The sequence below is a fragment of the Rhodosalinus halophilus genome (assembly GCF_003298775.1).
In the GTDB taxonomy this organism is placed as follows: Bacteria; Pseudomonadota; Alphaproteobacteria; order Rhodobacterales; family Rhodobacteraceae; genus Rhodosalinus; species Rhodosalinus halophilus.
This window is the reverse complement of the sequence record NZ_QNTQ01000005.1, coordinates 54,818-108,212: the sequence shown is the minus strand read 5'-3', so window position 1 is coordinate 108,212 and position 53,395 is coordinate 54,818. Positions and strand designations below refer to the sequence as shown.

Genomic DNA, 53,395 nt, shown 5'->3' with positions numbered 1-53,395 from the left:
CGGCCCCGGCAAGCGGCCGCTGCACACCATCATTCCCGCCATGCTGCGCGAGGGCGGTCGCGTCACCATGCCCTTCGGCGTGATGGGCGGCGGCTACCAGCCCACGGGACACGCGCGGTTTCTCTCGAACATCGCGGATTTCGGGATGGATCCGCAGGCAGCGCTCGACGCGCCGCGGGCCTTTGCCGATGGCGGTGTGCTGAAGCTCGAGCGCGGCTATCCCGACTCGACCCGCCGGGCGCTCGAGGCGCTGGGCCACCAAGTCGTCACGCCGGAGCGTCCGCTCGGAGGCGGGCAGGCGATCATGATTCGCGATTCAGGCGTCCTGGAGGGGGCGTCGGATCCCCGAAAGGACGGCTGCGCGCTCGGCTACTGAGAGGTCGGTTCAGTTCAACTGGACGTGCAGGGGATAGTGGCCGTCCTCGAACGGGCCGAAGAGCTCGGGAATGTCCGGATGATCGACCGGCTCGCCGGAATAGTCGGCGACAAGATTCTGCTCCGACACATACGCCACGTAGAAGCTCTGCTCGTTCTCCGCGAGCAGATGGTAGAAAGGCTGTTCCTTGGCCGGACGGCTGTCCTCGGGAATGGCCTGATACCACTCCTCGGTGTTGTTGAACTGAGGATCGACATCGAAAATCACGCCGCGGAACGGATGCTTCCGGTGCCGCACCACTTGGCCAAGACAATATTTTGCACGTGTCATGCGCATCTCTTATAGCCCCCGATCCCTTGTAGCGCTGCCGGCGGGGTGTTGTCCATGCAAGGGGCCTTAACTGTCGGGAAACAGTGTGTGATGCGTGAACTGACAGTGGCGCGCCCCGGTTCCGTCGGCTGCAAAACGTGAATTTCCCCCGACGCCGCGATGCGCTACACTGTCCGAAAATCCGGCGCCACGACCGGGCAGCAGACAAGACGTTCGCAACGAACGAGAGGCAGATGAGCAGACTCCTGATCGCGCTCCTCACGGCGCTGGTCGTCGGATCGTGCGGCGGAGGCAACTACTCCGCCCCGCGCAATCTCGACGACGCCTGCGCCATCGCGCGCGAGCGCCCGCATTACTACCGCGCCTTCCAGCGCGCAGAGCGCCGCTGGGGCGTGCCGGTGCATGTGCAGATGGCCACCATGCACCAGGAGAGCAAGTTCATCGGCGACGCGCGCACGCCGTTCCGCTATGTGCTCGGGGTGTTGCCCATGGGGCGGCAGAGTTCAGCATACGGATACTCGCAAGCGCTGGACGGCACCTGGGAGGAATATCAGCGCGCGACAGGCAATCGCCGCGCGCGCCGTGACGATATCCGTGACGCCACGGACTTCATGGGGTGGTACATGACGCTCTCCCGGGAGCGCAACGGCATACCGCTCTCCGATGCGCGCAACCAGTACCTTGCCTATCACGAGGGTCACGCGGGATTCGCGCGCGGCAGCTACAACGCGAAATCATGGCTCTTGCGCGTCGCCGACAACGTGGAAGAGCGTTCCCGTCGCTATCAGGCGCAGCTCGCCACCTGCAGGTGAGCGCGACGGCCTACCGGCGCGTTTCCTGCTCGGTGTTGAGCTGGATGTTGAACAGGCTGTCGGGCAGGCGCCCGCCCACGGTCACGTCACCCAGCACCACGGTGGTCGGGCCGCCCTGATCGTCGTTCACCCGCCACTGGCGCAGCTCCACGGGCGGCCCGGTGAAGACGAGCTGGATGTTGCCGTATTCGGGATGCTCGGGATCCTGCGCGGTCACGACGGTCGAGGTGCCGTCATGCGCATGGCCGGTCACCATGCGCTCGCGCGTGAGATCGACGTTCTCGGCGAGGATGATCTTGAGCGGCGTGCGGTCGAGCGGATAGGTTTCCGGCCCCGCGTTGCCCTTGGGGTCGAAGATCGCCACCGCGCCGCCCGAGGCGAGCACCAGCGTCTCCTCCGGCGGGTCGTATTCGAACCGCACCTTTCCGGGCCGGCTGATATAGACCGTGCCGGTCTGGATCGTGCCGTCGGCGTTGATCTGCGTGAACGCGCCTTCGACGGTACGCAGGCCGTTGAGATAATCCGAAATCGCCCCGAGCGACAGCTTTTCCGCCGCCGCCGGTGCCGCCACGGCGAGCGCGAGCGCGCCCGCCAGCAAGATGCGTGTCCTTGTCATGACTCCAATCTAGACACGCCGGGCCGGCCGCGCATCACCCCTGCGCTCACTTTGCCGCGACGGGACGGCGCGAGGCCGGCCCTGCGCGAAACTCCGCCGAAGTCGCTGCAGGGGCGCCCGGGCGCTCGGCCTCACTGCGGCTCAGGCAGCAGGATCTCGCGCTTTCCCACGTGGTTGGCCGGGCTGACCACGCCCTGATCCTCCATCTGCTCCACCAGCCGCGCGGCCTTGTTGTAGCCGATGCCCAGCTTGCGCTGGATGTAGGAGGTCGAGCACTTGCGGTCGCGTGCCACGATCTGCACCGCCTGGTCGTAGAGCGCGTCCTCGCCGTCGGTGTTCCCGCCTAGGCCAAGAACGGCGTCGATGTCGCCCGAGCGGTCCTCGTCGGGCCCCTCGACCACGCCAGAGACGTAGTCGGGTTCGCCGAAGGCCTTCAGGTGGTTGACGATCTCTTCCACCTCCTCGTCCGAGACGAAGGGGCCGTGACAGCGCGAGATGCGTCCGCCACCGGCCATGTAGAGCATGTCGCCCTGACCCAGCAGCTGCTCGGCGCCCTGCTCGCCCAGGATGGTGCGGGAGTCGATCTTCGACGTGACCTGGAAGCTGATGCGCGTGGGGAAGTTCGCCTTGATCGTGCCGGTGATGACGTCGACCGAGGGCCGCTGCGTCGCCATGATGAGGTGGATGCCGGAGGCGCGCGCCATCTGCGCCAGGCGCTGGATGCAGGCCTCGATCTCCTTGCCGGCGACCATCATCAGGTCGGCCATCTCGTCCACGATGACCACGATGTAGGGCATCTTCTCGGGCGCGAATTCCTCGGTCTCGAAGACCGGCTCGCCGGTCTCGTCGTCGAAGCCGGTCTGCACCGTGCGGCGGAACATCTCGCCCCGGGCCTGCGCGTCCTCGACGCGGCTGTTGTATCCGTCGATGTTGCGCACGCCCATCTTCGACATCTTGCGGTAGCGCTCCTCCATCTCGCCCACGACCCACTTGAGCGCGACGACCGCCTTCTTGGGGTCGGTGACGACAGGCGAGAGCAAATGCGGAATCCCGTCGTAGACGCTGAGTTCCAGCATCTTGGGGTCGATCATGATGAGCCGGCACTCGTCCGGCGTGAGCTTGTAGAGCAGCGACAGGATGAAGGTGTTGATCGCCACGGACTTGCCCGAGCCGGTGGTGCCCGCGATCAGCAGGTGCGGCATCTTGGCCAGGTTCGCGACCACCGACTCGCCGCCGATCGTCTTGCCCAGCGCGAGCGGCAGCTTCTGCGTGCCGTCGCCGAAGTCGCGCGAGGCGAGGATCTCGCGCAGGAGCACCATCTCGCGCTTGTCGTTGGGCAGTTCGATCCCGATCACCGAACGGCCCGGAACGGTCGAGACGCGCGCCGAGAGCGCCGACATCGACCGCGCGATGTCGTCGGCGAGGCCGATCACCCGGCTGGCCTTGAGCCCCGGGGCCGGCTCGAGCTCGTACATGGTCACCACGGGGCCTGGGCGCACGCTCACGATGTCGCCCTTCACGCCGTAGTCCTCGAGCACGCTCTCGAGCATCCGGGCGTTCTGAGCCAGCGCCTCTTCGCTCAGGTAGTGACGCTCGATCGAATCCGGGTTCCGCAGCAGGGCGAGCGGCGGCAGTTCGTAGGCAGACTCCTCCGGTTCGGCGAAGCGAAGCGCCGGCTGCGCCTCTTCCCGCGCACGGCGCGAGGGTGGGGGGGCCTTGCGCGGCGGGGCCTCGACCTTCGGGCGCGGCGGCTCGGCCACGGGCAGCCGCGGACGCGGCGAAGGTTGAGAGGCGGGCGCCGGGTCATGCTCGGCCTCGGCCGCGCGCCATGCGGTGGCGGCATCCCACTCGGTCTCTTCGAAGCCCTGATCGTCGTCTTCCGGGCGCGCGGCATGGGCGGCCGTCAGCGGCGGCTCGGCCGCAGTCGCGAGTCCGCCGGCTGCGGTCAGCGGCGGCTCCCGCCGCGGGCGGGAGGTGTCGAGCACCAGCGGATCGGGCCCGCGGCCGCGGCCGCGGGTGAGCGGCGCCTCCTTCGGCGGATTGGCGACACCGCCCTTTATGGCGCGGGCACGGACCGCGTCGGCGATACGCGCGCGGATCCTGCCCTCGCCCGGCATCTCCGGCTCGAACTGCGGCTCCCCGCGGTCGATGAGCTCGGGCTCGGGCATCGGTTCGGGGCGGCCGACGAGCGCCGGCATCCGCGCAAGCAGGCCCCCTGATCTTTGCGCCGGCGCGCGAGTGTCAGGGGCGTCGCCCCGGCGCACCAGCGTGGCGGCGCGCGCCTCTTCGGCCGCCTCCGCGCGCGCCGCCGCCCGTGCCTCGGCCCGTGCTGCGAGCCCTTCACGTCCCGCCTGCATGCCGTGCGCCAGGAGCCTCGCGGCATTGGCCACGAGCCGCGCAGCCTTCTTCAGCAGGGTGATCAGGCTTGCGTAGACCACAACGACGCCCAGTCCGACGAAGCGGCCGATACCCCGTAGCTCCGCGCGTGAGAATCCGAGCACGAAGGCGCCCATCGCCACCAGCGCCAGCGCCATGCCCGCCGAGACCAGCTTGAGCCCCAGGCCGGGCCCGAGCGGCGCCGCGGTCAGCATCGCCGCCACCACCGTGTCGCCGAAAAAGCCGCCCAGGCCGAAGGGATGAGTCCAGCCATCGCCCGGCACCAGCGTCGCCGCATAGACCGACAGCGCGGCGATCCAGATCGGCGCAAAGACCACGCGGCCCAGCGCGCGCTCCTCGCCCCGATGCAGAAAGAGCCGCAGGCCCCAGGCCGAGGTCACCGCCGCGATGCCCCAGGCGCCCAGGCCGACGACGAGAATCAGCGGCGCTGCGACCGTGGCGCCGGTGCGGCCGAGCCAGTTGTGCACCGGCCCGTCGGTGGCCGCCATCCAGCTCGGGTCGTCGGGATGATACGAGGCCAGCAAGGCCGCGACCGCCGCTCCGAGCGCGATCAGCGCGAGCCCGACGAGCTCCTTTCCGCGCTTCTCGAGCGCATCCGCCATCTCGCTGTCGAGGAGCGGGTCACGCCCGCGGGCCTGGTATGCCATTGGTCTCCCTCTCCTTTTATGTCTCGAGCACGCGGCGGATCGCCTGGAGCCCGCGCAGCACCTCGGCGTCCGGAGCGACGAGCGCGGCGCGGATGAAGGGCGCGCCCGGATTGCCCTCTCCTGCATCCTGCGCGAGATAGGCGCCCGGCAGGACGCGCACGCCGGCCTCGCGCCAGAGCCGCAGCGCCGCAGCCTCGCCGTCCTCCACCTCGAGCCACAGGAAAAACCCCGCCTCGGGCGCGGTGTAGCCCGGCAGATCGCCCAGCACCTCGTCGGCCATCGCGTATTTGCGGCGGTAGAGGCGGCGGTTCTCTTCCACGTGGTCGTCGTCGGCCCAGAGCCTGGCCGAGGCGCGCTGAATCGGCAGCGGCAGCGGCGCGCCGGAATAGGCGCGGAGCTGCTTGACGCGCTTCAGGCTCTCCGGTCCGCCCGCGACGAAGCCCGAGCGCAGGCCCGGCACGCTGGATCGTTTGGACAGCGAATGAAAGACGACGACCCGCTCCGGATCCGCGCCGCGGGCGGCCGCGATCTCCAGCGCGCCGGTGGGCGGCGTCTCGCGGTAGAGCTCGGCGTAGCATTCGTCGGCGAAGATCCTGAAATCATGCCGCTCCGCCAGGCCGATCAGGCGGTCCCAATAGACCGCGTCGGCCACTGCGCCCTGCGGGTTGGCCGGCGAGCAGAGATAGACGGCGGCGGTGCGGGCCAGCAGATCCTCGGGCAGCGCTGCGAAATCCGGCAGGAAGCCCGTCTCGCGCGTGGCAGGGACGAAGACCGCCTCCGCCCCGATCGAGCGCGCGGCGACCATGTAGACCTGGTAGAAGGGATTGGGCATCAGCACCGCGGCCTGCTGCCCGGACTTCTGCGAGGGCAGCAGCGCCATGGCGGCGTTGTAGAGGCCCTCGCGGGTGCCGTTGAGCGCCATGACCTGCGTCTCGGGGGCGATCTCGACGCCGTAGCGGCGGCCGAGATACTCGGCGCAGGCCTGCCGCAGCTCGGGCGTGCCGTCGTTCGGGGGGTAGCGCCCAAACTCGGACGCGTGCGCGACAATCTCTTCGCTCACCCAGTCGGGAAAGGGGTGCTGCGGCTCGCCAAGCGCCATCTGCACGACCTCGCCGCCCGGCGCATGGCCGTCGAGCAGAGCCCGCAGACGCGGGAACGCATAGGGCGGTAGGGTGCCGAACCGCTCGGGAAACATTGCCTGCACTGCCTCAAGACCGGGGTCGTCGCGCCCCGTTTCGGTTGCGAAGATACAAACTCGCCCCGGCCCCGTCCAGAAAAAGACCGCGACGCCACAGGGTTGTGGCGGCCGCGCCATAGGCCCGCCGAACGGACCGCCTCAGTCGAGCGCCGCCTCCGTCGCCGCGCCCAGCCTGAGCAACGCCGCTTCGCCCATCGGCCGGCCGAGGATCTGCAGGCCGGTCGCCGGCACGCCCGCCGGCAGCGTGAGCGCGGGCAGCCCCATCAGGTTGCCGATCCGCGTGTTGCGCAGAGTCAGCAGGTTCTCTGTCCGGTAGTAGTCGCTGTCGGTCTTCAGGCGGTCGAGCCTGGGCGGCGTGTTGGCGACGGTGGGGCAGATCACGGCGTCGAAGCCCGCCGTCGCCTCGGCCCAGGCGCGGCGGGCGGCGATCATGCGCTCCCAGGCCGCAAGGTAATCTGCCGCGAGCGTCCCGGCGCCGCCGCGGAACCGTTCCAGGATTTCCGGGAACATCGCCTCGGGGTTCGCTTCGATCACCTCCCGCCAGGCCGCATAGGCTTCGGAGGTGTAGAGTAGAGCCGAGTCGCCCATCGGACCTTCGAGGGCGGGAACCTCGATCGGGACGATCTCGGCACCGGCGGTGCGCAACCGTTCGGCCGCCTGTGCGTAGCCCTCGCGCGGCGCCGCACGCAGATCGTCGAAGGCGATAGTCCGCAGTTCGGCGAAGCGCACGCCCTCGAGCCGCGCGCCGCGCAGGTCGGGCGCCGGGCGCCCCTCGAGGGCGGCGAGCATAAGCGCCGCGTCCTCGACGGTCCGGGCGATCGGACCCACGGTGTCGAACCGGGCCGCCAGAGGCACGACGCCGCCCAGCGGCACGCGCCCCGCGGTCGTCTTCAGCCCCACCAGGTCGTTCCAGGCGGCCGGCACCCGGACCGAGCCGCCGGTGTCCGAGCCCACGGCCACGGGCGCGAGCCCGAAGGCCACGCTCGTCGCCGCGCCGGAGGAGGAGCCGCCCGAAACCGCATCGGGGTTCGTCACCGAGGGCGGCGTCGCGGTGATCGGATTGTAGCCCAGCCCCGAGAAGGCGAGCTCGGAGAGATGCGTCTTGCCGAGACAGACGAGGCCCGCAAGGGTCGCGTTGCGCAGCACGTCGGCGTCGCGCGCCGGCACCCGGCCGCGCAGGAGCGCGCTTCCCGCCTCGGTGGCGACGCCCGCCGTGTCGAAGAGATCCTTCCAGCTCGCCGGCACGCCGTCGAGCGCCGAGCGGCGCAGCCCCAGCCGCGCGCGCGCCGACGCGGCGCGCGCTTCGGCCCGGGCGCGCTCGGGCGTCAGGCGGGCATAGATTCGGTCGCGCAGCGGGTGCGCGTCTGCCGCCTCGAGAATGGTCTCGGTCAGTGCGACCGGCTCGATCTCGCCCGCTCCGATGCCGCGCCCGAGCGCCGCCGCGCTCATCCGAAGCCAGTCCTGCATCCGCCCCTCCTCTTGGTCGGGCGGGACGGTAGCGGCGCCGCGGCGCATGGACAATCCCGCCGCGCCGCGCATATGTCGGCCCATGACCTTCGATGCCGAGATCCTCATTGCCGGCGGCGGGCTGACGGGCACCGCCCTCGCCCTCGCGCTGGCGCGGGCCGGGCGCAGCGTGGCGCTGATCGACCCGGCCCCCGCCGCCGTTCGCGCCGCCGAGGACTTCGACGGCCGCTCCTACGCGCTGGCGCTCGCGTCGGTCCGGATGCTGCGCGCGCTCGGGCTGGCACAGACGATCGCGGAGCACGCCCAGCCGATCCTGGAGATCAAGGTGAGCGACGGCCGCGCGGGTGAGGGGCCCTCGCCGCTCTGGCTCGAGTTCCACCACGCCGAGATCGAGGAAGGCCCGATGGGCCACATGATCGAGGACCGCTTTCTGCGCCGCGCTCTTCTCGCGGCGGTGGAGGCGGAGCCGCGCATCACGCATCTCGACGGCGAACGGGTGGTCGGCCAGGCGCCGGAAGCGGGCGCTGTGACGGCCACGCTCGGCTCGGGCCGCAGGCTCAGCGGTGCGCTGCTGGTGGGCTGCGACGGCGTGCGGAGCGAGACCGCGAAGCGGGCGGGGATCCGGCGGACGGGCTGGCGCTACGGTCAGACGGCGCTCGTCTGTGCGCTGGAGCACGAGACGCCGCATCACGGCATCGCGCATCAGTTCTTCATGCCCGAGGGGCCGCTTGCCATCCTGCCCTTGCCGGGAAACCGCTCCTCCATCGTCTGGACAGAGCGCGACGACCGGGCCGAGGCGATCCAGGCGCTCGACGACGCCGGCTATCTCACGGCGCTGCGGCCGCGCTTCGGGGATTTCCTGGGCGAGATCGGGCTCGCCGGCGCGCGCTACACCTACCCGCTCGAACTGAGCGTCGCGCAGGACTTCGCGGCAGCGCGCGTCGCGCTGACAGGCGACGCCGCGCATCGCGTGCACCCCATCGCGGGGCAGGGCTTGAACGCCGGGCTCCGGGATGTCGCGGCGCTGGCGCAGGTCGTGGACGAGGCCGCGCGGCGCGGCGAGGACATCGGCGCGCCCGACGTGCTCGCGCGCTATGCGCGCTGGCGCCGCTTCGACACCGCAGCGCTGGCGGCAGCGACCGACGGCTTCAACCGCCTGTTCTCGAACGACAACCCGATCCTCCGGCTTGGCCGGGATCTGGGTCTTGGCGCGGTGGCGCATCTGCCGCGCCTGCGCCGTGGCTTCATCCGCGAGGCCGCGGGGCTGACAGGCGACCTGCCGGCGCTGATGCGCTGAGACTTCCGTGAACGCTCAGGCACAAGATCGACCGGCAAGAGCAGGCCGCGGCATGAGGCAGTCGTGTCAGTCGAGCCGTCGCGCCTCGTCCACAAGCATCACCGGGATACCGTCGCGGATCGGGTAGGCGAGGCCCGCGGCGCGCGAGGTGAGTTCCTGGCGCACGGGATCGTATTCCAGCGTGCCCTGCGTCTCGGGACAGACCAGCGCTTCGAGCATCCTGCGGTCGAAGCCGTGCCCTGCCTGCGGGTCCGGTTCGGGGGCCATGCGCTCGTTCACTGCACCGCCCCGCCGCTGCCGCGCTCGCCCGCGCGCAGGGTGAACTCGATCAGCGTCACCAGCGTCTCGCGCCGGGTGGACAGGCTCGGCGCCTCCAGCAGGGCCTGCTTGTCCTCGGGCGCGAAGTCCAGCAGCATCGAGAGCGAATTGACCAGTAGCTCGTCCTCTGCCTGCTTGAGCGAATCCCAGTCGGTGGAGAGGTTGCGCGATTCGAAGTAGCGCCCGAGCAGCCCCAGAAAGCGCTCGCGGTCGAACGCCGGGTCGGCCTCGGTGTGGCCAAGATCCTGTTCGAAGCCTTCCCAGGAGACCCTGGCGCGGCGGTAGGGGGTGAAGCCCTCCACCTCCTCGAGGACGCGGAAGCGCGATATGCCGGTCAGCGTGATCATGTAGCGGCCGTCCTCCGTCTCGGAGAACTGCGTGAGCCGGCCCGCGCAGCCGATGCGCTGCAACTCGGGCGTGTCGCTGCCCGGGCGCGGGCAGGGCTGCACCATGCCGATCAGGCGCTCGCGCGTCTTCATGCAGTCTTCGAGCATGGCCAGATAGCGGGGCTCGAAGATATGCAGCGGCAACCGCGCCCGCGGCAGAAGAAGCGCCCCGGGCAGCGGAAAGACCGGGATCGTCTCGGGCAGATCGGCGGCTTTCAACATTCGCATCAGCTAGCCCGCAGCGCCCCTCAGGCAAATATCATCGAGCTGAGTTTCCGCCGACCGTTGAGCACCACCGGATCGTTCGGTTTGAGCGCGTCGAAGATGGTGAAGAGCTGCTGTTTCGCCGCGCCGTCGTTCCATTCGCGGTCGCGCCGGAAGAGCTCCAGCAACTCGTCGACCGCGCCCGCTGCGTCGCCCTGCGCATAGAGCGCCTGCGCGAGGTCGTAGCGCGCCTGATGGTCGTTCGGATCGGCCTCGACCCGCGCGCGCAGGTCGGCGACGGGGCCCGCGCCCTCGGCCTGGCGGGCGAGCGCGAGTTGCGCCGCGGCGGCCTCGAGCTCGTGCGACTTCGAGATTTCCGCCGGTGCGCCGTTCAGGATCGCCTCGGCCTGATCCAGATCGCCCATCGCGATGTGCGCGCGCACCAGACCTCCATAGGCGGCGGCGTTGTGCTCGTCCTCGCCAAGGATCGCCGCGAAGGTCTGCGCTGCGTCGGCCGCGGCTCCCTCCGCCAGCATCGCCTCGGCCGCCTCGACGGCCTCGTCCAGCCCTCCCGAGGCCTCGCCTCCGGCGGCCTGGACGACGCGGTCGATGAACTCCTTGATCTGCGAGGCCGGCAGCGCGCCCTGGAAACCGTCGATCGGCTGGCCCTGCCAGAAGGCGTAGACCGTGGGGATGGACTGGATGCGCAGCTGCTGCGCGATCATCTGGTTCTCGTCCACGTTGACCTTGACCATCTTCACCGCGCCGCGCGCTGCGGTCACGGCCGACTCGAGCGCCGGGCCCAGCTGCTTGCACGGCCCGCACCATGGCGCCCAGAAGTCCACGATGACCGGCACCTGCTGCGAGGCGTCCACCACGTCCTGCATGAAGGTGGCCTCGGACGTGTCCTTGATCAGCTCGCCGTCAGGCGCCGCCTGTTTCGCTCCGCCCAGTTCGATCATGGCTGTCACCTCGATTCCCGAAAACTTGGCCGGTATATGGACCCGGAGGCCACCGGTTCCAAGGCCGCGACCCTGTCGATGTACGTGCGGGCTTGCTGCAGGGGCAAGTCACGGCATAGGCTGACGGGACGCTTTGCCGAGGGACTGCCATGACCGCCACGCGCCGCAATCCGGGCGACCTCTACGATTCGCTCGCCTATGGCTTTTCCCACGCGGTGGAGAGCGCGCCGGGACGTCTGCTGCACTGTGCGGGGCAGGTGGCCTGGGACAAGGACTACAATGTGGTGGGCGAGGGCGATCTCGCCGCGCAGGCCCGGCAGGCGCTCGCCAACCTCCGGGCCGTGCTGGCCGAAGCCGGCGCCGGCCCCGAGCACATCGTTCGCATCCGCACCTATGTGGTGGATCACACGCCCGAGAAGCTGGGCCTCGTGGTCCCGGCGCTGGCCGACTTCTGGGGCGATGTCACGCCTGCGGCCAACACCTGGATCGGCGTGCAGGCACTGGCACTGCCCGAGTTCCTGATCGAGATCGAGGCGACCGCGGCTCTGCCCTGATCACAGGCGATTATTCGAACGGAAAATCGCCGCGGTCCGTCCCCGCCGTCCGAGGGTTTTTCGGACGAAAGATCTTCTTCAGGGGGCGTGGCGATCCGGATGGGCGGCCGCGAAGGCCGGATGCGCGTCGAGCGCCGCCTTCGCCGCGAGGATCCGCGGGCAGTCGGAGTAATCGGCCTCCCACCGCTCGGCGTTGTAGAGCTGCGGCATCAGGCAGATGTCGGGAAGCGTGATTCGATCCCCCGTGCAGTAGGGCGCCTGCTCCCACCGGGCGAGCAGTTGCTCGAAGGCGGCGAGGCCCGGGCCGATGAAGCGCTGCATCCACTGCTGGCGCATCTCCGGGTTCTCGGTGATCTTCACCGCGTAGGAGGCGACCTGCAGGTTGCAGACGGGGTGGATGTCCACGGCGATGGCGTGGGCGGCCGCCTGCACGAAGCATCGCTCGGCCGGATCCACGGGCAAAAGGCCCAGGCCGCGCGTCCGGTCGAGATAGTCGAGGATCGCCAGCGACTGGGTGAAACGGTGGCCGTCTATCTCGAGCACGGGGACGAGCCCTTGCGGATTGCGCGCGAGGTGCGCATCCGTCTTGTGCTCCTTCGAGGGCAGGTCCACCGGCACCTGCCGGTAGTCCTCCCCCGCGAGGTTGAGCGCGATGCGGAGGCGATAGCTCGCCGAGCTCCGGTAGTAGTCGTAAAGCACCGTCTGCGTCATCGCGTCCCCGTTTCAGATCTGGCTCAGTTCCTTCTGGTGCAGCCACTCGGCGTGCTTCGGCGCCTTCTTCGTGCGGCTCCACTCTTCCAGCATCTCCCATTTCACTTGGTCCAGACGCTCCAGCATCTTCTCCTCTTCCGGGTCTGGGCATGCAAGCTCCACCCGGTGGCCGTTGGGATCGAAGAAGTAGATGGAGTGGAAGATGGAGTGGTCTGTGACGCCCAGCACCTCGACGCCGTTGGCTTCCAGATGCTCCTTGAACTTCAGCAACTCCTCGCGGTCCCTTACCTTGAAGGCGATGTGCTGCACCCACTCGGGCGTGTTCGGGTCGCGCCCCATCTCGGGCTTCGTGGGCAGCTCGAAGAAGGCGAGCACGTTGCCGTCGCCGGCATCCATGAAGACATGCATGTAGGGGTCGGGCTCATGGGTCGAGGGCACATGGTCCTCGGCGATGGCGAGCACGAAGTCCATGTTGAGCATCTTGTTGTACCACTCGACCGTCTCCTTCGCGTCCTTGCAGCGATAGGCGACGTGGTGAATCTTTTCGATCTTCATCGGGAGTCCTCCTCGAAGCGGGCGGCGGCGAGCGCCTGCCGCAGAATGTCGCGGTCGCCTATGTGGTTGGCCATGATCAGGATCAGACGGGCGTTGAGCGCGTCGCTCTCGGCCTTCGTCAGTCCCTCGTGCGCAGCCAGAAGCTCGGCGTAGAAATCGTCGGGGTTGGTGATGTTCGGTCGCAGGTCGAGCGCGGTCATGATCGTCACTCCTTGGCGGTGGCGCGGCGGATCGCGGCGCGCACGGCGGTCTCGTCGTAGGCGGGCCAGCGGGCGGCCACGTGCTGATCCGGGCGGATCAGGTAGACGGCCGAGGGATTGTCGCCGAGATAGCGCTCGGCCAGCGCGCCGCTGGGATCGTCTGCGGCGGAAAGCGCGACGCGCGCGGCCTCGATCCCGTTTTCGGCGACCTGCTCGGGCGCTTCCGCGTCGATGGTCAGCACGGTGAAGGCTCCGCCGAGCCGGTCGAGGACGTAGCCGTTGCCGGCCGGCGCGTCGGGGCAGGGCGCGCCCGGCCGCGTGCGCGCCGGCCCTCCGGGCAGCGCATCGGGCGTGTTGAGCGGCGACTCGTCATAGATGCAGGGCACCGAGAGTCGTCCCGAGTTCACCAGCGGCCTGGCGAACGCGTGGTGCTCGCTGAGATCCAGAACGGCGTCGCGGAAGAGGCGGCTGATCTCGGACTTCGGCGTGATGAAGTCCGTCGAACGGGTGGAGTTGAGGATGTTCTCGTCCGCGCCGTAGATCCGCTCGTCGTCGTAGCTGTCGAGCAGCCGGTCGGGCGCCTGCCCGTCGATCACCAGCTTGAGCTTCCAGATCAGGTTGTCGGTGTCCTGCAGGCCCGAATTGGCGCCCCGCGCGCCGAAGGGGCTGACCTGATGAGCCGAGTCGCCCGCGAAGATCACCCGGTTGTGGCGGAACTTCTCCATCCGGCGGCACTGGAAGGTGTAGATCGAGACCCATTCGAGCTCGAATTCCACGTCGTCGCCCAGCATCTGCTTGAGGCGCGGGATCACCTTCTCGGGTTTTTTCTCTTCCTCCTTGTCGATGTCCCAGCCCAGTTGCAGGTCGATGCGCCAGACTCCGTCCGGCTGCTTGTGCAGGAGCGCCGACTGGCCCTTGTTGAAGGGCGGATCGAACCAGAACCAGCGTTCGGTCGGGAAATCCGCGTCCATGATCACGTCGGCGATCAGGAAGTTGTCCTCGAAGACGCGGCCGACGAAATCGAGGCCCATCATGGAACGGATGGGCGAGCCCGCGCCGTCGCAGGCGATGAGCCATTCGGTCTCGACCGTGTAGGGGCCCTCCGGCGTCTGGACGTTCAGCTGCACCCGGTCGCCCATGTCGGTCACGTCGAGCACCTTGTTGCCGCCGCGCAGTTCGATCTCGGCGCCCTGTTCCTGCAACTCGCGAACGCGGGCCACGAGGTAGTCCTCGAAGTAGTACTGCTGAAGGTTGATGAAGGCCGGGCGGCGGTGGCCCTCTTCGGGCAGGAGGTTGAATTCATAGACCTTGCGATCGCCGAAGAAGACCTTGCCCAGGTTCCAGACCACGCCCTTGTCCACCATCGGCTGGCCGCAGCCGAGCCGGTCGAGGATTTCCAGAGGGCGCTTGGCGAAACAGATCGCGCGGGAGCCGAAGCTGACCTTGTCGTTGTCGTCGAGCACGACGACCGGCACGCCTTGCTGCGCAAGGTCGATCGCGGCGGCCAGGCCCACGGGCCCCGCGCCCACGATCATCACCTTGTGGCGGACAGGTGTCGTCGCGTCCTGATCGGGCGAGCGGGTGTAGGGGTAGAGCGGGATCTCGAAGATCTTGTTCATGGTGAAACCTCAGGCTCGGGGCAGGGTTGAACGGGGGAGGCGCGCGGCGTCGTGCGGCGCGCAGTGTCCGGAAACCGGGGGCGAGATGGGAGAAAGCGGCCTCGACCGGCGTCTCGGCGCCACCGACTGGCGCTGGCCTGCCTGGGTCGGCGCGATGCTTTTCGCCGGTGGACTCGTCGGCGCAGTCCTCGCGGGGCCGCGGTCCGAGGCCGCGCTCGCGATGGTCGGGCTCGCCTGCCTTGCGGCCGGCGCGGGCCATTTCGGGATGTCCTTCACCGTCCGGGCCGAGCGCGGCGCGCGCTGGACGGGCCGGGCGCTCGGGACGATGCTTCTGGTGCTGGGGGCGGCGCTCCTGTTCGATCCTTTCGCGTGGATCGCGCCGCAGCGCGCGTCTGCGGGCGTCGTGCTGATCGTCGTGGGCGTGCTGCGCGTCGCCGCGGGCTGGCGCATCACGGTGCGGGACGGACGGCACTGGCGGCTGGCTTCGGGCCTGGTGTCGCTGGCCGCGGGGCTCGCCGTCATGGTGGTGATCGACGCGGCGGCGATCGGGGCCTTCGCCGGACTCCTTGCGGTGGACCTTCTGACCGCTGGGCTCGCGGGCATGGCGGTCGCCCTGCGTGCGCGGCGGTTGTGATCCGCGCGAGCCGCGAAACTCTTCGCCACTCGCCGGTGTTCACCAGCAGAGACGATTTCTGACCCGAGCGGGTGCGGCCCGCGGAAAGGAGAAGCGATGACATCCACCGAATTCACCCGCGCGGCGGAAGAGATGGACTGGCGCTGGCTGGCCGTCTTCGGCGTCGTCATGCTGCTGGGCGGCCTGCTGGCGCTGGCCAATCCCTTCGCCGCCTCCATCACCGCCGAGATCCTCGCCGGCGCGGCCTTCGTCGCAGGCGGTGTCGTGCAACTCTGGATCGCCTTCGCCGGCACCGCCGGCGCGGATCGCGGCACCCGCTGGCTCTCCGGCGCGCTGGGCGTGCTGTTCCTGCTGCTGGGCGTTCTGCTCCTGGCGGATCCGCTCGCCGGACTTCTGACGCTGACCATCGCGGTCGGCGCGCTCTTCGCCGGCATGGGCGCCGCGCGGCTGGCGTTGGCCTTTCGCTGGCGGCCGCAGCCCGGCTGGGGCTGGATGGCCGCGTCGGGTGCGCTGTCTCTGGTGCTCGCGGCGCTCATCCTGTTCACGCTGCCCGCCTCGGCGCTGGGCATCCTCGGGCTGTTGCTCGGTGTCGATCTGACAGTCGCCGGCGCGGTCTCGCTGGCGCTCGCCTGGCGCGCGCGCTCGGCGTGAGGCAGCGGGGCGGTCATTGCCGCCCCCTGCCGCAGAGCCGCCAGCCCGACCACATGGCGGTGCCGCCGAAGAAGGCGCCGCCGATACCGACGATCTCGATCCAGGCAGGACCGGGCGGCCGGGTCGAGACGGCGAAGATGATCACGGCAAGCCCCGTCAGCGAAAAGATCAGGCGAAACCGGAGTTCGCCGCGGGAGGGGCCGTAATCGCTCACCGCTTCGCCCTCGCGGAGTGACTCGAGGCGCGGGCACGCAGAGGCGGCCGATATGCCCGCGCCGCGCCCATCAGCCCTGCAGCGCCTCCCACATTTCCTTGTCGCGCTCGGCGGTCCAGATGCGTGGCGTCTCGATGCCGCGCGCCTCGTCGTAGGCGCGGGCGACGTTGAAGGGCAGGCAGTGCTCGTAGATCGCGTAGTCGGCGAACTTCGGGTCGCATTCGGCGCGCACGGCGTCCCAGGCCTCCTTCAGCGTGCCGCCGCGCGCCGCGACGCGGGCCGCCGGGCGATAGGTGCTTTCCACGAAGTCGCGGGTATTCTCGATCGCGGTGTTCACCATCTCGCGCCCCACCAGCGCGTCGCCGCGCCCCGGCGCGATGGCGTCGACGTCGAACCACTTGATCGCGTCGAGCGTGTCGCCCCAGTCCGCGAAATGCCCGTCGCCGCAGTAGCAGGCCGAGTGGTATTCGACGATGTCGCCGGTGAACATCACGTTCTGATCCGGCACATGCACCACGATATCGCCCGCGGTGTGCGCGCGGCCCAAGTGCATCAGGTCCACCCGGCGGTTGCCCAGATAGACGGTCATCCGGTCGTTGAAGGTGGTGTTGGGCCAGGTCAGGCCGGGGATCGATTCGTGCCCCTGGAAGAGACGCGGGAAACGTTCGAATTCGCTTTCCCAATCCTCCTGCCCGCGCTCGGCCACCATGCCGCGCGCCATTTCCGACATGATGACCGTGTCGGCCTTGTAGGCCGAGGCGCCGAGGACGCGGACGGCGTGGTAATGCGTCATCGCCAGATGCGTGATCGGCTTGTCGGTGACTTCGCGCACCTTCTCGATCACCTTGTTGGCGAGGCGCGGCGTCGCCTGCGCCTCGACGATCATCACCGAGTCGTCGCCGATGATCACGCCCGAGTTCGGATCGCCCTCGGCGGTGAAGGCCCAGAGCCCCTCGCCGATCTCGGTGAAGCTGATCTGCTTCTCTTCCATGTCGCCCTGGCTGGCGAACGCCTTGCTCATTCTTTCACTCCGTGCTTGCCGGCCTCCCAGCCGGGCATCGCCCGGCCGGCGACGGAGGCGGGGTGCGCCTCCATCTCGGTGGCCATGGTGTCGTTCCAGCGGTTCAGGTAGCCGAAGAGCGCGATGGCCGCGACGATCTCGACGATCTCGGCCTCGTCGAAATGCTTCTTCAGCGCGTCGAAATGATGCGCCTCGACCGTGTTGGGCACGCCCGCCGCCTCGCGGGCCAGCACCAGCGCCGCGCGCTCGGCGTCGCTGAAATGCGGGCTGGTCTCGCACTCCCAGATCGCCGCGATCTTTTCGTCCGGCACCTCGTAGACGTGGGACAGGTTGGCCATGTGCCCCTGGCAGTAGCGGCAGCCCGTCGCCATCGAGGTCATCAGCGCGACCATCATCTTCAGCGCCTCCGGCACCGTGCCCTCGTAGAGCACGGCCTGGTTGAGATCCATGAAGGCCTGCGCGATGTGCGGCCGGCGCGCCATCGTCAGGATCGAGTTGGGCAGGAAGCCGCGGATGCGGTCGTAGCGCGCGAACTTCTCCTCGAACTGGGGAAGCGCCTCGCGCGGCAGCGGGTCGATGTGGGGCAAGCTCTCCTCCTCGCGTGCCTTACGGTGTCATTCGCGGATCTGGCGCTTGTAGGGCTCTTCAAGTGCCGGCAGCAGCTTGCCCGTGCACTCGCCGAAGCCGATGGTGTAGCCGTCGCCATGCGCCACGCCGTGCAGCGTGAGCGTGTCGCCGTCCTCGAGGAAGTTGCGCGTCTCGCCGCTCTCGAGCTCCACCGGCTCCTTGCCGCCCCAGCTGAGCTCCAGGAGCGAGCCGCGCGCGTGCCGCTCGGCACCCGAGATGGTGCCCGAGCCGAGCAGATCGCCCACCCGCATCGGGCAGCCGCAGGTCGTGTGATGCGCCAGCTGCTGCGCCGAGGAGTAATACATCTCGCGATAGTTCGTGCGCGCGATCTCGGTCGCGCCCTTGCCCTCGGGGGCGAGCGTCACCCACAGATCGAGATCGTAGAGCATCGGACCCGTGTCGCGCAGGTGCGGCAAGAGCTCCACCTCGCGGGCGGGGGTGGGCACGCGGAACGCCTCGAGCGCGGCCTTGGTCACGATCCAGGGACTGATCGTGGTCGCCGTCGCCTTGGCCTGGAAGGGGCCGAGGGGCTGGTATTCCCAGGCCTGGATGTCGCGCGCCGACCAGTCGTTGAGCAGGACGTAGCCGAAGATCATCGCGTCGGCCTCTTCCACCGTCACCGGCCCGTCCGAGGGCTGACCCACGATGGCGCCCATCTCGAGTTCGAGGTCGAACCGGGCCGAGGGCGCAAAGCGCGGCGCGTCGTCGTTCGGCCCCTTGAGTTGGCCCCAGGGGCGGCGCACCGGCGTGCCTGAGACGACGACCGACGAGGCGCGCCCGTTGTAGCCGATCGGGATGTGCAGCCAGTTGGGCGGCAGCGCGTTCTCGGGCCCGCGGAACATGGTGCCCACGTTCGTCGCGTGATGCTTGCCGGCGTAGAAGTCGGTGTATTCCGCCACCCGGAACGGCATGTGCATGCGCGCCTCGGCCTGCGGCACAAGGAAGCCCTCGATCTTGTCGCGGGCCGGCGAGCCTTCGGCCAGAAGGTCCGTGAGCTGCGCGCGCAGATGGTTCCAGGTGCCCGGGCCGGCCTCCATCAGCGCGTTCCAGGCGGGTTCGCCGAAGAACGGCCCGCCGTCGAGCGCGATCTGGCTTGCCTCTTCGGCGCGGGCCATGTCGAGAATCATGTTCCCGATCGCCACGCCGCAGCGCGGTTCGAGCGTATCGGTAGAAAAGACGCCGTAGGGCAGGTTGTTCAGCGGAAAGGGATGGTCGGCGGCGTTGGCGCTTTGCACCCAGCTCTTCATCAGCGGCATTGCGTGTCCTTCATCCAGTCTTGCGGAGCGGGGCGCACGACCTGCGACCCCGCGCGGCGCAAGGCTTTTGGAAAAGCCTTGCAAGGGGCTTTCAAGCCCCTTGCGCGCTCACTTCAGCCCGGGCGTGCCGTCGAACTTCTTCTCGAGGTCGGCCCAACAGTCGATGTAGTCGTCCTGCAGCGGCGCCTCCTGCGCGGCGAAGCGCGTCAGGTGCTGCGGGAAGCGCGTCTCGAACATGAAGGACATGGTGTTCTCGAGCTTCTCGGGCTTCAGCTCCGCGTTCGAGGCGCCCTCGAAGGCGGTCCGGTCCGGCCCGTGCGGCAGCATCATGTTGTGCAGGCTCATGCCGCCCGGCACGAAGCCCTGTGGCTTCGCGTCGTACTGTCCATAGATGTTGCCCATCAGCTCGGACATGATGTTCTTGTGATACCACGGCGGGCGGAAGGTGTCCTCGGCCACCATCCAGCGCTCGCGGAAGAGCACGAAGTCGATGTTCGCCGTGCCCGGCACGCCCGAGGGCGCGGTCAGCACGGTGAAGATCGACGGGTCCGGGTGGTCGAAGAGGATCGCGCCGACCGGGCAATAGGCGGTCAGGTCGTACTTGTAGGGCGCGTAGTTGCCGTGCCAGGCCACCACGTCGAGCGGGCTTTGGCCAATCTCGGTGGTGTGGAACTGGCCGCACCACTTGATGGTGAGCGTGGAGGGCACCTCGCGGTCTTCGAAAGCCGCCACAGGCGCCTTGAAGTCGCGCGGGTTCGCCAGCGCGTTGGCGCCGATCGGCCCGCGCGGCGGTAGTTCGAACTTCTGGCCGTAGTTCTCGCAGACGAAGCCGCGGCAGGGGCCGTCCAGCACCTCCACGCGGTAGACGAGACCGCGGGGAATGATCGCGATCTCCTGCGGGCGCAGGTCGATGACGCCCAGTTCCGTGCAGAAGCGCAGCCGCCCCTCCTGCGGCACGACCAGAAGCTCCGAGTCGGCGGAGTAGAAGTATTCGTCCACCATCGACTCGGTGACGAGGTAGATGTGGCTCGCCATGCCGACCTGCGTGTTCACGTCGCCGGCGGTGGTCATCGTCCGCATGCCGGTGAGCCAGGTGAGCGTCTCGTCGGTGTGCGGCACCGGATCCCAGCGATACTGGCCGAGGCTGATCACGTCCGGGTCCACGTTCGGCGCGGACTTCCAGTAAGGCAGATCGATCTTCGTGTAGCGCGCCGAGTGCTTGACCGAAGGCCGGATGCGGTAGGTCCAGGTCCGCTCGGGCGGATGCACCGTGAAGGCGGTGCCCGACAGCTGTTCGCCGTAGAGGCCGTAGTTGCACTTCTGCGGGCTGTTCATCCCCTGCGGCAGGGCGCCGGGTAGCGCCTCGGTCTCGAAGTCGTTGCCGAAGCCCGGCATGTAGCCTTCGTGCGTGCCCACGGGGGTGGCGGCCGAAATGAGGCCCGAAGGTCCGGTCTGACGGTTCATGGCGCGCGCTCCTTCTCCCGGAATTTGGTTGCGCTGTTAACAGTTGATTTTGTAACTAACAAGGGAGGAGGCGATCGGGTTGCACGAAAAAGACGACTTCGACCTGCAGGAATTCCTGCCCTACCTGCTCAACCAGGCGGCCGAGGAATCGAGCCTCGCCTTTCAGCAGATCTACAAGCACCGCTACGGCATGCTGCGCACCGAGTGGCGCGTGCTGTTTCACCTCGGCATCTACGGCGAGCTGACGGCGGGCGAGATCGCGGCGCGCGCGCGCATCCACAAGACCAAGGTGAGCCGCGCCGTCGCCCGGCTCGAGTCGCGGCGGTTTCTCACCCGAAGCCGCGACGCCGCCGACCGACGGCGCGAGGCGCTGCGCCTGACTCCCAAGGGAGAGTCGGCCTATCGCGACCTGCGCGAGGTGGCGCGGGACTACGACGCCATGCTGGTCGAGGGCTTCTCCGAGCACGAGGCCGAGCTGCTCCGCCAGATGTTGCGCCGGCTCGCGCGGCCCGCGGCGGATCGGGGCGCGGCCTAGATCAGTAGAGCGGCATCGCCGCCTTCGCGCCCTGCGGCGCCATCCAGGCCTCGCCGGGCCGGGTCACCGACGCCACCGCCGCGCGCACCCGCCGTGCCGTGGCGGCGAGCGGTCCGCTGCCGCGATGGCCCACGATCACCGGTGTCTGCGGCAGGGTGGCGCCGAGCCGCGCCGACAACTCGTCGAGCGGGCCTTCCGACAGCCCGGCGAGCAGGCGGCTGCCGGCCAGCACCAGCGGCGTGCCGGGGTTGCGTCGCGCCACGCGTGCAATGTCGGTCGGGCCGCCGTCGAGCACCAGGCTCACCGCCCAACCCGAGGCGCGCAGCACGTCGGCCTTGAGCACGGCGCCCAGAAAATGCGGGTTGCCGGGTTGATTGGCGACGACGACATGCGCCAGCGGGCGGACCGGATCTGGCGACAGGCCGGCATTCCAGAGCATCACCTGGAAACGGCCCAGTGCCAGCGTCACTTCGGCCATGCCCCATCGATCGGCCATCCAGCCGTCGCCCAGCGCGCGGCTCACGCGCTCATAGCAGGCGGCGCGCCCGGCGGCGGTGGCGAGGAAGGGGCGCAGCGCCCGGCTCAGCGCGCCTTCGTGCTCGGGCGCGACCAGCGCGCCGGCGAGTGCCTCGGCTTGCGCCGGCGAGACCTCTGCGGTCCGGCGCGCGGGCAGCGCGCCGCCGCAGGCGCCGGCGAGCGCGCCGGTCCAGTCCTCCATGACGAGGCCCGGCGCGAGGCGGCCAAGCAGGATGGCGCCCGGCGTGAGCGCCGCGTCGCCCATCCCCTGAAAGAGCTGCATGTGCCAGCCGGCGAAGGCGCGCTCTTCGCTGCGCGTGTCCTCCGTGACCGTCAGCGAGTCGTGGCGGGGATCGCGGCGCAGCGTGTCGAGCAGCGCCTCGATCGCCTCGCCGGGGCCTTCGATCCATTGCCGGTACATCGTGCCTGATGAAACGAGTGCGCCGGTCACGCCGGCTGCGGCATTCCGGGCGGATGCGGAGTGTACGAGGTCGGTTATCTCCTGCGAGTCGAGGGGCCGGGTCGCTTCGCTGCGATAGCTCAGCCGCCGGATCGTCGCGCTGCTCGCCATCGCCCGAACTCCCGTTTCGCGGGACCGGGCGCGCCGGTGCCGCCAACACTGCCGCTGCCCGCGCAGCTGGTCGTCAAGGCAGAGCGAGGGCACCTGAATTCACTATGATGTTACAGTCAAGAATGTCTAGTGAAATTTACACATCGGAGTCGTGCGGGCGTCAGAAGTCCACCGACACCCCGGGGAGTTCAAGCGCCTTGACCAGTTCGCGCAACTCCTGCCGCGCGGCGATGTTGGAGATATTGAGTTGCTTGACGCCGACATCCTTGAGGTCGAGCAGCGTGAGCCCCCTGGGGAACAACTCGCGGAAGATCACCCGTTCGTGGAAGCCGGGCGCGATCCGGAAGCCGATGCGTCGGGCCAGCCGTTCGAGCGCGCGTTCCATCTTGAGCTTGTTCACCATCGCCTGCGCGCCCAGACGGTTGCGCAGAACCACCCAGTCGATCGGCTGCAGGCCTGCCTGCGCGCGGAGCTGGCGCGCGTTCCAGACCATCTCGGAATAGACCGAGGGGCCGAGGATCTTCTCGCCATCGCTGTCGATATGCGCGAGCAGATCGAAATCAACGAAGCTGTCGTTGAGCGGGGTGACAAGCGTATCGGCCAGCGAGTGGGCCACCTGGCTCAGTCGGGTGTGCGAGCCGGGGCAGTCGATGACGATGAAATCCGCAAGCGGCTCGAGCTCAGAGACCGCGATCGAGAGGCGATGGTCGAAGACATTCTCGCCAGGGGCGAGGCTGTCGGCGTCGATCTCGGGCAGATCGCGATAGACCGGCCCCGGCAGGTCGAGCCCCGCGTCCTCGAGGTATTTGCCACGGTTGGCCGCATAGCGGGCGAGGCTCTTCTGCCGCAGGTCGAGGTCGAGCGCGCCCACGCGGTGGCCCATCCGGGCCAGCGCCGTGGCGAGATGCATCGACACGGTCGACTTGCCGGCGCCGCCCTTCTCGTTGCCGACCACGATGATATGCGCCATCCCTCCGGCCCTTCCGCCTGCCGCATTCTGCAATGCCTGCGCGCAGATACTATATGTTGTGGCGGCTGCAAGGAAAACCGGCAGGAAGTCTTTCGCCCGCGCCCGTGCTTGCAAAACCGCATCTCGGCGATACGCTGGCACCGTGCCTGACCGACCGGGAGGGGCCATGCCCCGGCGCAATCCGCATCGTCCCTTCTCGCCCGATCCCGAAATGCTGGCGCGCCGCCCGCAGATTTCGGGCAACGCGATCAACGGCCTGGGCGAGACGCGCCCGCGGCGGCCGGAAAAGGTTTTCTGGGCGCCGGATCCCGACGACATTCCCTGGGGCGAGGTGCAGCGCTGGTTCTATCAGGCGGATCCACCGGGCCCCGAGATGCAGGCGGCGCGCGTCGAACGGCAGGCGATCCTCGACGCGCCGATGCCCGAGGTCGCCGCCGAGCGCGTCGCGCGCACGCCGGAGGAGCGGACCGCCGCCCTCGATCGCTTCGTGGCCGAGGGCCTCTGCGAGATGGTGGGCGTGACGGCGATGCGCGCCGAATGGGTCTTCGCCGGAGAACGCGTGGATTTCGGCACGATCGTCATGATCGGGGTCGCGCACGACTACGACCGGCTGAGCGCCGCGCCGGACCAGAGCGCGGGCGCGGATGTGATCCGCCAGTATGGCCGCGCGGCAGGCGCCGCCAAGGCGGTCGCCGGCTGGCTGCGCGACGAGGGGTGGCCGGCCGAGGCGGCCACCGGGCCGATGGCGGGCAGCGTGCTGATGATCCCGCCCGCGATCGAATGCGGCTTCGGCGAACTGGGCAAGCACGGCTCGATCATCAACCCGGAGTTCGGCGCGGCCTTCCGCCTCTCGGCGGTGCTGACCGATGCGCCCTTCGCGCCGACGCCCCGGCGCGCGTTCGGTATCGACGACTTCTGCCTCAACTGCCGGATCTGCGAGGACGCCTGCCCGCCCGAGGCGATCCTGCCCGAAAAGGCCACGGTGCGCGGAGAGAGGAAGTGGTATGTCGATTTCGACAAGTGCATTCCCTTCTTCGCCCGGACATCGGGCTGCGCGATATGCATTGCGGTCTGTCCCTGGTCGCGGCCTGGCGTGGGGCAGGGCCTCGCCGACAAGCTCGCGCGCCACGCGGCGCGTCGGGCTGCGGGCTGATCCGCCGCAGTGCCCGACCCGCCGAAAACGCGAAACGCCGCCCGGGGGCGGCGTTTGCTTGCGTCTCGAAGGCGCCGCGGCTTCAGAAGCCGAGACCCTCGTACTTCTTCTTGAAGCGCGACACGCGCCCGCCCGTATCCATGAGGCGGGTGCCGCCGCCGGTCCAGGCGGGGTGCACCGAAGGGTCCACTTCGAGCGTCATTGTCTCGCCCTCTGCGCCCCAGGTCGACCGCATCTGAACGGTCTCGCCGTTGACCAGCTTGACGTCGATCATGTGGTAGTCGGGGTGGATGTCCTTTTTCATCGCGGCGATCCTTACAGCTGGGCGCTCTTGGGCTTGGGCGCGCGGTAATTGGTCTGCTCGGCGATCCGGGCCGACTTGCCGCGGCGCGAGCGCAGGTAGTAGAGCTTCGCGCGGCGCACCTTGCCCCGGCGCACCACGGTGATGCTGTCGATATTCGTCGAGTAGAGCGGGAAGACGCGCTCCACCCCCTCGCCGAAGGAGATCTTGCGCACGGTGAAGGTGCCGGCGATGCCGCCGCCGTTCTTGCGGCTGATGCAGACGCCCTCGAAGTTCTGCACCCGGCTCCGCGTGCCTTCGGTCACCTTGTAGCCGACGCGCACGGTATCGCCCGGCTTGAAGTCGGGGATCTCCTTGCCCAGCGAGGCGATCTGTTCCGCCTCGATTTCCGCGATCAGGTCCATCTGATCCACTCCTTGTCTCGCTCGCGGTGGTGTCCGCGAAGGTCTGGTCCGACCCAGAGCTCTGGTCCTCGACCGGGTCCGCCGTGGCGCCCGCCAGAGATTTCGGCCGCGTTGCTTTCCGTTCCGCCGCCGCGGTACCTTGTCGCCGGGCGGGTCGCAGGGTGCACGACAGCCACGGCCCGCAAGGCCGCGCGGCCCGGGACGAGCGGCGTATAGTCGGCGCGCCGACCGCGATCAAGCCCTTTCCGTCATCCCTCGTCGCCCGCGTGCGCTTGGTCCCCCTCGGACAGATCGGGACGGCGCGCGCGCGTCAGCCGCTCCGCCTCGGCCCGGCGCCAGCGTGCGATCTCCGCGTGGTTGCCCGACAGCAGCACATCCGGGATGCGCCGGCCCATCCATTCCGCCGGGCGCGTGTACTGCGGATGCTCCAGAAGCCCGTCGGAAAAGCTCTCTTCCTCCAGCGAGGCGGCGTTGCCGAGCACGCCGGGCAGGAGCCGCACGGTCGCGTCGAGCATGGCCTGCGCGGCGATCTCTCCGCCCGTCAGCACGAAATCGCCCAGCGAGACTTCCTCGATGCCGTAGTGATCGAGCGCGCGCTGGTCGATGCCCTCGAAGCGTCCGCAGATCAGCGTGACACCCGGCCGCGCGGCCCAGTCGCGCGCCAGCGCCTGATCGAAGCGTCGCCCCCGCGGGCTCGTCGCCACGAGCGGGACAGAGGGCGGCACGCCGGTGCGGACATGCTCGATCGCGCGGCCGAGCACGTCGGCGCGCAGCACCATGCCGGCGCCGCCACCCGCTGGCGTGTCGTCGACGTTGCGGTGACGCCCCTCGCCGAAGCGGCGCAGATCGGTGACCTGAAGCTGCCAGACGCGATCGCGCAGCGCTCGTCCCGTCAGGCTCTCGCCCAGCACGCCGGGAAAGGCCTGCGGCAGAAGGGTTATGACCTGCGCGGTCCAGACTCCCGCCAGCTCCGGCGCCTCGGGCATCAGCTCACGCGGCGCCGCGACGGCGCGAATGGACTTGCGGCTGTGCGAGCGGGAGGGCGCATCGGCGGGCATGGTGGCTCTCTAGCCGGTCAGCCCCGCATGGAAAAGCCCTGCTCAGGCGAGCGCGACGACCCCGAGCGCGAGCAGCAGCAGCATCACCAGCGCGATGACGACCAGGATCTTCGCGCCCGTGAGGGCGACCCCGGAAAGCCGGTCGAAGCCGAGAAGCGCCGCGATGGCGGCGATCGCGAGCAGGATAAGGATCCATTCGAGCATGACGCGGGACTCCCGTTGGCCGGCCGCGACCGTTGCGACCGAAGCGGAAACGCGCCCGGCAGGCCCCTGTTCCACAGCACGACGGCCCCGCCGGTCTCAGCTTCGCTCCGCGTCCCCGGGGAGCAGGCCGTGCGGCGGGTCGGCCACGATCCGCCCGAGAGACAGATCGACTGTCGGCACCGCTTCGCGGGTGAAGGGGAGGAGGATCGTGCCCGATCGCCCGGAAGCATGGATCTCGAGCAGGTCGCCCGCGCCGTGGTCGTGCACCGCCTTCACCCGCCCGAGCGGCGCACCGCCCGTGTCGAAGACCTCGAGCCCGATGAGATCGGCATGATAGAATTCGTCTTCGGGCAGGCGCGGCAACACGTCGCGCGGGACATGCAGCGTCGTGCCCTTCAGCGCCTCCGCGGCCTCGCGCGTGGGCACGCCGGAAAGGCGCGCGGTCAGCGACCCCTTGGCGCGGCCGGTCAGCGTGACCTCGAAGCGGCGCGCGCCGTCTTCGGTGTAGAGCGGCCCGTAGGCGGCGATGTCCTCGGGGCGGGCGGTGAAGCTCTTGAGCCGGACCTCGCCCTGCACCCCGAAGGCGCCCGCGATCGCGCCGAGACAGACCATCGCGCTCATCGGCGCACCGCCAGCGCCGCGCCGCCGCATGGTGCGACGGGGCCGAAAAACCTCCTGTCAAAGATTTTTTTCCACCGCGCGCCGCGGCCGCGAATTTCCGTTCGAAAATTCGCGGCGCTCCGAGTCGGACGGCGGGACGGCATGAGGCCTCAGCCCTCGGCCGACTCTTCGGCGGGGGCGGAGGCCTCGGCCGCCTTGGCGGCGCGCGCTTCTGCGCGTTCCTGCGCCTTCGTTCCGGGCTGGCCCTTCTTGGGGTTGCTGCGCTCGGTCTTCTCGCGCACGCCTGCTGCTTCCAGCATCCGTGCGACCCGGTCCGTCGGCTGCGCGCCGAGGCCGAGCCAGTACTGCACGCGCTCGACGTTCATGTGCACGCGGTCCTCACGATCCTTCGGCAGCAGCGGGTTGTAGGTTCCCAGCTTCTCGATGAAGCGGCCGTCGCGGGGCATCCGCGAGTCGGCGGCAACGATGCGGTAGAAGGGGCGCTTCTTCGAGCCGCCGCGGGCGAGTCTGATCTTGATGGCCATGGTCGTTCTCCTTTGCGTCGTGGTCGGGGCGCGGGCCGCCAATGCCCGGTCCCTCAGGCCTGATGCCGTTCGTGATGCTTGATGACTTCCCGGATGATGAAGTTCAGGAAAGCCTTGGCGAATTCGGGGTCGAGGTCGGCGGCATGCGCCAGATCCTCGAGCCGCGCGATCTGTTCCGCCTCGCGGGCGGGGTCGGAGGGCGGCAGGTCGTGCTCGGCCTTGAGCCGGCCCACCGCCTGGGTGTGCTTGAACCGCTCGCCCAGCGTGTAGACGAGGATCGCGTCCAGCCGGTCGATCGACTCGCGATGCTCCCTGAGCAGCTCCGCGGCGCGGGCGGCGGTGTCGGTCATGCGGTGGCCTCTTCTCTCTGCCCGAAGATCGGGCCACGGAACGACTGCAACTCGAGTTCGATGGCGTCGGCGGTCTGGCTGTTGCGCAGCTTCTCGGGGGAAGGGTGACGATAGACGACGTCGTGGCCGTCCACGCTGGCCGCCTCGGGGTCGCGGGTGCAGCCGAGACGCTCCGCCAGCCGGATCGAGTCGTAGTTCTTCGGGTCGAGGTAGCTGACCGCGCCGGGCCAGCCCATCTCTTGGTAGAAGTGGGTGCGCGCGGCGTGGGTGGCCTCGAGCGCGATGCCGCGCCCGGCCACCTCGGGCCAGATCACCCAGGCGATCTCGCGTTCGGGCCACTTCGCCGGCTGCCAGCCGCCGGCCATGCCGCAGGTCGCGCCGGTCTCGCGGTCGTGGATCATCCACATGCCGAAGCCGCGGATCTGCCAGTGGCCGATCTCGGCGGCGTAGAGCATCCACGCCTCGTAGTCGTTGAGCGGCCCGCCCATGAAGCGCGCGCGGTAGGAGGTGAAGGTCGCCTTGAACTTCGGGTAGTCCTCGGGTCGCGGCGCGGAGAGGATCAGCCGGCGCGTCTCGATCACGGGGATGTCGGTCATGCGTAGGCCTCCATCCCGCCGTCGGCGTCGAGCTCGGCGGGGCCGGGATGCCGATAGAGCATGTCCTCGCCCAGGGTGACGTTCCGGTAGGTGCGCTCGTAGCGCGCGCCGAGCCGCTCGGCCAGCGCGACGGAGCGCGCGTTGCCGGGCAGGATGTTCGACGTGAGTGTGGTGAAGCCGAGCGCCTCGTAGGCCCAGGCCCGCGCGCGCAGCGCCGCCTCGTAGGCGATGCCGCGGCCCTCGAAGGGGGCGAAGACGAGCCAGCCGAGCTCGGGCTCCGGCCAGCCCTCGGGGTTCCAGATCCCGCAGAGGCCGGCGGGCCGGGCGCGGTCGGTCATCTCGATCGTGAAGTAGCCGTAGCCGTGGATGTGCCAGTGGCCGATGTTGCTGGCGAACCAGCGCCAGGCGTCGGGGCGCGTCTCGGCGCCGCCGAAGCCCCAGGCGCGCTCGGGATCGGCGAAGAACTCCGCCAGCGGCTCGAAGTCGCGCATCTCGGGGCCGCGCAGCCTGAGCCGCGCGGCCTCCAGCACGGGGGCGGGCGTCAGGCTCATGCCGCCCCCCTGTCCGGCGTGGCGCCGGGCAGCCTATCGGCGCGCGCGACGGTCACTTCTTGCGCCCGAAGCCCGAGAGGCCCGGAGGCAGCTGCATGCCGCCCTTGCCGCCGAGGCCGCCCATCTGCTGCGCGGCCTGCTGCAGCGCCTTCTCGTCCATGCCCGCGCCGGGGGCGCCGCCCTTGCCCCCGCCCATCATGCCGAGCGCCTGCTTGAGCGCGTTGCGCCCGCCCTTCTTGCCGAGCTTCTTCATCATGTCCGACATCTGCCGGTGCTGTTTCAGGAGCTTGTTGAGCTCGCTCACCTCCAGCCCCGCGCCGGCGGCGATGCGCTTCTTGCGGCTGGCCTGCAGGATCTGCGGGTTGGCGCGCTCCTTCTTGGTCATGGAGTTGATGAGGGCGATCTGGCGCTTGAGCACGGTGTCGTCCATGCCGGCCTCGGCCATCTGGCCCTTCATCTTGCCCATGCCGGGCATCATGCCCATCAGCCCCTCCATGCCGCCCATCTTGAGCATCTGCTCGAGCTGGGACTTGAGGTCGTTCATGTTGAACTGACCCTTCTGGAGGCGCTTGAGCATGCGCTCGGCCTGTTCGGCCTCGAGCGTTTCCTGCGCCTTCTCGACCAGCGCAACGATGTCGCCCATCCCGAGGATGCGGCCCGCGATGCGCTCGGGGTCGAATTCCTCGAGCGCGTCGACCTTCTCGCCGGTGCCGACGAAGCGGATGGGCTTGCCGGTGACCGCGCGCATCGAGAGCGCCGCGCCGCCGCGCCCGTCGCCGTCCATCCGGGTGAGCACGACGCCCGAGACGCCGATCTTGTCGTCGAACTCCTCGGCCACCTCGACGGCGACCTGGCCGGTCAGGCCGTCCACGACCAGCAGCGTCTCGCGCGGCTGGACCACGTCGCGCACGTCGGCGGCCTGCTGGATGAGCTCCTGATCGATGTGCAGCCGCCCGGCGGTGTCGAGGAAATAGACGTCGTAGCCGCCGAGGCTCGCCTGCGTCTTGGCGCGCTTCGCGATCTGCACCGGCGTCTCGCCCTTCACGATGGGCAGCGTGTCGACGCCCACCTGCTGGCCGAGGATCTGAAGCTGCTCCATCGCGGCGGGGCGGTTCACGTCGAGCGAGGCCATCAGCACGCGCTTGCCTTCGCGGTCCTTGAGCCGCTTGGCGATCTTGGCGGTGGTCGTGGTCTTGCCCGACCCCTGCAGGCCCACCATCAGGATCGGCGCGGGCGGGCTGTCGATCTTGAGGTCGCCCGGGTCGCCTTCGCCCTTCAGCACCTCGACAAGCTCGTCGTGGACGATCTTGACCACCTGCTGGCCGGGGGTGACGGACTTCGTCACCGCCTGGCCGGTGGCCTTTTCCTGCACGTCCTTGACGAACTTGCGCGCCACGGGCAGCGAGACGTCGGCCTCCAGCAGCGCGACGCGCACCTCGCGCAGCGCGGCCTTCACGTCCTCCTCGCTGAGCGAGCCCTGCTTGGTCAGCCTCTCGAAGACGCCGGAGAGACGCTCGGACAGATTTTCGAACATGGCCCTCTGGCTCCTCCAGCGGTTGTCGTCATGCGCCCCGAAGATGGGAGGGCGCGGCGCAAATGCCAATCACCCCCGCGGGCGAAACCTCGCTGACGGGGGGCGATCCCGGAACACGGCCCGGGACCGGAAGGCACGGGCTCTTCCGGATGTCGGACCGGTCGTTAGGCGGCGTCGCGGCCGCTGTCAAGCCAGTCGTTGATCGCACGGGCGATGCGAAGATGCGCGCGGCTGCTGGAATAGGCGTCTGTCAGCGGCAGCCGCACCTCGCCGAAGATCAGCTCGACCCGGTGCGTGCTGGAGAGGGTGCCCTCGCTGTCGCGGCGGCGCATCCCCGCGACCTCGGCACCCGTCAGCTCCGCCAGCGGGTGATGCTCCTCGGTCATGTCGAAGATCGTGCGCTGGCGCCATGTCACCAGCCCCGAATTGCGGTCGAGGATCAGCTGCGTGCGCCGCACGAAGGCCCAGAGCGCGAAGGTGCCCGCGCCCGCGCCGAAGACGAAGAAGATCAGCCCGACGAAGAACACCGCCAGCATCGTGAGCAGGCCGATCCCCGCAAAGGTCAGGATGAAGGCGACGATGCCGATGGCGATGCCCCATGGCACATCTTCGATGACAAGCTGTTCCGGCGTGTCGCGCGCGATCTTCATGGGCGAATGGTTCCGGCGACGGGGGTGCGCGTCAAGCGGCTTGTCGCCGAGGCTGCGATACTTGTTGACCCCACGACAACCAACGGGTGTCATGGCCCGGCATGACGCCGCGCACGGCCGGGGAGGGGCGGACCGGGGCGGCGACGCGACAAGGGAGGAGACGTCATGCACCACCGACTGCGCTTCGGCATCTTTCTGGCGCCGTTCCACAAGCCCGGGATCAATCCCACGCTTGCCCTTCAGAACGACCTCGAGCTGATCCAGCACCTCGACCGGCTGGGCTATGACGAGGCCTGGGTGGGGGAGCATCACTCGGCCGGTTCCGAGATCATCGCCAGCCCAGAGATCTTCATCGGCGTCGCGGCCGAGCGGACGCGGCACATAAAGCTGGGGACCGGGGTCGTGAGCCTGAGCTATCACAACCCGCTGTGGGTGGCCGAGCGCATCGTGATGCTCGACCACCTGACGCGCGGCCGCGTGATGCTGGGCGTGGGTCCGGGCGCGCTGCCCACGGACGCCAAGATGATCGGGATCGAGCCCAGCCAGACGCGCCAGTATCTCGAGGACAGCCTCGGCGTGATCATGCACCTGCTGACCAGCGAGGAGCCGATCACCTTCAAGAATGATCGCTGGGACCTGCGCGAGGCGCGGCTGCACCTACGGCCGTATTCGAACCCGCTCTTCGACGTGGCGACGGCGGCCGTGGCCTCGCCCGCCGGCCCGCGGCTGGCCGGGCGGCACGGCACCGGCCTTTTGTCGATAGGCGCGACCACCGCGGCGGGTTTCGATGCGCTGGCGCTGCACTGGGACGTGATCGAGGCCGAGGCGAAGGCGCACGGCAAGACGGTGGACCGCTCCAAGTGGCGGCTGGTGGGCCTTGTCCACATCGCCGACACCATGGATCAGGCATACCGCGACGTGGAATACGGCATGGAACAGTGGTTCCACTACTTCCAGGCGGTCGCGGCCTTCCCGCAGATGGCGGTGCCGGGCAACAACGTGAAGGAGATGATCGAGTTCGTGAACGAAAGCGGCTTCGGTGCGATCGGCACGCCCGACATGGCGATCAAGCAGATCGAGCGGCTGCACGCCCAGTCGAACGGCGGCTTCGGGGCCTACCTGATGCTGGCGCACAACTGGGCCGATCCGCAGGCCACGCACAAGAGCTACGAGCTGATCGCGCGCCACGTGATGCCGCACTTCCAGGGCCACTTCCTGCCCACGATGGACAGCGCCGCGCGGGCCGAGAAGCTGCGCCCGGAACTGGCCGAGAAGCACGCCAAGGCGGTCGAGGACATGCAGGCGCGCTACGCGGCCGAGGTCGCGGACCGCGAGACGCAGGCCGAACCGGCGGAATAGCACGCGCCTTGGGCCGCCCCCTCCACGGGGCGGCCCTTGCGGAGGTTTGCGCGATCTGCTCTTGTCCCGATCGCTTCTGTTCGCCAGCGCACAGGTCGGCCATGGACAACTGGGACGAGATCCGCACCGCCTATCACGTCGCCCGCGCCGGCACCGTCAGCGGCGCGGCAGAGGCGTTGGGCGTCCACCACGCCACCGTGATCCGGCATGTCGACGCACTGGAGGCGCGGCTGGGCGTCAAGCTGTTCCAGCGCCACGCGCGCGGCTACACGCCCACGGAGGCGGGGCAGGACCTGCTGCGCGTGGCGCAGACCACGGACGACCAGTTCGCCCAGCTCGCGAGCCGTATCCGCGGCCGGGGCAACGACGTGTCGGGCGAGCTGACCGTCACCTCGCTCGCCATGTTCGCGCCGCTGCTGGCGCCCGTGCTCGCCGGCTTCCAGCGCGCGCATCGCCATGTGATCCTGCGTTACCTGACCGGTACGCGGCTCTTCCGCCTCGAATACGGCGAGGCACATGTCGCGGTGCGGGCGGGCCCGCCCCCGCAGGAGCCCGACAACGTCGTGCAGCCCTTCTTTCACCAGCGCGCAGGGCTCTACGCCGCGCGGGCCTACACGGAGGCGCACGGTTTGCCCGAGAGCCTCGATGCGCTCGACGGCCATCGCTTCGTCGGCCCCGACAGCGAAGAGCCGCGCGCGCCCACCGAGCGCTGGCTGCGCCAGACCGTGCCGGCCGAGCAGATCGTCTTCCGCAGCCCGGACCCGCGGGCACAGGAGGATGCGGTGCTGGCCGGCGCGGGCATCGGCTTTCTCGCGCCCTGGACGGCCGCGGCGCATCCCGACCTCGTCGAGGTGGCGGCCCCGCGCGAGGAGTGGGGCGCGCCGATCTGGCTGGTGACTCACGTGGACCTGCACCGCAGCTCCAAGGTGCAGGCGCTGCTCAAGGCGCTGAAGGACGCCGCCAGGGACTGGGACACGGCATGAGCGATGCCGCCCGCGGCCACCTGGCGATGCTGCTCTTCTCCGCGCTGGTCGCCGGCTCCTTCTCGCTGGGCGGGATGGTGGCGAACGAGATCGCACCGGCGGCGATCAACGCCGCGCGCTTCGCCATCGCCGCGGCGGTCATCGGCGCAGTGGTCGCGGCCACGGGGCGCTTCGACCGCCGCGCCCTGCAGGCGCCCTGGCGCTACCTCGTCCTTGGCGGACTCTTCGCGGCCTATTTCGTGCTGATGTTCGAGGGGCTGAAGACCGCGCCGCCGGTTGCGGCCTCGGCCGTCTTCACCCTGACCCCGGTCATGTCCGCGGGCATCGGCTGGCTGCTGCTGCGGCAGGTCACGACTCCGCGCATGGCCGCCGCGCTCGCCATCGGGGCGGCGGGCGCGCTCTGGGTGATCTTCCGCGCGGATCTTTCGGCCTTTCTCGCGCTCGAGGTGGGGCAGGGGGAGCTCATCTACTTCGTGGGCTGCGTGTCACACGCGATCTACACGCCGATGGTGCGCAGGCTGAACCGCGGCGAGCCCGCGGTGCTCTTCACCTTCGGGATGCTGCTGGCGGGCTGCGCGTTGCTGACCGCCTACGGCTGGTCCGACATCCGCGCCACCGACTGGGCGGCGTTGCGGCCGCTTGTCTGGGTGGCGCTGCTCTATCTCGCGCTCTTCGCGTCGGCCGCAACCTTCGTGCTGCTGCAATACGCGACGCTCAGGCTGCCCTCGGCCAAGGTCATGGCCTACACCTATCTCACGCCGTCATGGGTGCTGGTCTGGGAACTGGCGCTGGGCCACGGCGGCCCCCGGCCGCTGGTGCTGGCGGGGCTCGGGCTGACGGTTGTGGCGCTGCTGCTGCTGCTGAAGGACGAGGAGGCGGTGCGCGCGCCCGTGACGCGCTAGGCGCGTCGGCGCTGTCCTTGCGCGCGCCTCTACTCGGCGTCGTTGGCGGGCACGCCAAGCTCCCGCTCGAGGAACCGCTCGAAGGCGTCGAAGTCGAGACGGTCGAACTGGCCGAAACCCTGCATCCAGACGCTGGCGGCGCGCAGGGCGTCGGGCTCCAGCTTGCACCAAGTGACGCGGCCGCGGCGTTCGCGGCTGATCAGGCCGGCGCGGGCGAGGATCGACAGGTGCTTGGAGATCGCGGCGAGCGACATGTCGAAGGGTTCGGCCACATCCGTCACCGCCATGTCGTCCTCGAGCAGCATCGCGAGGATCGCCCGGCGGGTCGGATCGGCGAGCGCGGCGAAGACGGTGTCGAGGTCGTCGGACATCGCGGGCATAAGCCGTGGCGAAGGTGCCCGCGTCAAGCGGGGTGAGCGGGAAGCTCAACCGAAAGGTTGAACATGCCCGACCGCGTGGCGGTGGCCTCCTTGACGCGCGGTTCTCGGAAAAACGTTTTTACAACAGATGCTTGCGACGAATTCGGCATCGCTTGACTCGCGTCTCGCTGCGCCGTAGCAAAGCGCTCGACGATCCGCGAGGCGAAGGTGCCCGATCCCGAACATCAGCGGCGCATGGCCGAGTTCGAGAAGAGGCTTGAGGCTGCCAAGGCAGCGCAGGCGCCGAAGCCCCGCGGGGACGAGCACTATTCGCAGGCGCAGCTCGCCTGGCGGATGGTGATCGAGCTGGTGGCGGGGCTCGCCATCGGCTTCGGCATCGGCTATGGGCTCGATACCCTCTTCGGGACGATGCCCATCCTGCTGGTGACCTTCACGCTGCTCGGCTTCGCGGCCGGCATCAAGACGATGCTGCGCAGCGCGAAGGAGATCGAGCAGGCGAAACTGGCGGCCCGAGAGGGCGGCGACGAGGCGGACGAGAGGGACTAGGCCGTGGCGACGGATACCGGCGAGGGCAGCGGGCTCGTTTTCCACCCGATGGATCAGTTCATCGTGAAGCCGCTCTTCGGCGACGGCCCGGTGCACTGGTACACCATCACCAACGTCACGCTCTGGATGGCGCTGGGCGTGCTCGGCATCATCGCGCTGCTGGTCCTGGGCACCTCGCGTCGGGCGGTCGTGCCCTCGCGCAGCCAGTCGGTCGGCGAACTGGCATACGGCTTCATCTACAAGATGGTCGAGGACGTCGCGGGCAAGGACGGGCTGAAGTACTTTCCCTACATCATGACGCTGTTCATGTTCATCGTCTTCGCCAACTTCCTCGGCCTCATCCCCGGCAGCTACACCACCACGAGCCATATCGCCGTGACGGCGGTGCTCGCGCTCGCCGTCTTCCTCACCGTCACGGTCATCGGCTTCGTGAAGAACGGCGCTGCCTTTCTCGAGCTTTTCTGGGTGAAGGAGGCGCCGCTGCCGCTGCGGCCCGTTCTCGCCCTGATCGAGGTGATTTCCTACTTCGTCCGCCCGGTGAGCCACTCCATTCGTCTCGCCGGCAACATGATGGCCGGCCACGCAGTGCTCAAGGTCTTCGCGGGCTTCGCACAGGTGGCGGCGATCTCGCCCATCGCGATCCTCGCGGTGACGGCCATCTACGGGCTCGAGGTGCTGGTGGCCTTCATCCAGGCCTACGTCTTCACCATCCTCACCTGCGTCTACCTCAAGGACGCACTGCATCCGCATCACTGAGCGGCCGGCGCGGCGCGCCACCGCTCTTTCCGATCCGCTTCCAACCCACAAGGAGATCAGGACAATGGAAGGCGATATCGCAAACATGGGCCAGTTCATCGGCGCGGGCCTCGCCGCCATCGGTTCCGGCGCCGCCGCCATCGGTGTGGGCCATGTGGCCGGCAACTACCTCTCGGGGGCGCTGCGCAACCCCTCGGCCGCAGCCAGCCAGACCGCGACGCTCTTCATCGGCATCGCCTTCGCCGAGGCGCTCGGCATCTTCTCGTTCCTGGTCGCCCTGCTGCTGATGTTCGCCGTCTGAGGACGGTGGAGACGATCCTTGCGGGAGGGGCGCGCCCGGCCTGACCGGCGCGCGCCCCGCACACCGGCTCCGCCGCGGGCCGGAGCGACAGGACATCCACGGAGGCGCCGATGGCGACAGAGACCCCAGGCTCGGCTTCGACCTGCGTAGGCCCCGACGGCAGCGCGATCGGCTTGCCGCAGCTCTGCTTCGACTGGTTTCCGAACCAGATTTTCTGGCTCATCGTCACGCTGATCGTGATCTATTTCGTGCTGACGCGCGTTGCCCTGCCGCGGATCGCGGCGGTGCTCTCGGAGCGGGCCGGCACGATCAGCAACGACCTTGCAGCGGCCGAAGATCTGAAGGCCAAGGCCGCGGAAGCCGAGAAAGCCTATGAAAAGGCGCTTGCCGACGCCCGCGCCGAGGCGCAGAAGATCATCTCCGCCGCCAAGGCCGAGATGCAGGAAGAGGTCGATGCGGCGATGGCGCGCGCCGACTCGGAAATCGCCGAGAAGGTCGAGCAGTCGCAACAGGCCATCGCCGAGATCCGCGCCGGCGCGCTCGAGAGCATCCGAGAGGTTGCGCAGGACACGGCCGGCGCCGTGCTCGAGGTGATGGGCACCGAGGCCGAGCAGGCCGAGATCGAGCGGGCCGTCGCTGCCCGCATGGAGGGCTGAGAGATGCGGGCTGTGATCGCTGCGACGCTGGCGCTGGCGATGGCCACGCCGGCCCAGGCGGCCAAGGGGCCGTTCTTTTCGCTGGGCAATACCGACTTCGTTGTCCTGCTGGGCTTTCTCGTGTTCATCGGCATCCTGGTCTATTTCAGGGTGCCGTCCAAGGTGGCCGAGATGCTCGACCGCCGCGCCGAGGGCATCCGCTCCGAACTGGACGAGGCGCGCGCCATCCGGGAAGAGGCGCAGAGCCTGCTGGCCTCCTACGAGCGCAAGACGCGTGAAGCCAGGGAGCAGGCGGATCGCATCGTGCAGCACGCCAAGGAAGAGGCGCGCCTGTCGGCCGAGCAGTCCAAGGCCGACCTCGAGGAGTCCATCACGCGCCGCATGAAGGCGGCGGAGGACCGCATCGCGCAGGCCGAAGCTGCCGCGGTGCGCGAGGTGCGCGAGCGTGCCGCCGAGGTGGCGGTCGCCGCCGCACGGGATGTGATTGCGAAGCACATGACGGATCAGCGCAACGACGCGCTGGTGGACGACGCCATCGCGCAGGTGGAAAAGCACCTGCACTGACGCGGGATCAACGCGGTTCTGGACAGGCCCCGGCGGCGTCGCCGGGGCCCTTTCGTGTGCGCCTCAGGTGAACGCCGCGACGAGCCACGGGGCGAGGAGCGCGGTCAGCATCGCGTTGAGCCCCATGCCGAGCCCGGAGAACGCCCCCGCCGTCGGATCCACCTGAAAGGCGCGGGCGGTGCCGATCCCGTGCGCGGCGACGCCCGCGGCGAAGCCCCGCGCGCGCCAGTCGCGGATGCGAAGTGCGTTCATCAGCGGCGTCACCGTCACCGCGCCGATGATCCCCGTCAGGATCACCAGCGCCGCCGTCAGCGTCGGCAGCCCGCCGAGGCTTTCCGCGATGCCGATGGCGACCGGCGCGGTCGCGGACTTCGGCGCGAGCGAGAGGAGCGTCGCCCCTTCCACACCAAGAGCGCGGGCGATCAGCAGGGCCGAGAGGATCGCCGTGACCGAGCCCGCCGCGAGCGCGCCGAGCATCGGGATCACCAGCCCCCGCAGCCGCGGCAGCGCGGCGTGGAGCGGCACCGCCAGCGCCACCGTCGCCGGGCCGAGCATGAAGTGGACGAACTGCGCGCCCTCGAAGTAGTCGGCGTAGGGCGTGCCCGTCGCCTCCAGCAGCCCCGCAAGCAGGAGCATCGCGATCAGCACCGGGTTGGCGAGCGGCGCCCGCCCCGTCGCGCGCGAGATCCCGTCGCCCGCCAGATAGGCCAGCAGCGTCACCGTCAGCCAGAGGAGCGGCTCGCGCGCGAGATAGCTCCAGATGTCGATGACCTCGGGGCTCATGGCTTCGCCCCGATGAGCCGGCGAAGCCCGACGAAGACGCCGGCCGTGACGGCGAGCGTGGCGACGGTGCTGCCCAGGAGCGCGACGAGGAGCGCGGGGCCTTCGCTTCCCAGCCGGTCGAGGTGTGCCACCACGCCCACGCCCGCCGGCACGAACAGCAGCGATAGATGCGCGAGAAGCCCGTTCGCAACGGGCGCCACGCGCGGCACAAATGCGGGGCGCAGCGCCAATGTCCCGAGAAGGAGTGCGAGGCCCAGAACCGGCCCCGGCACCGGTGCGTCGAGCGCGCGCGTCGTGGCCTCTCCGATCAGCTGACAGACCAGCAGAATGGCGATGTTGACGATCATGCCTGTTCCTCCTTGTCGGCGCATGATGCGATCACCTGCGCGCAAAAGAAAAGGAGCGCGCCCTGCGGGGCGTGCCCGTTTCTTGTCGGGCGGGGGAAACCGGTCGGGCGCACGCGGCCGACGGCAAATCTTCACGCAGGCGTCACGCGCACGTTACCTCGTGCCTGTTCCACGAAGCTCGTCTTCAGGAAAGAGGAGGTTCGCCCATGCCTGTTTCGTTCACGCGTCGCCAGATGCTCGCCGGCACAGCCGGCCTCGCCGCCGCGACGGCGCTTTCGCCCCTCCTCGTCACCCGGGCGAACGCGACCCCGGGGCCGGGCGAGCTTCGCATGGTGGCTGCTCCCGCGAACCCGGCGGGCGGCGCGCAGCGCGTCTTTCTGCTCGAGGGCGACCCGCTCGGCGGCCCGATCACCACGATCGTCGCCGAGGACGGTGCGCCCGTCCTCGAGAAGCGCCTCGAAGACGGCGAGCGGCGCGTGCTGCGGCTGATGCATTTCAACGACATGCACAACCACATGACGGACATGCACGCCAGCCGGGGCGACACGCATCGCATGGCACAGATGGTCAAGCTGGTAAGAGAGGCGAAAGCCGCGGCGCGGCCGAACGAGACGGTCCTGTTCCTGTCCGGCGGCGACGACCACACCGGCTCGATCTTCGACGAGCTGATGGGCTGGTCGGAAGAGGAGTTCGTCGTGGACACGGGCTACGCCGCCGCCTCCGCCGCGGGGGTGGACGTGGCCGTGCTCGGCAATCACGAGTTCGACCGCGGCGCGGCGCAGCTCAAGCTCGGCATCGACCGCAACGCGGAATTCCCCGTTCTCTCGGCCAACGTCCATGGTTCGGCGCATCTCGCGCGCGACCGCGACTATGCGCCCGCCGCGGTGATCGAGGCGGACGGGCTGCGCGTCGGGGTCATCGGGCTGACGACGGCGGTCGATACGCGGGTCGGCATGGAGAGCGACCCGAGCATGGCGGTGGCGAGCCCCGTCGAGGCGGCACGCAACCTTTACAAGGCGGTCGAGGCCGTCTCGGACGTGGTGGTGATCCTGTCGCACTGCGGCTACGGCAAGGACATGCACCGCTCGGGCAAGGCCGGGGCATTGCGCGAGATCGGCGAGGGCGACTTCGCCATCGCCGAAGCGATCGGCCCGCTCTCGGAAAAGCCGGTGGTCATCGTCGGCGGCCATTCTCACACCGAGCTCAACGCCGACGGCATGGATCCGGACAACATGGTCTCGGGCGTGCTGCTCACGCAGGCGAAGGCGAACGGTGCCTTTCTCGGCGACATCTCGATGTCGCTCGCCGCGGGGCAGGGGCGCGAGGCGTGGTTCAGCAATGTCGCCCTGCACACGATCAAGCGCCGCGACGACCGCGTGTCGGAGGGTGAGGACGGCTACGACGATCTCGAGCACGATGACGACTACGACGCCGCCTTCGAGGCCGAGGTCATGGCCCCGATGATCGCGGCGCTCGACACGAAGCTCGCCGAGATCATCGGTGAGGTGGCCGAGGATGCGCCGATCTCGACCGAGGAGACGCTGGCCACGCGCTATACGGGCGAGACGGCGATCGCCAATTTCATGAACGACACTCTGGTGAAGCGGTCCGAGACCTTCCCGGGCGGGCGCGTGGACTTCGCCCTCTTCAACGCGACCGGGCTCGCCAAGGGTGTCAATGCCGGGCCGCTCAGCTTTCGCGAGTGGTTCGACGTGATGCCCTACGCCGACCAGGTGGAGATCGCCACCATGACCGGGGCGCAGATCCGGGACATGCTGACCTCGAATGCGAGGCGTCTCCTGCGCCCCGAAGAGGTGGAGGGCACCGACCTTTCCGCCTTCGTCTCGCGCGGGATGCTGCATTTCTCGTCCGGCATCCGCTACACTGCAGTGCTAGGCGCCTCGGCGGCCGAGGCCCGGGCCACCGACATCATGCTGAACGGCCGGCCCGTCGAGGAGGTGCTGGACAAAGAGTTCACGATGGCCTTCAACACCTACATCATGCTGGGCGGCTTCTCCGAGGCCTGGAACGACAAGCCGATCGGCGGCGGCGTGCCTGGCGAGGTGCCGGGCTACGACGTGCGGGGTCTGCCGTTCGACAACACCGGGCTCGTCTATCGCAACGAACTGATCGCGGCCATCCGAGAGATGGGCACGGTGACCCGAGCTGCTGGCGCCGATCTGGACGGGCGGTTCCAGGTGGTCGCCTGAGCCGCAGGCCCAGGCGAATTAAGAAGGGCGCGCCATGCAGCGCGCCCTTCTTTCGTCGGATTGTGTCTGCCGGTCACTCGGCCGGCACTGCCGCCGCTTCGGTGCGGGTGAAGTGCTGGCGGTTCAGCCGAAGGACCAGCGCGATCGCAACCGCCTGGAAGGCCAGCGCTACGGCCGTCAGACCCCAGTAGGCGAGCGAGAACTTGTCCACCACGGCAGCGCCGACGAGGCCCTTGTTGATGAAGAAGTGCCCCATCACCGAGAGCGCCACCGCAGGGCAGACCAGCGCGTAGGAGCCGGGCGAGGTCTTCTGACCCAACACGAAGTCGTCGAAGTAGCGCTGACGCAGCAGCACCAGCATGCCGAGGCCGAGGAAGACGAACTGCACGGTCAGGATACGCGCAAGCATGACGAGCGATTCGCCGGGGTTGCCGTTCGCATCGAAGGTGGTGTGCAGGCCGTGCTCCTGGCGCAGCAGCATGATGCCGAGGACGGTCATGATGGGCACGACGACCATCAGGGTCGGGCCGGCCTCGCGCGCGGTGCCGTAGTGCAGCATCGAGTTGAAGGCGGTGACCGCCGCGATCACGGCGTAGACCGCCGCCGTGACGCCGAAGAAGGTCGAGAGCACGAGGCTGGTGCCCACCGTCACGGGCGTGCCACTCATCGCGGCGGGCGCGGCGAAGCCTACGGCCACCATCGACAGCGCGAAGGCCGGCAGGAGCTGCGCGAAGGAGTTGTGCGCGGTGACGTCGAAGACGCCGCCCTCGCTTAGCACCCGGCCCAGGAAGTCCGCGATCAGCCGGAACGCCAGCACGCCGATCAGCAGGAAGGCCACCATCGCGGCCGGGAAGAGGTATTCCACGATGCTCCACAGCTGCGGCACGAACACGAGCCCGACGATGAAGCCCACGTTCACCGTCATCGCGAGGGCGAGCGGCATGGCGAGCAGGGTCGACTCGGCGTTGGACTTGCGCAGCGCCTCATAGGCCTCCGTGCGCTTGAAGGCCGCGTAGGCGCGCAGGTTACAGATCAGCGACTTCACGTTGAGAAAGGCGAATACAGCGATCCCGACCACCGCGACGGCGATCGCGGCCTGCATGCCGAGGCCACCGGCGGCGAAGGCGGCCGCGATGTCCTCGAACACCGGCACCGGCTGGCCCGGATGCGGCACCCAGAACATGAGATACATGAAGAAGGTGACAGCCACGCCGCCCGCGCCGAGCGAGGCGAGGAAGTAGAGCGGCGAGTATCTGTCGGCGGGTTTGGTGAGAAGGTCCGTCATCGGTCACGTCCTTTCGTATTCCGACTTTGGAATGTTTATATACATGCCAAGATCGGAATGTAAAGCCTCTTCTTGCATCAACCCCTCGCTAACGGATCGTTAACCTTGCGGTGGGAGGCTCGGCCTTGATGTGGAACAAGGCAGGCATGACCGCGGTCGCGCTTCTGGTGGCCGCCTGCGACACCGGCGGGCGCGGCTACCAGGGGCTGCCGCCCCTCCGGGCAGAGGCCCTGGGGCACAGCTTCGATATCCGACAGCGTGGCGACGAGGCGGAAGCGGTGCGGCGCAACGCGGCATGGCTGCCCCGATTCGGCGAGGTGGCGCGCGCGGCCGAGGCCGCGATCGAACAGGCCACTGGCTGTGACGTCCAACGTATTACAGGGGATCCGTCGGTCCTGCGCGCCGATCTCGACTGCCCCGGCTGATCAGGTCAGCGGCTTTGCCATGAACACGCTCGAACTGTTCTCGGTGTAGTCGCCGAAGGGGCCGCAGCGGGCGAAGCCCTCCGATTCGTAGAGCGCGATCGCCTCGGCCAGCTGGTCGCCGGTCTCGAGCTTCAGGCATGGCAGATCGAGATGCCGCGCCTCGAGCTCGAGCCGCGCGAGCACCCGCCGCGCCACCCCGCGCCCGCGGGCGAAGGGGGCCGTGAACATCGCCTTCACCTCGCCGTAGCCCTGCCGCTGCGCGAGCGCGCCGCAGCCCAGCGTCGTGTCGTATTCGCGGGCGACGAAGAAGCGCACGTCAGGGCCGCGCAGCGCCTCCGGCGAAAGATAGAAATTCTCCTCCGGCGGAAACATGTCCTGCATCATCGCCTGGGCCTGATCGATCAGGGCGCGGTTTTCCGGCTCCCGCGGATCGCCCGGCTCGACGATGATGCCCATGCCGCTCCTCCCTGCACGCTGGATCGCCTCTCATGTTGCCCGTCATGGGAAGGCCGTCAAGCCGGCGGTGCCCCGGCATCCGGCATTGCGATATCTTGTGGAAAACACTTCAAACAGGCCCCACATCCTGCGCTCATTGATTGACAGAGGCGCGCGCGCCGCTCACTCTGGCGACATCCGCGGAATCGAGGAACGAGACCTTGCGCTTCAACAGGCTCCGCCTTTCCGGTTTCAAGAGCTTCGTCGATCCGACCGAACTGGTGATCGCCGAGGGGCTGACCGGCGTGGTCGGCCCCAACGGCTGCGGCAAGTCCAACCTGCTGGAGGCGCTGCGCTGGGTGATGGGCGAGAACCGGCCCACCGCGATGCGCGGCGGCGGCATGGAGGACGTGATCTTCGCGGGCACGGCGCGTCGCCCGGCGCGCAACTTCGCCGAGGTCTCGCTCACGCTCGACAATTCCGAGCGGCTCGCGCCCTCGGGCTTCAACGACGACGACGTGCTCGAGATCACCCGCCGCATCACCCGCGACGTGGGCTCCGCCTACAAGGCGAACTCCAGGGACGTGCGCGCGCGGGACGTGCAGATGCTCTTCGCGGACGCCTCGACCGGCGCGCATTCCCCGGCGCTTGTCCGCCAGGGGCAGATCGCGGAACTGATCAACGCCAAGCCGGCCGCGCGGCGCCGCATCCTGGAAGAGGCCGCCGGCATCTCGGGCCTCTATCAGCGGCGGCACGAGGCGGAGCTCAAGCTGAAGAACACCGAGGCGAACCTCTCGCGCGTGGACGACGTGATCGAGCAGCTCGCACAGCAGCTCGCGCAGCTCGCGCGGCAGGCGAAACAGGCCGCGCGCTACCGGCAGCTCTCGGAAGAGCTCCGGCAGGCCGAGGGCAGCCTGCTCTATATCCGCTGGCGCGACGCGGATGCCGGGCGCGCGGCCGCGCAGGCCGCGCTCCGGGAGGCTACGGCCGAAACCGCGCGCGCCGAGGCCGCCGCACGCAAGGCCGCGTCCGAGCGCGAGGCGGCCGATGCCGCGCTGCCGCCCCTGCGCGAGGAAGAGTCCATCGCGGCCGCGGTGCTCCAGCGTCTCGAGGTGGAGCGCGCGACCCTCGCGCAGGAGGAAGAGCGCGCGCGGGGCGCCGTCGAGACCCTGGAGGGCCGCATCGCACAGCTCTCGCGCGACCGCGAGCGCGAGGCCCAGCTCACCGGCGATGCGGGCGAGACGATCCGCGCGCTGGAGATCGAGGCCGACGAACTGGCTGCTGCCGGGGAGGGCCACGAGGAGCGCCTCGCCGCGGCGGAAGCGGCGGCGGAAGAGGCCGCCAGGGCGCTGGCCGACAAGGAAGAGGAACTCGACGCGGCCAACGACGCCGTCGCTCGGCTCGCAGCCCGCCACCATGCGGCCGAGCGACTGGTGGAGGATTGCCGCAAGACGCTGGCGCGGAACGAGGCGGAGGCTGCACGCGCGCGTGACGAGGCTGAAGGCCACCGCGCGCGGCTCGAGACCGCAGAGGACGATCTGGCCACGGCCCGGGAGGCGGCCGCGCAGGCCGAAACCACCGCGGCGGAGGCCGAACGGACGCTGGCCATGGCCGACGAGGCGCGGGGCACAGCCCAGGCCCGCGAGGCCGAGGCACGCGCCGAGCGTTCGGCCGCCGAGGGCGAGCTCAGCGCGCTCGAAGCGGAACATGCCGCGCTCGCGCGGGTGGTGTCACGCGACACCGCCGAGGGCGGTGCGGTCATCGACCGCCTGCAGGTCGAGCAGGGCTTCGAGAAGGCGCTGGGCGCCGCGCTGGCCGACGATCTGCGCGCGCCAGAGGTCGATCCTCAAGGGGCCTCCGGCTGGTTGCCCCTGCCGCCCTACGACCAGGAGCAGCCGCTCCCCGAAGGTGTGACGCCGCTCGACAGGCATGTGTCGGTGCCGGAAGTTCTGGTGCGCCGGATGGGCCAGATCGGCCTTGTCGACGCACAAGAGGGCGCGCGCCTGCAGCCGCTGCTGAAACCCGGCCAGCGGCTCGTCAGCCTCGCGGGCGACCTGTGGCGCTGGGACGGGTTCACGGCCTGGTCGGGCGATGCGCCCACGGCGGCCGCGCTGCGCCTCGAACAGCTCAACCGGCTCGAGGCGCTCAAACAGGAGATGGCGCGCGCCACGGCGCGGCTCGACGGCGCGCGCGACGCGCATCAGTCGCTGGCGGCGAGGCTTCGGGAGCTCACCGAGGCCGACGCGCAGGCGCGCGAGGCGCGGCGCAAGGCCGACGCCCGCTCGGCCGAGGCGGCCCGCGCCCTCAGCAAGGCCGAGGCGGAGCGCAACCTCGCCGCCGGACGGCTGGAGAGCCTGCGCCTCGCGGCCGCACGCCACGAGGAGGAGGCCGAGGCGGCCCGTGCCCGCCTGCAGGAGGCCGAAGCGGCGCTGGCCGCGCTGGACGATCCGGCGAAGGGCCGGGCCGAGCTCGAGACGTTGCGCAAGGCGGTCGAGGCCGCGCGCGCCGAGATGATGACCCGTCGCGGCGCCCACGACACGCTGCGCCGAGAGGGCGAGGCGCGCGCGGCGCGTGCCAAGACGGTGGCCCGCGAACTCGACGGCTGGCAGCGGCGGCTCGCGACGGCGAACGAGCGGGCCGCCGAGCTTTCGGAGCGCCTGCAGGCCGCGGAGGCCGAGCTCGAGACCGCACGGGAGGTGCCGGCGCAGGTCGCGGCGCGGCGGGAGGATCTCGCGCGCTCGCTGCGCGATGCCGAGGCGCGCCGCACGGCCGCTGCGGACGCCCTCGCCGCGGGCGAGGCGGAGAGCCGCGCCGCCGGCACCGCGGAGCGGGAGGCCGAGCGCGCGGCAGCCGACGCGCGCGCCGCCGAGGCGGCGGCCTCGGCGCGCGCCGAGGCCGCGACGGAGGCCGCCGAAGAGGCCGAGGCGCGCATTTCCGAGGCCTACGAGACGGGGACGGCGGGTCTGCTGGAGCGGCTGGGCGTTGAGCCGGAGGCCCTGCCGGACGCCGAGACGCTCGAGGCGCAGGTCGCCCGAATCAAGCGCCAGCGCGACGCGCTGGGCGCAGTGAACCTGCGCGCCGAAGAGGATGCGCGCGCCGTGCAGGAGGAGCACGACACGCTGGCGCAGGAGAAGGCCGACCTCGAGGAGGCGGTGAAGAAGCTCCGCGCCGGCATCGCCGCGCTCAACCGGGAGGGGCGCGAGCGGCTGCTCACCGCCTTCGAGCAGGTGAACGCGAATTTCTCGATGCTCTTCACCCATCTCTTCAACGGCGGCGAGGCGAAGCTCGTCATGGTCGAATCCGACGACCCGCTGGAAGCGGGCCTCGAGATCATGTGCCAGCCGCCGGGCAAGAAGCTCTCGACCCTCTCGCTGCTCTCGGGCGGCGAGCAGACGCTGACGGCGCTCGCGCTGATCTTCGCCGTCTTCCTGGCCAACCCCGCGCCGATCTGCGTGCTCGACGAGGTGGACGCGCCGCTCGACGACGCGAACGTCACCCGTTTCTGCGACCTTCTGGACGAGATGCGGCGGCGCGCGGACACGCGCTTCCTCATCATCACGCACCATGCGGTGACGATGTCGCGGATGGACCGGCTCTTCGGCGTGACCATGGTGGAGCAGGGGGTGAGCCAGCTCGTGAGCGTGGATCTCAAACGCGCCGAGAAGCTCGTGGCGTGACCCGGCCTGTGCCAGGCGGCGCGCGCGTGCCGCGCGCACGTCCTCTGGCACTGCGTGCGGCGGGGGCGCTGCCGCCGTCGCGCGTGCCGCGCGAGGGATCCGCGGCTTGCGGCAGGGCGTGCGACGGGCGAGAACGGGCCGGAGCGAGCGGAGGCGGCATGGCGGATCTTTTGGAGCGACTGGGCGAGATCGTCGGCGCGGGGCAGGTGATGACCGGGCCAGACATGGCCGGTTACGCGCAGGACTGGACCGGCGCCTGGGTTTCGGCGCCGCTCTGCGTGGTGCGGCCTGCGACCACGGCGGAGATCGCCGCGGTGGTGCGGCTGGCCAACGAGGTGGGCGTGCCGGTGGTGCCGCTGGCCGGCAACACGGGGCTCAATGGCGGTGCAGTCGCGGAGGGGGCGATCCTGCTGTCGGTGGAGCGCATGAGCCGGATCCGCGAGATCCGGCCGGAGGCGCGTATCGCCATCGTCGAAGCCGGCGTCGTGCTGGAACGTCTGCACGAGGCGGCGGGGCAGCACGGCCTCGCCTTTCCGCTGACCTTCGGCGCCAAGGGCTCGGCGATGATCGGCGGCGTGCTTTCGACCAACGCGGGGGGCTCGAACGTGCTGCGCTACGGCAACACGCGGGATCTGTGCCTCGGGCTGGAGGCGGTGCTGCCGACGGGCGAGGTCGTGGACCTGATGAGCGAGCTTCACAAGGACAACTCGGGTTACGACCTGCGGGACCTGCTGATCGGCGCCGAGGGCACGCTCGGGATCATCACGGCCGCGGTGCTGAAGCTTGTGCCGCGCCCGCGCGCCTATGCCACGGCGATGGTCGCGGTGGCCTCGCTGGACGCGGGGCTTGCGCTGCTCAACCGCCTGCAGGAGGCGACGGGTGGCGCGGTGGAGGCCTGCGAATACATGCCGCGCGCCTACATGGAGGCGCTGCTCGCGCATGATCCGGCTCTGAAGCCGCCCTTCGCGGAGAGCCATGACGTGAACCTGCTGGTCGAGGTGGGCGCCACGGCGCCGCGCGACGCAGACCCTGGGCCCGACGGCACGGTGCCTGTGCAGGCCTATCTGGAGGCGATCCTCGGCGATCTCTTCGAGGAAGGCGCGGTGCTGGATGCCGTGGTGGCGCAGAACGACACGCAGCGCGCCGAGATGTGGGCCCGCCGCGAGCGGGCGGCGGAGGTGGCGCTCGCGCCCGGACCCGTCGCGGTGAACGACATCGCCGTGCCGCTCGACCGGGTCGGGCCCTTTCTCGCGCGGGCCGACGCCGCTGTGGCGGCGCTCGATCCCGCGGCGGTTGCGTTGCCGGTGGCGCACCTGGGCGACGGCAATATCCACTACGCCGTGCGGCTGTCGCAGGGGGATGCCGGGCTCAAGGAGGCGGTCGTGGAGGCCGTGGAGGAGATCGTGCGCGAGATGGGCGGCAGCTTCTCCGCCGAACACGGCATCGGGCTGGCCAAGCTGCCCTCGATGCGCCGGCGCAAGGACGCGGCGGCGCTCGCGGCGATGCGCGCGATCAAGGCGGCGCTGGATCCCGCGGGCGTGATGAACCCGGGCAAGGTGCTTCCCGACTGAGGTGCGGCGAGGGCGGCTGTCGGCCCCCTCTGCCGCTGGCGCGGGCTTCACCCGCGAGGATATTCCGGACGAGGCAGAAGGGCGGGAGCCGTTCAGGCTGCGCGCCAGTCGAAGAATCCGGGGCCGGCCTGTCCGAGCAGCTTGCGCGCCATCTCGCGTCCCAGGTCCGGGCCGTCCTCCACCGGCGCGCGCGCATCGTCGGAAAGGCATTCGGAGCCGTCGGGGCGCAGGATCTCGCCGCGCAGGCGCAGCGTGCCGCCATGCACCTCGGCGAGCCCGGCGATCGGCGTCTCGCAGGAGCCGTCGAGTTCGGCGAGAAAGGCGCGCTCGGCGGCCAGCAGCGTCGCGGTGGGCGCATCGTGGATTGCGGCGAGCATGTCCGCGGTGCGTGCGTCGTCCTCGCGCCGCTCGATGCCGATGGCGCCCTGCGCGACCGCGGGCAGCATGTCGTCGGGCGAGATCGGCCCGCGCGCGACATGCGCCATGTCGAGGCGGTTGAGGCCCGCCATGGCAAGGAAGGTCGCGTCTGCGACGCGGTCCTCGAGCTTTCTCAGCCGGGTCTGAACATTGCCGCGGAACTCCACCACGGTGAGGTCCGGCCTGCGCCAGAGCAGCTGCGCGCGGCGGCGCAGCGAGCTCGTGCCCACGACGGTACCGTCGGGCAGATCCGCGAGCGCGGGGTGGCGATGGCTGACGAAGGCGTCGCGCATGTCCTCGCGCGGCAGGTAGGTGTCGAGCGTGAGGCCCTCCGGCTGCGCGACGGGCATGTCCTTCATCGAGTGCACGGCGATGTCGATGGCGCCGTCGATCAGCGCCTGCTCGATCTCGCGCGTGAAGAGGCCCTTGCCGCCGATCTCCTTGAGCGGGCGGTCGAGGACCGCGTCGCCTGTGGTCTTGATCTTGACGACCTCGAAGGCGGAGACGGGCAGGTCGAAGGCCGCGGCGAGGCGGTCGCGGGTCTCGTGCGCCTGCGCGAGCGCGAGCGGCGAGCCCCGGGTGCCGATCTTCATCGGCGCGTCGGGAGAGGGCAGGGCGATGCTCATGGCCCCGGTCTAAGGCTGTCAGGCGCGGCTGACAAGCGCTTGCTGTCTTGACAGCCGGCGCAGGGGCGGCGACCCCTTGGCGGGAGTTGCGGAAGGGGCGGAGATGGCCGAGACGAAGACGATCCTCAGGGCGCTGGCGGGCGAGACCTTGCCCGTACCGCCGATCTGGATGATGCGGCAGGCCGGGCGCTATCTGCCCGAATACCGCGCAACGCGGGCGAAGGCGGGCGATTTCCTGTCGCTGTGTTATACGCCCGAGCTCGCCGCCGAGGTCACGCTGCAGCCCATCCGGCGCTACGGCTTCGACGCCGCGATCCTCTTCGCCGACATCCTGCTGCTGCCCCAGGCGCTGGGCGCGGAGCTGTGGTTCGTCACGGGCGAGGGGCCGCGGCTTTCGACCCTGACGACCGAGGCGGAGTTCGAGGCGCTGAAGCCCGCCGCGGCCGTGCACGAGACGCTGAACCCGGTCTACGAGACCGTGCGCATCCTGTCGCGCGAGCTGCCCGCCGAGACGACGCTCATCGGCTTCGCGGGCGCGCCCTGGACGGTGGCGACCTACATGGTGGCGGGCCGGGGAACGCCGGATCAGGGTCCGGCGCACAAGCTCAAGGACGAGAATCCCGCGCTCTTCGACCGCCTGATCGCGCGGCTCGAGGAGGGGACCGTCGAATACCTCTCGCGGCAGGTCGAGGCGGGCGCCGAGGTGGTCAAGGTCTTCGACAGCTGGGCGGGATCGCTGCAGGGCGACGATTTCGAGCGCTATGCGCTCGAGCCCTGCCGCCGGATCACCGCAGCGCTGAAGGAGCGGCACCCGGGCCTGCCGGTGATCGGCTTCCCGCGAGGCGCCGGAGCGCGCTACGAGGGCTTCGCGCAGGCGACCGGCATCGATTGCGTGGCGCTCGACGACGGGGTGACGCCGGAATGGGCGGCAGAGCACGTGCAGCGGGACGGCTGCGTGCAGGGCAATCTCGCCTCGTCGCACATGGTCACGGGGGGCGAGGCGCTGGTGGAGGAGACGCGGCGCATCCTGCGCGCCTTCTCCGGCGGCCCGCACATCTTCAATCTCGGCCACGGGATCACGCCCGACGCCGACCCTGCCAACGTGCAGCTGATGATCGACACGGTGCGCGGCGGCTGAAGCGAAAATCTTTCGGACGAAAGATTTCTCCCTTCGGTCGTGCGCTGCCCGCGGATTTTTGTACGAAAATTCGCCGGGCTCAGTAGTCGCGTTCGAAGAAGATGCCGAGGCTCGAGTCGCCGTCGTTGGAGACCCCGCCGCGCACGGTGATGTCCGGCGTCAGATCGAGATTGAGATTGACCTGGGAGCGCCCGCCGCTCTCGACGGTCACGTCCGTGTATATGTTCTCGGACAGATACTTGCCGACGCGCACGGCGGTCCCGCCGTCCTCGCCCTGCGTGATGTCGAGATCGTCCACCCCGAGCCCGCTGCGCAGCGAGGTGAAGGCGCCGTTGCCGCGGCCGGTGAGCGTGGCCACGCCGCTGGCGAGCTGGACGAGTTGCAGCGCGGAAAGCTCCTCGATGCTCCTGCCGAAGAGCAGCTGCGCCAGCACCTCGTCCTCCGGCAGCTCGGGGGAGGACGCAAAGCGCACATCCGGGCTGTCCGCCTGTCCCTCGACGATGATCGAGATCGTCACGTCGTCGCGTTCGGTCGTCACGACGAGGCGCAGGAAGGGGTCGAAATCGCCCTCGATCCGCGCGATCCCCTCGGTGAGCTGGAAGCGCTGGCCCAGCAGGTCCAACCGCCCGCGAACGAGCTCGAAGCCCCCCTGCGGGATGGGCGCGGAGGTTGTCCCGGTGATCCGCAGCGTGCCGCCGAGTTCGGCGTCGAGACCGCGCCCGCGCACGAAGATCTGCGACGGTGCGCTGATCGTCAGGTCGAGCGGATAGGGGCGTGCCGTGCCGCCGGATCCGTTGCGCTCGGCGGGCGTGCCGGTCGGGGTGATATTCGCGTAGGAGAGCGTGCGTCGGACCGCCGGCGGCGGCGCGATGTGGCGGACCTCCGGCAGGGCGCCGAGCGCGGAGACGCCGCTCGACGGCACGCGGATCTCGGCGCGCGGCAGGGTCAGCCGGCCGGTGATCGCCGCGCCTCCCGCGAGCGGCCCCTCAATCGAGATGGTCCCGGTCACGGTGGTCTCGTAGAGTTGCGGGTCGCGCAGCACCACGCCTTCGAGGCGGATGTCGAGATCGCCCCGGAAGGGCGGATCCAGAGCCACACGCCCGCCGGCCGTGATGCGGCCGCCGTCGGAGGGCCGGGCCGTCACGTCGAGATCCGCTCTGCCGCCGGAGAGAGCGACGGTCGCGCGGATCGGGTCGAGCGTGAGCCGCAGGGTCGGCGCCGAGAGCCGCGCGCCTTCGGTCGTGATGCGCCCCGAGACGGAGGACAGCCGCGGCGGACCGGAGACCCGAAGGTCGAACCTGGCCACGCCCTCGACCCGCTGTGTGGCGAGCAGGACATTGGCAAGGCCGAGCGGCGCCGTGCCCCGCACCGAGAGGTCGAGGCGGAAGTCGTTGGCCACCAGACCTTCGATGCGTCCCACGGTCCCGCCGGGCCCGGTGGCGTTCGCCGCCACGCGCCAGCCCGCGTCCACCGCCCGGGCGGTGCCCTCGAGCGTGGCCGGACCGGAGAAGTCCGGCGCGATGGCGCCCACGTCCGCGAGGCGCAGTTCGTAGTCGACGCCCCCCGTGTCGCCCGAGGCGCGGGCCGTGAGGTTGGGATTGTCGATTCGCAGGCGCGGCACCGTCAGGCGGCCGTCGGCGTCGCGCTGCGCCTCGACCGCAAGCTGCGTGGTGCCGCCCAGCAGCGCGTCGAGCGCGTCGTCGCCAAGGCGGATGTCGCGCAGGGTGCCTTCGGCGTCCACATCGAACGTCCCGGCCGCCGGTGCGGCGGTCCCCGAGAGCGACAGCGCCGCCGATCCGCGCAGCCGCCGCCCGGCGAGGCCGGAGAAGCGCTCGAGCGGCCCCGAGACGAACCGCAGATCGAAGCTCGCCTCCGGCGCGTCGAGCGGCGCCGCGAGGGTGACATCCCCCTCGAGCCGCGCCGCGTCGGACATCGCCGAGAGGCCCGTGAGCGTCAGGCCCTCCGTCGCCTCGTAGGCGAAGTCGGTGGCGATCCGCGCGCTTTGGCCCAGCGCGGCGGCCAGGTCCGGATCCTCGGCGGCGATGCCCTGCGCCGCGATCTCGAGCGACCCCGCGGCGGCCCGCGGCACGGTGGCGCCTTCGGGAAGGTCCAGCGTACCGCCGCCGTCCAGGCGGAGGGCTTCGGCCGATACGCCGCCGCTCCAGTCCGGCGCGGCGAGACGCGCCGCGGCGCGCCATGTGCCGGCCTCTCCGTCGAGACCGAGCTCGACGCCGCCGTCGTCCAGCGTCAGCCGACCCTGCGGACCCAGCGGAATGACCGCCGGCCCGCCGGCAGGGCCTGAAACCTCTCCCTCGAGCACGAGAGACGACACCCCCGCGCCGCGCAGCACGGCGCGGCCCGACACGCGCGCGCGCCCTGCACCCTCGCCGGTGGGCGAAAGCAGCGAGAGATCCTTCAGTTCGGCACGGTAGGTGAGCCGGCTGTCCTCGCTCGCGGCTTCGCCCGAGGCGGTCGCGGCGATCCCGCTCGTGTCGATCTCGAGCCGCTCGAGCGTCACGCCGGTCTCGTCCCGCCGCGCGGCGACGTCGAGCGTGCTGGGCCCCGCGAGAAGCCTGTCGGCGGTGGGGTCGCCCACGGCGAGGTCGCGGCCGCTGCCCGTCACAGAGAGGTCGAAGGCGCCCGAGAGCGGCGTCACGGTGCCGGCGATTCTCACGTCGGCGCTACCGCCGATCTCGCGCCCGGCCAGCGGCGCGAAGCGCGACAGATCCTGCGCCGCCAGCTGCGTGTCCAGCGCGGCCTCGAAGCCGGCCGAGAGACCCGAGAGGGTAATGTCGCCACCAAGCTCGTAATCTTCGCCGCGCAGGTCGAGTGCCGAAATGCGCAGCGGACCGCCACCCGCGTAGCCGACCGTCGCCCTGCCCCGCAGCTCTGCGCCCAGCGCCGCGGCGATTGCCGGGTCGTCGAGGCCGAGCCCCGTGCCGGTGAAGGCGAGGTCGGCCGCCAGGCGACCGGGTGTCCC

General features: G+C 69.9%; 58 protein-coding genes (2 of these 58 cut by a window edge). 21 read left to right on the top strand and 37 right to left on the bottom strand.

The window, feature by feature from the left end; translation table 11 throughout:
* Positions 1 to 376: the 3' portion of a gamma-glutamyltransferase family protein gene (locus DRV85_RS05735; protein ID WP_113288491.1), read on the top strand. The gene continues 1,199 nt to the left of window position 1, outside the view; 376 of the gene's 1,575 nt are visible here — the last part of the coding sequence; its start codon lies beyond the left edge, outside the window; its stop codon occupies positions 374 to 376.
* A 9-nt stretch (positions 377 to 385) separates the two neighbouring features.
* On the opposite strand, the gene hspQ is transcribed toward DRV85_RS05735, so the two are convergent.
* Positions 386 to 712, bottom strand: a complete 327-nt coding sequence (hspQ, locus tag DRV85_RS05730; protein WP_113288490.1) for a heat shock protein HspQ — start codon at positions 710 to 712, stop codon at positions 386 to 388.
* 227 nt (positions 713 to 939) lie between these two features.
* Between hspQ and DRV85_RS05725 the strand changes: the two genes are divergently transcribed.
* Positions 940 to 1,518: a transglycosylase SLT domain-containing protein gene (locus DRV85_RS05725; RefSeq protein ID WP_113288489.1), complete on the top strand. Its 579-nt coding sequence runs from the start codon at positions 940 to 942 to the stop codon at positions 1,516 to 1,518.
* 10 nt (positions 1,519 to 1,528) lie between these two features.
* Here DRV85_RS05725 and DRV85_RS05720 read toward each other — a convergent pair whose 3' ends face one another.
* The 4 genes from DRV85_RS05720 to DRV85_RS05705 all read right to left on the bottom strand — a co-directional run bounded on the left by DRV85_RS05720 (position 1,529) and on the right by DRV85_RS05705 (position 7,843).
* A complete protein-coding gene (locus DRV85_RS05720) occupies positions 1,529 to 2,134 on the bottom strand; it encodes a LolA family protein (protein ID WP_113288488.1) in 606 nt (201 codons plus the stop codon).
* A 131-nt stretch (positions 2,135 to 2,265) separates the two neighbouring features.
* Complete coding sequence (locus tag DRV85_RS05715) at positions 2,266 to 5,178, bottom strand: DNA translocase FtsK (protein WP_113288487.1); 2,913 nt, start codon at positions 5,176 to 5,178, stop codon at positions 2,266 to 2,268.
* Between the two features lie 16 nt (positions 5,179 to 5,194).
* Complete coding sequence (locus DRV85_RS05710) at positions 5,195 to 6,373, bottom strand: aminotransferase class I/II-fold pyridoxal phosphate-dependent enzyme (protein ID WP_113288486.1); 1,179 nt, start codon at positions 6,371 to 6,373, stop codon at positions 5,195 to 5,197.
* 141 nt (positions 6,374 to 6,514) lie between these two features.
* Positions 6,515 to 7,843, bottom strand: coding sequence for an amidase (locus DRV85_RS05705; RefSeq protein ID WP_113288485.1), 1,329 nt, complete (start codon positions 7,841 to 7,843; stop codon positions 6,515 to 6,517).
* 82 nt (positions 7,844 to 7,925) lie between these two features.
* On the opposite strand from DRV85_RS05705, the gene DRV85_RS05700 reads away from it, so the two are divergent.
* The gene (locus DRV85_RS05700) at positions 7,926 to 9,140 is read left to right on the top strand and encodes an FAD-dependent monooxygenase (protein ID WP_113288657.1); all 1,215 of its coding nucleotides are present in this window, start codon (positions 7,926 to 7,928) and stop codon (positions 9,138 to 9,140) included.
* 66 nt (positions 9,141 to 9,206) lie between these two features.
* On the opposite strand, the gene DRV85_RS05695 is transcribed toward DRV85_RS05700, so the two are convergent.
* From DRV85_RS05695 to trxA, 3 genes are read right to left on the bottom strand one after another with little or no spacing between them, the layout of a single operon-like run.
* The gene (locus tag DRV85_RS05695) at positions 9,207 to 9,407 is read right to left on the bottom strand and encodes a Trm112 family protein (RefSeq protein WP_113288484.1); all 201 of its coding nucleotides are present in this window, start codon (positions 9,405 to 9,407) and stop codon (positions 9,207 to 9,209) included.
* Positions 9,408 to 9,415: 8 nt separating this feature from the next.
* Positions 9,416 to 10,066, bottom strand: a complete 651-nt coding sequence (locus DRV85_RS05690) for an LON peptidase substrate-binding domain-containing protein (RefSeq protein WP_113288483.1) — start codon at positions 10,064 to 10,066, stop codon at positions 9,416 to 9,418.
* Between the two features lie 26 nt (positions 10,067 to 10,092).
* The gene (gene trxA / locus DRV85_RS05685; protein ID WP_113288482.1) at positions 10,093 to 11,010 is read right to left on the bottom strand and encodes a thioredoxin; all 918 of its coding nucleotides are present in this window, start codon (positions 11,008 to 11,010) and stop codon (positions 10,093 to 10,095) included.
* Positions 11,011 to 11,159: 149 nt separating this feature from the next.
* Here trxA and DRV85_RS05680 point away from each other — a divergent pair, with 149 nt between their 5' ends.
* Positions 11,160 to 11,564 (top strand): RidA family protein, encoded by a 405-nt coding sequence (locus DRV85_RS05680; protein WP_113288481.1) that lies wholly within the window; start codon positions 11,160 to 11,162, stop codon positions 11,562 to 11,564.
* A 78-nt stretch (positions 11,565 to 11,642) separates the two neighbouring features.
* Here the strand turns inward: DRV85_RS05680 and maiA are convergent, their stop codons facing one another.
* From maiA to DRV85_RS05660, 4 genes are read right to left on the bottom strand one after another with little or no spacing between them, the layout of a single operon-like run.
* Positions 11,643 to 12,275 carry a maleylacetoacetate isomerase gene (gene maiA / locus DRV85_RS05675; RefSeq protein ID WP_113288480.1) on the bottom strand — a complete coding sequence of 211 codons (633 nt, stop codon included), beginning with the start codon at positions 12,273 to 12,275 and terminating at the stop codon, positions 11,643 to 11,645.
* Positions 12,276 to 12,287: 12 nt separating this feature from the next.
* The gene (locus DRV85_RS05670; RefSeq protein WP_113288479.1) at positions 12,288 to 12,830 is read right to left on the bottom strand and encodes a VOC family protein; all 543 of its coding nucleotides are present in this window, start codon (positions 12,828 to 12,830) and stop codon (positions 12,288 to 12,290) included.
* Positions 12,827 to 13,030 (bottom strand): DUF2783 domain-containing protein, encoded by a 204-nt coding sequence (locus DRV85_RS05665; protein ID WP_113288656.1) that lies wholly within the window; start codon positions 13,028 to 13,030, stop codon positions 12,827 to 12,829. The genes DRV85_RS05670 and DRV85_RS05665 overlap by 4 nt, the downstream gene beginning before the upstream one ends.
* A 5-nt stretch (positions 13,031 to 13,035) precedes the next feature.
* Positions 13,036 to 14,649: an FAD-dependent oxidoreductase gene (locus DRV85_RS05660; RefSeq protein ID WP_113288478.1), complete on the bottom strand. Its 1,614-nt coding sequence runs from the start codon at positions 14,647 to 14,649 to the stop codon at positions 13,036 to 13,038.
* Between the two features lie 85 nt (positions 14,650 to 14,734).
* Here DRV85_RS05660 and DRV85_RS05655 point away from each other — a divergent pair, with 85 nt between their 5' ends.
* Both DRV85_RS05655 and DRV85_RS05650 read left to right on the top strand, forming a co-directional pair.
* A complete protein-coding gene (locus tag DRV85_RS05655) occupies positions 14,735 to 15,283 on the top strand; it encodes a DUF308 domain-containing protein (RefSeq protein WP_158540106.1) in 549 nt (182 codons plus the stop codon).
* A gap of 96 nt (positions 15,284 to 15,379) precedes the next feature.
* Positions 15,380 to 15,934, top strand: coding sequence for an HdeD family acid-resistance protein (locus tag DRV85_RS05650; RefSeq protein ID WP_113288476.1), 555 nt, complete (start codon positions 15,380 to 15,382; stop codon positions 15,932 to 15,934).
* A gap of 13 nt (positions 15,935 to 15,947) precedes the next feature.
* On the opposite strand, the gene DRV85_RS05645 is transcribed toward DRV85_RS05650, so the two are convergent.
* The 5 genes from DRV85_RS05645 to hmgA form a co-directional block, all read right to left on the bottom strand.
* A complete protein-coding gene (locus tag DRV85_RS05645; protein ID WP_113288475.1) occupies positions 15,948 to 16,148 on the bottom strand; it encodes a hypothetical protein in 201 nt (66 codons plus the stop codon).
* 70 nt (positions 16,149 to 16,218) lie between these two features.
* A complete protein-coding gene (locus DRV85_RS05640; RefSeq protein WP_113288474.1) occupies positions 16,219 to 17,169 on the bottom strand; it encodes an MBL fold metallo-hydrolase in 951 nt (316 codons plus the stop codon).
* Positions 17,166 to 17,756: a carboxymuconolactone decarboxylase family protein gene (locus DRV85_RS05635; protein WP_113288473.1), complete on the bottom strand. Its 591-nt coding sequence runs from the start codon at positions 17,754 to 17,756 to the stop codon at positions 17,166 to 17,168. Before DRV85_RS05635 ends, DRV85_RS05640 begins: the two co-directional genes overlap by 4 nt.
* A gap of 27 nt (positions 17,757 to 17,783) precedes the next feature.
* Entirely contained in the window at positions 17,784 to 19,052 is a 1,269-nt protein-coding gene (gene fahA, locus DRV85_RS05630) for a fumarylacetoacetase (protein WP_113288472.1), read from the bottom strand.
* 108 nt (positions 19,053 to 19,160) lie between these two features.
* A complete protein-coding gene (hmgA, locus tag DRV85_RS05625) occupies positions 19,161 to 20,516 on the bottom strand; it encodes a homogentisate 1,2-dioxygenase (protein ID WP_113288471.1) in 1,356 nt (451 codons plus the stop codon).
* Between the two features lie 79 nt (positions 20,517 to 20,595).
* On the opposite strand from hmgA, the gene DRV85_RS05620 reads away from it, so the two are divergent.
* Positions 20,596 to 21,051, top strand: a complete 456-nt coding sequence (locus DRV85_RS05620) for a MarR family winged helix-turn-helix transcriptional regulator (RefSeq protein WP_113288470.1) — start codon at positions 20,596 to 20,598, stop codon at positions 21,049 to 21,051.
* A gap of 1 nt (position 21,052) precedes the next feature.
* Here the strand turns inward: DRV85_RS05620 and DRV85_RS05615 are convergent, their stop codons facing one another.
* Together DRV85_RS05615 and DRV85_RS05610 are read right to left on the bottom strand one after the other, a co-directional pair.
* Positions 21,053 to 22,138 (bottom strand): BLUF domain-containing protein, encoded by a 1,086-nt coding sequence (locus DRV85_RS05615; RefSeq protein WP_113288469.1) that lies wholly within the window; start codon positions 22,136 to 22,138, stop codon positions 21,053 to 21,055.
* Positions 22,139 to 22,298: 160 nt separating this feature from the next.
* On the bottom strand, positions 22,299 to 23,108 hold the full coding sequence (locus tag DRV85_RS05610) for a division plane positioning ATPase MipZ (protein WP_113288468.1): 810 nt from the start codon (positions 23,106 to 23,108) through the stop codon (positions 22,299 to 22,301).
* 166 nt (positions 23,109 to 23,274) lie between these two features.
* On the opposite strand from DRV85_RS05610, the gene DRV85_RS05605 reads away from it, so the two are divergent.
* Positions 23,275 to 24,261 (top strand): 4Fe-4S dicluster domain-containing protein, encoded by a 987-nt coding sequence (locus DRV85_RS05605; RefSeq protein ID WP_113288467.1) that lies wholly within the window; start codon positions 23,275 to 23,277, stop codon positions 24,259 to 24,261.
* A gap of 82 nt (positions 24,262 to 24,343) precedes the next feature.
* Here the strand turns inward: DRV85_RS05605 and rpmE are convergent, their stop codons facing one another.
* The 11 genes from rpmE to DRV85_RS05550 form a co-directional block, all read right to left on the bottom strand.
* Entirely contained in the window at positions 24,344 to 24,565 is a 222-nt protein-coding gene (rpmE, locus tag DRV85_RS05600) for a 50S ribosomal protein L31 (RefSeq protein ID WP_113288466.1), read from the bottom strand.
* A gap of 11 nt (positions 24,566 to 24,576) precedes the next feature.
* Positions 24,577 to 24,966 carry a 50S ribosomal protein L19 gene (gene rplS, locus DRV85_RS05595; protein ID WP_113288465.1) on the bottom strand — a complete coding sequence of 130 codons (390 nt, stop codon included), beginning with the start codon at positions 24,964 to 24,966 and terminating at the stop codon, positions 24,577 to 24,579.
* A gap of 248 nt (positions 24,967 to 25,214) precedes the next feature.
* A complete protein-coding gene (gene trmD, locus DRV85_RS05590; RefSeq protein ID WP_113288464.1) occupies positions 25,215 to 26,024 on the bottom strand; it encodes a tRNA (guanosine(37)-N1)-methyltransferase TrmD in 810 nt (269 codons plus the stop codon).
* A gap of 42 nt (positions 26,025 to 26,066) precedes the next feature.
* A complete protein-coding gene (locus DRV85_RS05585) occupies positions 26,067 to 26,228 on the bottom strand; it encodes a DUF1328 family protein (RefSeq protein ID WP_113288463.1) in 162 nt (53 codons plus the stop codon).
* Positions 26,229 to 26,324: 96 nt separating this feature from the next.
* Entirely contained in the window at positions 26,325 to 26,849 is a 525-nt protein-coding gene (gene rimM / locus DRV85_RS05580; protein ID WP_113288655.1) for a ribosome maturation factor RimM, read from the bottom strand.
* A 149-nt stretch (positions 26,850 to 26,998) separates the two neighbouring features.
* Positions 26,999 to 27,373 carry a 30S ribosomal protein S16 gene (gene rpsP, locus DRV85_RS05575; RefSeq protein WP_113288462.1) on the bottom strand — a complete coding sequence of 125 codons (375 nt, stop codon included), beginning with the start codon at positions 27,371 to 27,373 and terminating at the stop codon, positions 26,999 to 27,001.
* Between the two features lie 53 nt (positions 27,374 to 27,426).
* On the bottom strand, positions 27,427 to 27,723 hold the full coding sequence (locus DRV85_RS05570) for a chorismate mutase (protein ID WP_113288461.1): 297 nt from the start codon (positions 27,721 to 27,723) through the stop codon (positions 27,427 to 27,429).
* A complete protein-coding gene (locus DRV85_RS05565; protein ID WP_113288460.1) occupies positions 27,720 to 28,319 on the bottom strand; it encodes a GNAT family N-acetyltransferase in 600 nt (199 codons plus the stop codon). The genes DRV85_RS05570 and DRV85_RS05565 overlap by 4 nt, the downstream gene beginning before the upstream one ends.
* Positions 28,316 to 28,870: a GNAT family N-acetyltransferase gene (locus DRV85_RS05560; RefSeq protein ID WP_113288459.1), complete on the bottom strand. Its 555-nt coding sequence runs from the start codon at positions 28,868 to 28,870 to the stop codon at positions 28,316 to 28,318. Before DRV85_RS05560 ends, DRV85_RS05565 begins: the two co-directional genes overlap by 4 nt.
* Positions 28,871 to 28,922: 52 nt before the next feature.
* Positions 28,923 to 30,404, bottom strand: a complete 1,482-nt coding sequence (gene ffh, locus DRV85_RS05555) for a signal recognition particle protein (protein ID WP_113288458.1) — start codon at positions 30,402 to 30,404, stop codon at positions 28,923 to 28,925.
* A 164-nt stretch (positions 30,405 to 30,568) separates the two neighbouring features.
* The gene (locus DRV85_RS05550) at positions 30,569 to 31,054 is read right to left on the bottom strand and encodes a hypothetical protein (protein ID WP_113288457.1); all 486 of its coding nucleotides are present in this window, start codon (positions 31,052 to 31,054) and stop codon (positions 30,569 to 30,571) included.
* 165 nt (positions 31,055 to 31,219) lie between these two features.
* Between DRV85_RS05550 and DRV85_RS05545 the strand changes: the two genes are divergently transcribed.
* The 3 genes from DRV85_RS05545 to DRV85_RS05535 all read left to right on the top strand — a co-directional run bounded on the left by DRV85_RS05545 (position 31,220) and on the right by DRV85_RS05535 (position 34,298).
* Complete coding sequence (locus DRV85_RS05545; protein ID WP_113288456.1) at positions 31,220 to 32,413, top strand: LLM class flavin-dependent oxidoreductase; 1,194 nt, start codon at positions 31,220 to 31,222, stop codon at positions 32,411 to 32,413.
* Positions 32,414 to 32,514: 101 nt separating this feature from the next.
* The gene (locus DRV85_RS05540) at positions 32,515 to 33,396 is read left to right on the top strand and encodes a LysR family transcriptional regulator (protein ID WP_113288455.1); all 882 of its coding nucleotides are present in this window, start codon (positions 32,515 to 32,517) and stop codon (positions 33,394 to 33,396) included.
* Positions 33,393 to 34,298 carry a DMT family transporter gene (locus DRV85_RS05535; protein WP_113288454.1) on the top strand — a complete coding sequence of 302 codons (906 nt, stop codon included), beginning with the start codon at positions 33,393 to 33,395 and terminating at the stop codon, positions 34,296 to 34,298. The genes DRV85_RS05540 and DRV85_RS05535 overlap by 4 nt, the downstream gene beginning before the upstream one ends.
* Positions 34,299 to 34,327: 29 nt before the next feature.
* On the opposite strand, the gene DRV85_RS05530 is transcribed toward DRV85_RS05535, so the two are convergent.
* Entirely contained in the window at positions 34,328 to 34,669 is a 342-nt protein-coding gene (locus DRV85_RS05530) for an ArsR/SmtB family transcription factor (RefSeq protein ID WP_113288654.1), read from the bottom strand.
* 216 nt (positions 34,670 to 34,885) lie between these two features.
* Between DRV85_RS05530 and DRV85_RS05525 the strand changes: the two genes are divergently transcribed.
* The 5 genes from DRV85_RS05525 to DRV85_RS05505 all read left to right on the top strand — a co-directional run bounded on the left by DRV85_RS05525 (position 34,886) and on the right by DRV85_RS05505 (position 37,501).
* On the top strand, positions 34,886 to 35,224 hold the full coding sequence (locus DRV85_RS05525) for an AtpZ/AtpI family protein (RefSeq protein WP_113288453.1): 339 nt from the start codon (positions 34,886 to 34,888) through the stop codon (positions 35,222 to 35,224).
* 48 nt (positions 35,225 to 35,272) lie between these two features.
* Complete coding sequence (locus DRV85_RS05520; protein WP_113288653.1) at positions 35,273 to 35,980, top strand: F0F1 ATP synthase subunit A; 708 nt, start codon at positions 35,273 to 35,275, stop codon at positions 35,978 to 35,980.
* A gap of 64 nt (positions 35,981 to 36,044) precedes the next feature.
* Positions 36,045 to 36,281, top strand: a complete 237-nt coding sequence (locus DRV85_RS05515; protein WP_113288452.1) for a F0F1 ATP synthase subunit C — start codon at positions 36,045 to 36,047, stop codon at positions 36,279 to 36,281.
* A 110-nt stretch (positions 36,282 to 36,391) separates the two neighbouring features.
* Complete coding sequence (locus DRV85_RS05510; protein ID WP_113288451.1) at positions 36,392 to 36,937, top strand: F0F1 ATP synthase subunit B'; 546 nt, start codon at positions 36,392 to 36,394, stop codon at positions 36,935 to 36,937.
* Positions 36,938 to 36,940: 3 nt separating this feature from the next.
* Positions 36,941 to 37,501, top strand: coding sequence for a F0F1 ATP synthase subunit B (locus tag DRV85_RS05505; protein ID WP_113288450.1), 561 nt, complete (start codon positions 36,941 to 36,943; stop codon positions 37,499 to 37,501).
* Between the two features lie 63 nt (positions 37,502 to 37,564).
* Here DRV85_RS05505 and DRV85_RS05500 read toward each other — a convergent pair whose 3' ends face one another.
* Together DRV85_RS05500 and DRV85_RS05495 are read right to left on the bottom strand one after the other, a co-directional pair.
* Positions 37,565 to 38,284: an LrgB family protein gene (locus DRV85_RS05500; protein WP_113288449.1), complete on the bottom strand. Its 720-nt coding sequence runs from the start codon at positions 38,282 to 38,284 to the stop codon at positions 37,565 to 37,567.
* Positions 38,281 to 38,631: a CidA/LrgA family protein gene (locus DRV85_RS05495; RefSeq protein ID WP_113288448.1), complete on the bottom strand. Its 351-nt coding sequence runs from the start codon at positions 38,629 to 38,631 to the stop codon at positions 38,281 to 38,283. Before DRV85_RS05495 ends, DRV85_RS05500 begins: the two co-directional genes overlap by 4 nt.
* Positions 38,632 to 38,837: 206 nt before the next feature.
* Here DRV85_RS05495 and DRV85_RS05490 point away from each other — a divergent pair, with 206 nt between their 5' ends.
* A complete protein-coding gene (locus tag DRV85_RS05490) occupies positions 38,838 to 40,841 on the top strand; it encodes a bifunctional metallophosphatase/5'-nucleotidase (RefSeq protein WP_113288447.1) in 2,004 nt (667 codons plus the stop codon).
* A 73-nt stretch (positions 40,842 to 40,914) separates the two neighbouring features.
* Here the strand turns inward: DRV85_RS05490 and DRV85_RS05485 are convergent, their stop codons facing one another.
* Positions 40,915 to 42,126 carry a TsoY family (seleno)protein gene (locus DRV85_RS05485; RefSeq protein ID WP_113288446.1) on the bottom strand — a complete coding sequence of 404 codons (1,212 nt, stop codon included), beginning with the start codon at positions 42,124 to 42,126 and terminating at the stop codon, positions 40,915 to 40,917.
* A gap of 128 nt (positions 42,127 to 42,254) precedes the next feature.
* On the opposite strand from DRV85_RS05485, the gene DRV85_RS05480 reads away from it, so the two are divergent.
* On the top strand, positions 42,255 to 42,551 hold the full coding sequence (locus DRV85_RS05480; protein WP_113288445.1) for a hypothetical protein: 297 nt from the start codon (positions 42,255 to 42,257) through the stop codon (positions 42,549 to 42,551).
* Here DRV85_RS05480 and DRV85_RS05475 read toward each other — a convergent pair whose 3' ends face one another.
* Complete coding sequence (locus DRV85_RS05475; protein WP_113288444.1) at positions 42,552 to 43,007, bottom strand: GNAT family N-acetyltransferase; 456 nt, start codon at positions 43,005 to 43,007, stop codon at positions 42,552 to 42,554.
* 200 nt (positions 43,008 to 43,207) lie between these two features.
* On the opposite strand from DRV85_RS05475, the gene smc reads away from it, so the two are divergent.
* Both smc and DRV85_RS05465 read left to right on the top strand, forming a co-directional pair.
* Complete coding sequence (gene smc, locus DRV85_RS05470) at positions 43,208 to 46,663, top strand: chromosome segregation protein SMC (RefSeq protein WP_113288443.1); 3,456 nt, start codon at positions 43,208 to 43,210, stop codon at positions 46,661 to 46,663.
* Between the two features lie 158 nt (positions 46,664 to 46,821).
* Complete coding sequence (locus tag DRV85_RS05465; protein ID WP_113288442.1) at positions 46,822 to 48,234, top strand: FAD-binding oxidoreductase; 1,413 nt, start codon at positions 46,822 to 46,824, stop codon at positions 48,232 to 48,234.
* A 92-nt stretch (positions 48,235 to 48,326) separates the two neighbouring features.
* On the opposite strand, the gene hemC is transcribed toward DRV85_RS05465, so the two are convergent.
* Complete coding sequence (hemC, locus tag DRV85_RS05460) at positions 48,327 to 49,277, bottom strand: hydroxymethylbilane synthase (protein ID WP_113288441.1); 951 nt, start codon at positions 49,275 to 49,277, stop codon at positions 48,327 to 48,329.
* 103 nt (positions 49,278 to 49,380) lie between these two features.
* Here hemC and hemE point away from each other — a divergent pair, with 103 nt between their 5' ends.
* Positions 49,381 to 50,415: a uroporphyrinogen decarboxylase gene (gene hemE, locus DRV85_RS05455; RefSeq protein ID WP_113288440.1), complete on the top strand. Its 1,035-nt coding sequence runs from the start codon at positions 49,381 to 49,383 to the stop codon at positions 50,413 to 50,415.
* A 79-nt stretch (positions 50,416 to 50,494) separates the two neighbouring features.
* Here the strand turns inward: hemE and DRV85_RS05450 are convergent, their stop codons facing one another.
* Positions 50,495 to 53,395 carry the 3' portion of a translocation/assembly module TamB domain-containing protein gene (locus tag DRV85_RS05450; protein ID WP_113288439.1) on the bottom strand. Its footprint extends 1,254 nt past the window's final position, so only the last 2,901 of its 4,155 coding nucleotides appear in the window; its start codon lies off the right edge, out of view — the gene reads right to left on this strand; the stop codon is at positions 50,495 to 50,497.

Coding starts and splice junctions, on each gene's coding strand:
- DRV85_RS05475 (WP_113288444.1), bottom strand. CDS start 43,007: ATGGGCATCATCGTCGAGCCGGGCGATCCGCGGGAGCCGGAAAACCGC.
- DRV85_RS05510 (WP_113288451.1), top strand. CDS start 36,392: ATGGCGACAGAGACCCCAGGCTCGGCTTCGACCTGCGTAGGCCCCGAC.
- DRV85_RS05670 (WP_113288479.1), bottom strand. CDS start 12,830: ATGAAGATCGAAAAGATTCACCACGTCGCCTATCGCTGCAAGGACGCG.
- hemE (WP_113288440.1), top strand. CDS start 49,381: ATGGCCGAGACGAAGACGATCCTCAGGGCGCTGGCGGGCGAGACCTTG.
- DRV85_RS05610 (WP_113288468.1), bottom strand. CDS start 23,108: ATGGCGCATATCATCGTGGTCGGCAACGAGAAGGGCGGCGCCGGCAAG.
- hemC (WP_113288441.1), bottom strand. CDS start 49,277: ATGAGCATCGCCCTGCCCTCTCCCGACGCGCCGATGAAGATCGGCACC.
- rpmE (WP_113288466.1), bottom strand. CDS start 24,565: ATGAAAAAGGACATCCACCCCGACTACCACATGATCGACGTCAAGCTG.
- trxA (WP_113288482.1), bottom strand. CDS start 11,010: ATGATCGAACTGGGCGGAGCGAAACAGGCGGCGCCTGACGGCGAGCTG.
- DRV85_RS05485 (WP_113288446.1), bottom strand. CDS start 42,126: ATGACGGACCTTCTCACCAAACCCGCCGACAGATACTCGCCGCTCTAC.
- DRV85_RS05530 (WP_113288654.1), bottom strand. CDS start 34,669: ATGTCCGACGACCTCGACACCGTCTTCGCCGCGCTCGCCGATCCGACC.
- DRV85_RS05650 (WP_113288476.1), top strand. CDS start 15,380: ATGACATCCACCGAATTCACCCGCGCGGCGGAAGAGATGGACTGGCGC.
- DRV85_RS05615 (WP_113288469.1), bottom strand. CDS start 22,138: ATGGCGAGCAGCGCGACGATCCGGCGGCTGAGCTATCGCAGCGAAGCG.
- DRV85_RS05725 (WP_113288489.1), top strand. CDS start 940: ATGAGCAGACTCCTGATCGCGCTCCTCACGGCGCTGGTCGTCGGATCG.
- DRV85_RS05660 (WP_113288478.1), bottom strand. CDS start 14,649: ATGAACAAGATCTTCGAGATCCCGCTCTACCCCTACACCCGCTCGCCC.
- hspQ (WP_113288490.1), bottom strand. CDS start 712: ATGCGCATGACACGTGCAAAATATTGTCTTGGCCAAGTGGTGCGGCAC.
- DRV85_RS05640 (WP_113288474.1), bottom strand. CDS start 17,169: ATGAGCAAGGCGTTCGCCAGCCAGGGCGACATGGAAGAGAAGCAGATC.
- DRV85_RS05695 (WP_113288484.1), bottom strand. CDS start 9,407: ATGGCCCCCGAACCGGACCCGCAGGCAGGGCACGGCTTCGACCGCAGG.
- fahA (WP_113288472.1), bottom strand. CDS start 19,052: ATGCCGCTGATGAAGAGCTGGGTGCAAAGCGCCAACGCCGCCGACCAT.
- DRV85_RS05715 (WP_113288487.1), bottom strand. CDS start 5,178: ATGGCATACCAGGCCCGCGGGCGTGACCCGCTCCTCGACAGCGAGATG.
- DRV85_RS05655 (WP_158540106.1), top strand. CDS start 14,735: ATGGGAGAAAGCGGCCTCGACCGGCGTCTCGGCGCCACCGACTGGCGC.
- maiA (WP_113288480.1), bottom strand. CDS start 12,275: ATGACGCAGACGGTGCTTTACGACTACTACCGGAGCTCGGCGAGCTAT.
- hmgA (WP_113288471.1), bottom strand. CDS start 20,516: ATGAACCGTCAGACCGGACCTTCGGGCCTCATTTCGGCCGCCACCCCC.
- DRV85_RS05535 (WP_113288454.1), top strand. CDS start 33,393: ATGAGCGATGCCGCCCGCGGCCACCTGGCGATGCTGCTCTTCTCCGCG.
- DRV85_RS05585 (WP_113288463.1), bottom strand. CDS start 26,228: ATGCTCGAATGGATCCTTATCCTGCTCGCGATCGCCGCCATCGCGGCG.
- DRV85_RS05705 (WP_113288485.1), bottom strand. CDS start 7,843: ATGCAGGACTGGCTTCGGATGAGCGCGGCGGCGCTCGGGCGCGGCATC.
- rplS (WP_113288465.1), bottom strand. CDS start 24,966: ATGGACCTGATCGCGGAAATCGAGGCGGAACAGATCGCCTCGCTGGGC.
- DRV85_RS05465 (WP_113288442.1), top strand. CDS start 46,822: ATGGCGGATCTTTTGGAGCGACTGGGCGAGATCGTCGGCGCGGGGCAG.
- DRV85_RS05490 (WP_113288447.1), top strand. CDS start 38,838: ATGCCTGTTTCGTTCACGCGTCGCCAGATGCTCGCCGGCACAGCCGGC.
- DRV85_RS05480 (WP_113288445.1), top strand. CDS start 42,255: ATGTGGAACAAGGCAGGCATGACCGCGGTCGCGCTTCTGGTGGCCGCC.
- DRV85_RS05495 (WP_113288448.1), bottom strand. CDS start 38,631: ATGATCGTCAACATCGCCATTCTGCTGGTCTGTCAGCTGATCGGAGAG.
- rpsP (WP_113288462.1), bottom strand. CDS start 27,373: ATGGCCATCAAGATCAGACTCGCCCGCGGCGGCTCGAAGAAGCGCCCC.
- ffh (WP_113288458.1), bottom strand. CDS start 30,404: ATGTTCGAAAATCTGTCCGAGCGTCTCTCCGGCGTCTTCGAGAGGCTG.
- DRV85_RS05540 (WP_113288455.1), top strand. CDS start 32,515: ATGGACAACTGGGACGAGATCCGCACCGCCTATCACGTCGCCCGCGCC.
- DRV85_RS05550 (WP_113288457.1), bottom strand. CDS start 31,054: ATGAAGATCGCGCGCGACACGCCGGAACAGCTTGTCATCGAAGATGTG.
- rimM (WP_113288655.1), bottom strand. CDS start 26,849: ATGAGCGCGATGGTCTGTCTCGGCGCGATCGCGGGCGCCTTCGGGGTG.
- trmD (WP_113288464.1), bottom strand. CDS start 26,024: ATGCCCGCCGATGCGCCCTCCCGCTCGCACAGCCGCAAGTCCATTCGC.
- DRV85_RS05570 (WP_113288461.1), bottom strand. CDS start 27,723: ATGACCGACACCGCCGCCCGCGCCGCGGAGCTGCTCAGGGAGCATCGC.
- DRV85_RS05560 (WP_113288459.1), bottom strand. CDS start 28,870: ATGAGCCTGACGCCCGCCCCCGTGCTGGAGGCCGCGCGGCTCAGGCTG.
- DRV85_RS05500 (WP_113288449.1), bottom strand. CDS start 38,284: ATGAGCCCCGAGGTCATCGACATCTGGAGCTATCTCGCGCGCGAGCCG.
- DRV85_RS05545 (WP_113288456.1), top strand. CDS start 31,220: ATGCACCACCGACTGCGCTTCGGCATCTTTCTGGCGCCGTTCCACAAG.
- DRV85_RS05605 (WP_113288467.1), top strand. CDS start 23,275: ATGCCCCGGCGCAATCCGCATCGTCCCTTCTCGCCCGATCCCGAAATG.
- DRV85_RS05690 (WP_113288483.1), bottom strand. CDS start 10,066: ATGTTGAAAGCCGCCGATCTGCCCGAGACGATCCCGGTCTTTCCGCTG.
- DRV85_RS05515 (WP_113288452.1), top strand. CDS start 36,045: ATGGAAGGCGATATCGCAAACATGGGCCAGTTCATCGGCGCGGGCCTC.
- DRV85_RS05520 (WP_113288653.1), top strand. CDS start 35,273: ATGGATCAGTTCATCGTGAAGCCGCTCTTCGGCGACGGCCCGGTGCAC.
- DRV85_RS05565 (WP_113288460.1), bottom strand. CDS start 28,319: ATGACCGACATCCCCGTGATCGAGACGCGCCGGCTGATCCTCTCCGCG.
- DRV85_RS05680 (WP_113288481.1), top strand. CDS start 11,160: ATGACCGCCACGCGCCGCAATCCGGGCGACCTCTACGATTCGCTCGCC.
- DRV85_RS05505 (WP_113288450.1), top strand. CDS start 36,941: ATGCGGGCTGTGATCGCTGCGACGCTGGCGCTGGCGATGGCCACGCCG.
- DRV85_RS05710 (WP_113288486.1), bottom strand. CDS start 6,373: ATGTTTCCCGAGCGGTTCGGCACCCTACCGCCCTATGCGTTCCCGCGT.
- DRV85_RS05665 (WP_113288656.1), bottom strand. CDS start 13,030: ATGACCGCGCTCGACCTGCGACCGAACATCACCAACCCCGACGATTTC.
- DRV85_RS05700 (WP_113288657.1), top strand. CDS start 7,926: ATGACCTTCGATGCCGAGATCCTCATTGCCGGCGGCGGGCTGACGGGC.
- DRV85_RS05720 (WP_113288488.1), bottom strand. CDS start 2,134: ATGACAAGGACACGCATCTTGCTGGCGGGCGCGCTCGCGCTCGCCGTG.